Genomic DNA, 57,671 nt, shown 5'->3' on the forward strand with positions numbered 1-57,671 from the left:
GATCGAATGTCCGAAATCTACAGGGAGGTCTTCGCGGCCTTGGCTGAGCTCCGGTGTACCGCGGTCGTCTCGTTGCCGTCGCTGTACCGCGACATATTTCGGTCGCTACCGCCGCACATCCATGTTCTGCCGTACGTACCCCAGTCCCTCGTATTGGCAAACGTGGACCTGTTCATCACGCACGGTGGATTGAATTCGATGCGCGACACGATAACCTACGGAGTCCCGCACGTGGTACTCCCCTTTTTCGCCGATCATCCCGGAAATGCACGACGCTGCGAAACCCTCGGCACCGGTATCCACATCGATCCTATGACCGTCAACGCCTCGGATGTTTTCACCGCCTGCCGACGGACCCTCGACGACTGCGCCTACCGGCAGGCCGCACGATCGCTCAAACGACACATGTGGGCGCTGCCGCCGCAATCTGCATTCGCCGATGACCTCGCAGATCTCGTTCTAGGCTCGCACCGGGAGAAAATAGAATGAACGATAGAGACGATCTACTCGCGAGAATCCGACAATTACACAATTCGCAAACCGAGCATCGCTTCGTCGCGGGCGTCACCGAGATCCAATCATCCGGCGCCTGCCTCAATGACGACGACAGGGTTGCCGTGGTCGAGGCAGCGCTGGATATGCGTATCGCGGCGGGAATTCTGGCACATCGATTCGAAACCGAATTCGCCAGAAAAATCGGACTCCGCAAGGCGCGACTCACCAACTCCGGATCATCGGCGAACCTGCTCGCGGTAACCGCATTAACCGCCCCGGAGTTGGGTGATACCCGGCTGCGCCCTGGGGATGAGGTGATCACGGCTGCAGCCGGATTCCCGACGACAGTGAACCCGATACTGCAAAACGGATTGAAACCGGTGTTCGTAGATATCGATTCCACCACATACAACACGACACCGGAAGCCGTGGAGGCGGCAATCGGCCCGAGAACCCGTGCCGTCGTACTGGCACACACGCTCGGCAACCCGTTTCCGGTGGCAGAGATCTCCGCATTGTGCGCGGAGCACGGCATGTTCCTGATCGAAGACAATTGCGATGCAGTCGGATCGACATACCGGTCACGCGTTACCGGCACCTTCGGCGATCTGGCCACCGTCAGCTTCTACCCGGCACACCATTTGACCACAGGTGAGGGTGGATGCGTCCTGACCAACAACCTGACAACAGCTCGCGTCGTGAAGTCTCTGCGGGATTGGGGACGCGACTGCTGGTGCGAGCCGGGCGAAAGCAACAAATGCGGAAAGAGATTCAATCAACAGCTAGGCTGTCTTCCCTACGGATACGACCACAAGTACATCTATTCGCATATCGGCTACAACCTGAAGACAACAGATATCCAGGCTGCGCTCGGGCTCTCTCAGCTGGCCAGACTAGACGATTTCTGCGCCCGCCGGCGTCATAATTGGCGTCGGCTTCGCGAAGGCCTGGATGGGATCGACCATCTCCGCCTGCCGCAACCAACCCCCGACAGCGATCCGAGCTGGTTCGGATTTGCGCTGACAGTGCTGCCGGACGCGCCTTTCGGCCGTATCGACATCGTCAACTTCCTCGAAGGCCGCAAAATAGCGACCCGTGGCCTCTTCGCCGGAAATCTCCTCCGCCATCCGGCGTACTCGAACATCGAGTGCCGTATTTCCGGAAGTTTGGCGGCCAGCGACTACGTCGCCGACAACACCTTCTGGGTCGGCGTGTACCCGGGCATAACCGACGAGATGACCGACTACATGATCGCCTCGGTCCGGGAGTACGTTTCCGGCTACCAACGCTCCCCGGTCCGGCTCATGGCGACCTCGCCCGAGGACAAGTGGTGAACAGGCTGGTGGTCACCGGTGCGGACGGACTGCTCGGCAGCGGGATAACGAGGGCGACGAGCCCGTTTCATCGTACCGATCGACAGGTGCTCGGGTTCGGATCGAAAGAACTCGACATCACCGATGCAACGGCGCTGAACGACACCGTCGGCCCCGGCGATGTGGTCATCAACTGCGCGGCATACACCGGCGTAGACGCCGCCGAGACCGAAGCCGACAAGGCGTTCGCGGTCAACGGGGTCGGCCCGGGACTACTGGCCCGAGCCTGCGCGAACAAGGGAGCGCGACTGCTGCACATCTCGACCGCGTACGTCTTCGACGGGTCGGCGTCGAGTCCATGGGAGACCTGGTCACCGACCGCCCCGTTGAGCGTGTACGGAAGATCCAAGTTGGCAGGTGAGGAGGCCGCCCGAGCAGCGTTGCCCGATGCGCGGATCGTCCGCACCATGTGGCTGTACTCGGGGACCGACCGGGATTTCCCGGCCGCACTCGTGCGGAGATGCTCCCGGGGCGAGCACGTCGCGGTCGTCACCGACCAGATCGCGTCCCCAACCTACGTCGACGATCTCGTATCCGCTCTGTTCGACCTCGTCGCCCACCCGAATCCACCGCGACTGCTCCACGCGACCGGAGGCGGCGCCGCATCCAAATACCGATTCGCTCGTGCAATTATCGAAGCGGCGGGACTCGATGCGGACCTGTTACGGCCCTGCCGGACATCGGATTTCCGAGATGCCGCAACCCGGCCCCGGAATGCCGTTCTGTCGAATTCATCGTGGATCGACTGCGGCCTTACCCCACTACCACACTGGCGTGACGGACTGCGTCGCGCTGTCAGAGCTGCAGTTCGGGATATCCGGCCGTGAACGGAGCGAACCGATGACACAGCGCTCGGTGTCCGCGTACCTACGGCTGCGCCTGATTTCGGCCTACGCCGGTATCCGGCGTAGGCCCGGCGCATCGGAACCACGTGTTCAGCTCAGCGCGCGTAGCACCCCGGTAACTCCCGGGATGCACCATAGCCAGGCGCTGGCAGGACGCGTTCGTACTCCACAGGGCTGAGCATGTCGATCTTCGAATGCCTTCGCGTCGGGCTGTAGAACGCTTCGATGTAGTCGAAGATCGCGTTGGCCAACTCCTGTCGGGTGGCCCATCGTTGGTGTCGAGTAGCTCCAATTACATTGTGCTGAAGTAGCTTTCGACCATACTGTTGTCGAAGCAGTCCCCGACGGGGCCCATCGAACCCAGCAGTCCCGCCTGACGGATGCGTTGCCCGAACGCCCAGCTGGTGTACTGGCCGGATTCAACTGATCGTCGCAACACCTCGATTTCGGAGGTGTGTGTTGGCGTACGGGAAGCGGCAGTTGGAGGTTCGGGCGTATCGGGGTCAGATTCCGTCGCCGGGTCGGCCGACGGTGGCCTGGCGTGAGGATCGGGTCCGGTTAAAGAGCTCAAAGAGCTGCGCGAACAGAACGCGAGGTTGAAGCGGCTACACGCCGATGCGGAGTTGGAGAAAGACGCGCTGCGCGAGATTTCGCGACTACCTTGCACGCGAACCGTTCCGACATACTCATCACATCCTTGAGCATGTCCACGGCGCGGCGCTTGGCCGCTGGGCTCAGAATTTTCCAGTCATGATCATGAGGGCGGGGCGCCACCGGCCCAGCGGACCTGACTCTGAATTTTCCTGACCTGTCTCCGGACCGTGTCTTTCGAGGGACCCGTCGATCTGCTGGCGTCGATGGCGGCCCGCCGCCCGCGCAGAGTCCCCGGGGTCCTGCCGCGGAGGGAGTGACCTGATAGGAGCATGCCGCGTCGAGATCGCGTCCCCTGACTGGCCTGTCCGACCTCTGCTGCTGGCATCGGGAAACCGACGCCGAACAGCGTCAGGAAGGACTGATACGTTGACGAGCCCCGTGCAGACGGTCTTCGCCGGAGTCGACACTCACGCCGACACCCATCACATCGCCATTGTCAACGAACACGGCAGACAACTCGCCGACCGTGAATTCCCCACGACCGCAGCAGGTTACGAAGCGATCGAGCAATGGATCACGACTCACGGCCAAGTCGCGCGAGTCGGGATCGAAGGCACCGGTTCCTATGGGGTGGGACTGGCACGGCACCTGCGCCGGCACGGCTACGACATCGCCGAGGTGCCTCGCCCGAACCGGCGGCTGCGCCGCGCCCAGGGCAAATCCGACGCGATAGATGCCTATGCCGCCGCGCGGCGGTTGCTCGATGGATCGGAGGTCACCGCTCCGAAGAACCGTGACGGTGCCATCGAATCCGTCCGGGCGATGCGCGTGGCCCGCAACAACGCCGTCAAGGCCATGTCGGTCGCCCTCAACGCACTGCGCGCCCTGATCGGCACCAGCCCAGAAGAACTCCGCGGCCAGCTGCGCAAGATGCCACGTGCCCGGCTGATCGCCACCTGCACCGCATTCGACCCCGACCTGAACCGGCTGACCGATCCGATCGAGGCCACCAAACTCGCGCTGCGCTCACTCGCCGAGCGCATCAACGACTCGCGGGCCCACGCCGACCGGCTCAAACAGCAGCTGGGAAAGGTCCTTGAACAGGTCGCACCGAACACCATGGACGTGTTCGCGCTCGGCCCGGATACCGCTGCGGCCCTGGTCATTTCGATCGGCGACAACCCCGACCGGCTCACCTCCGAGGCCGCGTTCGCCCGCCTCTGCGGCGTCCCGCCGATCCCCGCCTCATCAGGCAAGACCACCCGGCACCGGCTGCACCGCGGCGGCGACCGACAAGCCAACCAGGCCCTGCATACCGCGGTTATCGTCCGAATGCGCTACCACGAGGACACCAAGACATACGCCTCCCGGCGCAAGCGCGACGGCAAGACGACACCAGAAATCTTGCGCTGCCTCAAGCGCTATCTCGCGCGAGAAGTGTTCCGCGCGTTACGCGCCGACTATCGGGCGTTGACGGCTTGACATCTATAGGAGCGTCCCTGGGCTGCACAGATCCACGTATCGGCGGCTGCCGGCCGCGCAAACACCCGCCGATCCTGACGCCGGTGCGCGGGCATGGCTGCGTTCGTATGCCGGCAAACATCCGTGCCACGGGTTCCGGCGGGCATGGGCGGCACTGCGGTTCGACGAGGGCTTCCCGGTGAACAAGAAGCGGGTCCATCGGCTCTGGCGTGAAGAAGGTCTGCAGGTCCGTGCGCATTCGCCGCGGAAACGGGCCGGGCAATCCTCGGTTCCGGTGATCGACGCCGATGCTCGGAAGACGGTGTGGGCGTTGGACTTCCAGTTCGATTCGACCGTCGACGGGCGGGCGGTGAAGATCGCGTCGATGGTCGACGAACACACCCGCGAGTCGCTACTGCACGTCGTGGAACGGTCGATCACCGCCGAGCGGCTGGTCGCCGAGCTGCAGCGAGTGTTCACTGCCACCGGCGGGCCACCGAAGGTACTACGCATGGACAACGGCCCGGAGATGATTTCGGCTGCGCTGCAACAGTTCTGCGTTGATCGCGTCGGGATCGTCTACATCCCACCCGGAACGCCTTGGAACAACGGCTACATCGAGTCGTTCAACCGGCGGCTGCGGCATGAATGCCTCAATCGCAACCATTGGACCAGCCTGCTCGAAGCCCGGGTCGTGATCGGCGACTTCAAAACCGACCACAACCACCGGCACCGACACTCGGCACTGAGCTACCTGACACCGGCCGAGTACGCTGCCACCTGCAGCCACACCCATCACCCCGTGGTCTGCGAGATCAACTGAAACCGATCGACCCCGGACTCAAAGACCGGATCAGATGGTCGCATCATCGGGGACCCCTAAGTTTGTAGTTGTCCGGGCCAAGATCGCTCGGATGCCCGGAAGCGGCGGGGCGTGACTGATCGGGGACTGGTAGTTGGGTTGCTCTGGCCGGATGGTCACCCCGCCGCTGCGGACGCTCCGGCTGCTGATTGAGACGTGTGGCGAACCGGTCGCTGTTTAGGGGTATGCCAGCGGGGTTGTCCATGGGCGCAACTGCATTCATGGGAGTGGACGTATGGCAGAAGCGGTCAACGCGGCATGGATCGGCATCGACGTCGGCAAACTGCATCATCACGCGGTCGCAGTCGATGCCCACGGAATGGTGTTGTGGTCCAAGCAGATCCGCAACGACCAAGCGGCCATCGAGCAGCTGATCACGACGGCCTCCGACATGGCCCGACAGGTTCGCTGGGCGGTGGACCTGACCTCGGCCTACGCGACGTTGTTGCTGGCCGTTCTGGTCGCTGCCGACCAACAGGTGTTGTTCGTGCCCGGCACGATGGTCAACCGGATGAGCGGCGCGTTCGCCGGAGAAGGCAAAACCGACGCCCGCGACGCCCAGGTGATCGCTGAAACCGCGAGACTGCGCCGGGACCTCACCTCCTTGTCCACACCGAGTGAACTGGTCGTGGAACTGGGACTGCTGACCGGTCACCGCACGGACCTGATGGCCGACTGGGTGCGTGGAGTCAACCGTCTGCGGGACCTGCTGTCACGGGTATTCCCGGCACTGGAACGGGCCTTCGACTACTCGACCCGATCGCCGTTGATCCTGGTCAGTGGTTACTGCACACCCGAGGCGATCCGCAGCGCCGGCGCCGGCGAACTCACCGAGCACCTGCGCACCGCTGGAGCACACCGGCCGTCGATCCGCGGCATCGTCACCAAAGCCGTGGCAGCGGTGAACACGCAGACGATCACCCTGCCCGGCGAAGCGACGGCCGCGGGCCTGATCGCCGACCAAGCCCGGCGACTGTTGGACCTCGATCGGCAGATCAACGACCTCGACAAGCAGATCACCACCCGGTTCCGCACCCACCCGCAGGCGAGAATCCTCGAGAGCATGCCTGGGATGGGGCCGATCCTCGGCCCGGAATTCCTGGCAATCACTGCCGGGGACCTGGCCGCGTTCGGCAGCGCCGCACGCCTGGCCACCTACGCCGGGCTCGCGCCGGTACCCAACGACTCCGGCCGCCGCACCGGGGTCCTTCACCGGCCACTGCGATACCACCGCAGGCTGCGGCACGTCTTCTACATGACCGCGTTCTCCAGCCTGAAGACCGACGGCCCGTCACGACAGTTCTACCGCCGCAAAAGAACCGAGCGGCAACGCCACACCAAGGCGATGATCGCGCTGGCGCGCCGCCTCGTCGACGTCGTATGGGCTTTGCTCCGCGACAACCGCCTCTGGCAGCCGGACGCACCCCCAATCCCGGCCACCGCAGCTTGACACAATCATTGAGATCCGGCCACTCCAACATGAGCCGAAAACACTGGCGGGATTGGATCTCACCAGACGTCGACTACATCGAACTGTGCGCAGGCCTCCCCATCACCCCTGACCGGTGACGAGGCAGGGACCACAGCGACGGGACCGGAGTATCCGACCGGGTAACGCCGAACGTAGTCAGACTTTGTCACAGGATCGGGTACACATAGTCTCGTTCAGCGCGATTCTGGATGGTTGGCGTTTGTGCCAACCCATTGACCATTCTCCAGTCCCAACAGGTTCTCGACACGTTCTGCTAGCACCGCTCGACGATCCACGTCCCGATACGGCCCCGCCTCGGCGAGGTAGAGAAACCTCTCATGCTTGAGTGCCTCGGCAGTGGACCGATAACTCAACCAATTCGTTTGCCACTGAAACAGCTGCTGCGCACCTTCAGCCACCACCACAACCGCGGCGAGCACCGCGGTCACGACAGCCGGTGCGGACAACGCAACAACAGGCACTACGGCACCGACAACGATCTGACCGAGCTTGACCTGCTTGTAGGCACGTTGCGCTGCAGCGCTTTTCGCGCTGTACCAGTTCAGCTGATCGATCAACCGTTCCCAAACCGGATCGGCTCGCTCCTCATCCATGAGCCGCAGTCTAGGAGGGGCGATCATGCCCCACTGGTCACTCCGAACAACCGAAGCCGGCGGGTGACGTCAATAGTGCGAGATTTGGGCCCAGATACTCGCGTGCAGAGTTCAGGAACGCGCGGCGAGTGTATTCGACGCTGAAAAATTGCGTGCTCAGACGTTCCTGGTTCAGGGGGTTGGCCCTCGGAACAGCAATGTGAACAGAGGAGCCTCAAGGGATAGTGCAGCCTTCGTTAGTTCGGCTGGCGCATGTATTGCCAGCTGACTGACAAGCTGCCCGAGAGGTTTTAGCTGTTGGGAGACCTCCCCAAGCCTCTCGGGCCGCCTTTCGGCAGCGTTCATCGCTGAGTCCATAGGATCGAACTTCGGCGAATCTTGCACCTCGAAGCTGGTTTCTATGACTGCCGTGGGCATCATCTTCAGCTGAACGGTGGCGATGCGGTGGAGCGCATCTACCTCCGCGAGGATTCCCGCACACAGCCGACTGATGTCCTCCCGTCGTAGCTGCGCTTGTTGCTGCTCGAGTCGCCTCTGGTCGGCAGCCGTTGCGTGGCGGTCCTTGCGGTTGTCGCTGGCGCGAGTGATGGATGCCGTGATGCCACCGCCGACCACGGACGCTGCAAGAACCCACCACGGTGCGGTGGCATGTGTCAGGAAGTCGGAGAGTCCGCTCATGGCATTAAGGCTATCCAGGACTACCGACGAAATCCGAAGGCCTGTCGAATGATTCGAAGCGCTCCTATGGTGTGCCCAACACGCCGAGGGGTGGCCGACGGGACTGCTCCTTCAAAGCCTCGTCACGGGTGACGGACCGGCTGAACGTCATCACTGAGCCGACGATGCTGCGGCAGCCGTAGGGGTGTGGTGCCGATCTACAGCTGGCGACAGAACCCCTTAACAACACCCCGTCGGTGTCGGCAAAGGTCCGGTCGCCACACCGGTCCCTTTCGCGAGCGCTGCCGCGCGGATTCGCCGAGTGGCTGAAGGTGATCGCTTCGAAACCGTTACGTCGATGATGCCTGACCAGGCCGGGTCGGCAGGTCAGTGTGGGAGTCCGCGTGCGCTGCAACAGATCTGCCCAGCGCCCCAGGTCGCGAAGTGTCGTACGCTGCGGTCGCTGGACGCTGTATCGCGAGTTGGGGAGTGCGGTAGCGTGGACGACCGCGCGGGGTCCATCCAGCGAGGGGGCATGATGACGCGGCTGTTCCTGAGTCATTCGAGTCAGAACAACCTGCAGGCAGTTGCGTTGCTGCGCTGGCTGGTCGACCAACAGCCCGGGTTGGCGGGTGACATCTTCCTGGATCTGGATGAGAAGTCCGGGATTGGACAGGGTGTGCGTTGGCGCGATGCGTTACGTCGGGCGATGACACGCTGTGAAGCCGTGATCTGCTTGACGTCGCGGGATTGGCATGCCTCGACCGAGTGCGTTGCCGAGTACCTGACCGCGGTGACCCTGGGCAAGCGGATCTTCTGCGCCCGACTGGAACAGACGACCGACATTGATCCGACACGCGAGTGGCAGCGATGCGACCTGTTCGGTGACGGTCCGGCCACCGAAATCCAGGTCGATGGTCAGCTCGAGCCGGTGCGGTTGCAGACTGAAGGTTTGCGCCGGTTACTGGATGGGCTGGGGAGCGCCGGGCTCGGTGCCGAGCACTTTCGGTGGCCTCCGGAGAATGAGCCGGACCGGTCGCCGTACCGGGGCTGGCGGCCCTTCGATGCCGTGGATGCCGCGGTGTATTTCGGTCGTGACGTGCAGATCCTGGCAGGTCTTGACCACTTGCGGCGGATGCGGTCGACTGGTTCCGAGTCGATGTTCGTGGTGCTGGGCCCGTCGGGGACGGGCAAGTCGTCGTTCCTGCGGGCGGGATTGTTGCCGCGGCTGGCTCGGGAGTATCGGCATTTTCTCGTGCTGGACATTCTGCGGCCGGAACGTCAGGCGCTCACCGGAGTTCGGGGCCTGGCCGCCGTCATCTACACCACTCGAACTCGGCTCGGGTTGACCACTCCCACACTCGGGGACATCAAATCCGCGCTGCCCGACGACATCGACCGGGTACGCGAGTGGCTGGTCCAAATGCAGCACGCCGTGCGGGATCGTTGGCTCGACAACCACATCGACACACCCGCACCGACCCTGTTGCTGCCGATCGATCAGGCCGAAGAGTTGTTCGTCACCGATGCTGGCGTGCAGGGGCAGCAGTTCCTGACGCTGCTGGGCCAGTTGCTCGTCGAACCGGAAGACGCAGGGGCACAACAAGTGTCAATGAAGGTAGTGGTCACCATCCGAACCGATCGCTACCAGTACCTGCAGAATGCCGTGCAGCTGAAAACGGTGCCACGATACTTGTTCGACGCGCTCGAACCGCTGCCGCGAACCCAGTTCAAAGAAGTCATCACCGGCCCGGCCTCCCGTTCCGACAACCGCGCGGCATTGACCATCGAACCGGAGTTGGTGGATCGTCTCCTGGCCGACGGAGATCACGGAGCAGACACCCTGCCGCTGCTGGCATTGACTCTGTCGCGGCTCTACGACGACTACGCCGGAAGTGGGACCCTCACCCTCGAGCAGTACACCGCGATGGGCGGCATCGACGGCGTGGTGCACACCGAGATCGAATCGCTGCTGACCACCGACCCGCAGAGGCGGCAGAACCAGCTGGAGGTGTTGCGGTCGGCATTCATACCCGCATTGGCGACCATAAACCCCGACAGCGACCAGCCGATGCGTCGCATCGCCCGCTGGAACGAACTCCCCGAGAACGCCCACGAGCTGATCGACGGGTTCGTGGACAAACGGATGCTGGTCAAAGACTGCCGCAATGGCGAAGTGGTCGTCGAGGTAGCGTTGGAAAGCTTACTGCGACAGTGGGATTCACTGGCCAGGTGGTTGCGCGATCAAGCCGACGACCTCAAAGCCGCCGACCGACTCGAGCATGCCGTCCAAGGATGGGATCGCAATGGCCGCGACGAGGCGTGGTTGTTGGAAGGAACCAGGCTCTCCGAAGCTGAAACCCTCTCAGCGAAACCGGAATATCAGCGACGTCTCGAACCCGCCCATGAATTCCTGCTCGCTTCCCGCTGCCGCCAACAGGACCGCCTCACGGCGTTGCGTCGGCGGGCTCAGGCGCTGGCCGCACTGCTGGTCGTCGCTATCGTGGTCGCGGTGTTGGCCGGGATCGGGTTCTGGCAGGCGAATACTGCCAGCGACCGGGCCGAGGCCCGCACCCGTGAGGCGGTCGCGCAACGCTTGATCACCGAAGCCAAGGCCATGCTCGATCCGAGCCGATCCGGCGGCGATATTCAAGCCTTCCAACAGATTCTCGCGGCACACGCTCTCGCCCCGAGCCCACAGACCGCCAGCGCGATCGTCGGTGCCCTGTATGCGCGACGGCAGACAACCACAATCATCGACACAGGCACGAGCGCTCCGATGGCGACGTTCAGTCCGGATGGGAGGCGGATCGTCTCCGGTAGCGGCGATGGGACGTTGCGGTTGTGGGATGCGGCGTCCGGACAACCGGTCGGGGAGCCGCTGACCGGTCACACCAGCGAGGTGGGGGGCGTGGCATTTAGTCCGGACGGAAGGCGGATCGTCTCCGGCAGTGACGATGGGACGTTGCGATTGTGGGATACCGGATCCGGACAACCGATCGGGCAGCCGCTGACCGGACACACCGGTGGAGTGTGGAGTGTGGCGGTCAGCCCGGACGGGAGGCGGATCGTCTCCGGCGGCGCCGATAAAACGTTGCGATTGTGGGATACCCAGTCCGGACAACCGATCGGAGAGCCGCTGACCGGCCACACCAGCGATGTGTGGAGTGTGGCGTTCAGCCCGGACGGCAAGCGAATCGTCTCCGGCGGCGGCGATAAAACGTTGCGGCTGTGGGATACCGAGTCCGGACAACCGGTCGGAGAGCCGCTGACCGGCCACACCGACGCTGTGTGGAGTGTGACGTTCAGCCCGGACGGCAAGCGGATCGTCTCCGGCAGCCTCGATGGGACGTTGCGGCTGTGGGATACCGAGTCCGGACAACCGGTCGGTCAGCCGCTGACCGGCCATACCGGTGGAGTGTGGAGTGTGGCGTTCAGCCCGGATGGGAGGCGGATCGTCTCCGGCGGCGGCGATGGGACGTTGCGGCTGTGGGATACCGAGTCCGGACAACCGGTCGGTCAGCCGCTGACCGGCCACACCCGCGCTGTGTGGAGTGTGGCGTTCAGCCCGGACGGCAAGCGGATCGTCTCCGGCAGCCTCGATGACACGTTGCGGCTGTGGGATGCTGCGTCTGGGCAGCCGCTGACCGGCCACAATGGCGCTGTGTGGAGTGTGGCGTTCAGCCCGGACGGCAAGCGGATCGTCTCCGGCGGCGGCGATAAAACGTTGCGGCTGTGGGATACCGAGGCTGGACAACCGATCGGGCAGCCGCTAACCGGCCATACCGGTGGAGTGTGGAGTGTGGCGTTCAGCCCGGACGGCAAGCAGATCGTCTCCGGCAGCCTCGATGGGACGTTGCGGCTGTGGGATACCGGATCCGGACAACCGATCGGGCAGCCGCTGACCGGCCACACCGGCGGCGTGTGGAGTGTGGCGTTCAGCGCGGACGGCAAGCGGATCGTCTCCGGCAGCCTCGATGGGACGTTGCGGCTGTGGGATACCGGATCCGGACAACCGATCGGGCAGCCGCTAACCGGCCACACCAGTGGCGTTCGGAGTGTGGCGTTCAGCCCGGACGGGAGGCGGATCGTCTCGGGCAGCTTCGATAACACGTTGCGGCTGTGGGATGCCGAGTCCGGACAACCGATCGGGCAGCCGCTAACCGGCCATACCGGTGGAGTGTGGAGTGTGGCGTTCAGCCCGGACGGTAAGCAGATCGTCTCCGGCAGTGACGATGACACGTTGCGGCTGTGGGATACCCAGTCCGGACAACCGATCGGAGAGCCGCTGACCAGCCACACCGATGCTCTGTGGAGTGTGGCGTTCAGCCCGGACGGTAAGCGGATCGTCTCCGGCAGCCTCGATGACACGTTGCGGCTGTGGGATGCCGAGTCCAGGCAACCGATCACAGATCCATTAACCGGCCACACCGGCGACGTATGGAGTGTGGTGTTCAGTCCGGACGGTAAGCGGATCGCCTCCAGCAGCATTGACAGTACGCTCCGAATCTGGCCCGTCTACGACGCTGCCCCTGAGAAACTCTGCGCCAAACTCATATCCAATATGAGCCACCAGAATTGGCGTGACTGGATCCGCATACCGAACCAGTCCTACATCCGACTCTGCCCCGGATTGCCGATCCGCCCCGACTGACCTTGACGATAGGGCGGCGTCAGGTCGCCGAAAGATCGTTGCGCTAAGGCGCGTTCAATCTCGTCTTGCCCAACGGCGAAAACCACGGCATCGGCCAGCACACGCTGTCCCGACCCGGTGATCAGTTCCCATCGCCCCTGGTCTTCGAGGTAGGTGGCTTCGCTGATCGCCGTGCCCAGCCGCAAGTGCGGCCCAAGCCCTCCTCGAGTACGACCCGACGCAGATAATTCAGGATCTCCCGCTGGCCTGGATACCTGGTGCGCCGGTTGCGGTAGGGCGCAAAGGAAACCTTGACTGCGGGGCGATCCCTGAACGCGAGCTGCTCACTGTCGGCGCTCAAGTATTCCGCAGGTTGCCGCGGTTTTGTGAAGGCTCAGGACTCAGTTGTCTTGGCGTGCTCGTGACCTTGTTGACAAGTTCGGGCCGGGTTGCGATGCTTTCGGCTCGTGCCGCTTGGTGAGGGGCCCGAGGATCGGGATTGGTTGGTAGAGCATCGTTTTCGTGCCGTGCTGGAGGTGCAGGAAGGCTCCGCGGTCGCCGAGGTCGCCGTCCGTTACGGGGTGTCTCGGCAGGCTGTTTACAAATGGAAGATCAAATACCAGGCGGGCGGGGTGGAGGCTCTGCGCACGGCGTCGAGCCGGCCGCGGACGAGCCCGACCCGAATCCCGGCCGAGGTGGAAGCACTGGCGTGCGAGATGCGGCGGACGCATCCGCGTTGGGGCGCACGGCGGATCGCGTTCGAGCTGACCCTGGCCGGGGTGGATTCGCCGCCGTCACGGGCGACGGTGCATCGGATCCTGGTCCGCAACGGCCTGATCCGGCACCAGCAGCAGCGGCACCGACGCAAGTATCGGCGCTGGCAGCGGGAAGCGCCGATGCATCTGTGGCAGTTGGATCTGGTGGGCGGCATCCACCTTGCCGATGGACGCGAGTGCAAGATGCTCACCGGATCGACGATCACTCCCGGTTTGTTGTCGTCGCCACTGTGCTGGCGGTGCCTTCCGGGCGGGCGGTAGCCGACGCGTTTCTGAAGGCGATGCGTGTCCATGGCGTGCCGTCGGAAGTGTTGACCGACAATGGCAAACAGTTCACCGGACGGTTCACCCGGCCGCGGCCGGCGGAGGTGTTGTTCGAACGGGTCTGCCATGAGAACGGCATTACGACCCGGTTGACCAAGCCGTCGTCTCCGACCACGACCGGGAAAATTGAGCGGTGGCATCAAACCTTGCGGCGCGAACTTCTCGATCCCGCAGGGGTTTTCACGGACTTGCCGACCGCGCAGGCGGCGATTACCGCCTGGGTTCACACCTATAACCACGTCCGGCCCCACCAGGCGCTGGACATGGCCACACCCGCCAGCCTGTTCCGGCCTAGCGCCCAACCCGAACAGCTGGACGTCGACACCGTGCTGCCACCGATCGCGGAGCTTGCCGCCTACCAATCTCACCCGATCTCGTTGCCCGCGAACCGAAGCCGACCCTGGTGCTGGCACCGCGGCACGGCGTACTTCTCCCAGCGCCTGGCCGAGCTCACCGACGCCGAGCTCGACGCCCCCACCGCGCTCACCGGCTGGACGCGTCGGCACCTGCTGGCCCACGTCGGCTACAACGCCGCCGCGCTGTGCCGACTGCTGGATTGGGCTGCCAGTAGGGTGGAGTCACCCATGTACGCCTCGCCGGAACAACGCGGGCAGGAGATCAGCGAAGGGGCCACCCTCGGTTCCGCAGCGCTGCGTAACCTGTTCGCCCACACTGTCGCCCGTCTCGACGAGAAGTGGCGGCACCTACCCGAGTCGGCTTGGCAGACGCCGGTACGCACGGCCCAAGGTCGCATTGTGCCCGCCGAGGAGACGGTGTGGATGCGCGCCCGCGAAGTCTGGATCCACGCGGTCGACCTGGGCAACGGCGGCCGCTTCGGCGACTTCCCCAGGGTGGTGCTCGACTCCCTGCTCACTGACATCGTGGCGATGTGGCGTAAGAAGGACCTCGGCACATACCTGGTCCTCGAAGTCGAGGGCAGCGCCCCGGTGCCCGTATCGCCCGGCGCCGAGTCAGCCGAAACGGTCACCGGCCCGCTGCCCGCCGTCGTTCGCTGGGCAGCCGGCCGCGGCGCAGTCGGACTCACAGCGGGCTCCGATCGTCAGCCCCCGGTCTGGCTCTGAACGCAACCGGCGCATGTGCCGGAATGCCCGCCTGTGCCGGACGCCGCGCGAGACGCGACGACAACCGATTCGCACTCAGGCACTCAGCAGCGATGCGGTGACGGTCTCGATGTCGACAACTGTCGCGATATTGGTGAGCGCGTAATTCAGTGCGGCATACTGCCACTCGGCGTTGATACCGGACGTCGCGTCGGAGACCACACAGACTCGGTCACCGTGCCGGCGGCGGTGCGGGCAGTGTACTCGACGGCCATATCGATCCATACGCACACCACGATGCCATCGGTGATACCGAAATTGCGCAGCATCACGTCGATATCACCGCCCTGCCTCCGTCGCGGGCGGCAGCGGCTCAGCCGTACGGACACCGCTCCAGCGGCGCAGTTCCGCTGCCAGATCGAGGCGTTCGACGGGGGCGGTGTCGGCGAACTCGCCCCACGCTTCGCGCGGCAGCATCCACATGATCTCGAACTCGTTGCCGTCGGGATCGGCGCCGTAGACGCTCTTGGTCGCGCCGTGACTGGATTCGCCGGTGTAGGTGCCGGATTCGATCAGCGTGGTCCGGAACTCGGCCAGCTCGTCGATCGTGTCCAGTTGCCAGGCCAGGTGATACAGGCCGACTGAGCCGGGGCGCTTCGGGATGGCGGTGGGCCCGAGGCCGAACAGGCCGAGGTCGTGATGGTTGCCCAAGGAGTTCATCCGGCTGGCGGAGTTCGTCGCGTTCCAGATCGTCCGTGGCCCTCGACGGCGCCGGGAACATGAGCTGTTGGTCGACTGGTATGCGAAAACAGTTGTGATGCGAATCAGTTACGCCGTCCCGGACCCCACGACCTACGATATTCAAGGAAGTTGCAGGTCAGCAGCATAAACAAGGTTGGGGATATGGGCCAGTTCCCCCTCCGGACACAACCAGTACACCAGGTCACCCGCTCCACCTGCGGTTATGCCGGAGTTCGGGTGATTTTTTCGAGCCGAATCATCGCAAAACCGCAGGTAGTGGGCTGCGGGGGTTCAATACGGGTTCAACTGAGAGAATCCTGAGAAACCAGCATGTTGACCCGGCAGATCGTCGACCGTCACATCACGAATGCCTTTCCAGCTCTGCGGATATCGTCGAAGCCTCCCCTTACGATGCAACCCCGCTCGCCACACCGATCAGAAGGTGGCCTCGCACAGACCGTTCACCCGCTCTACTCCTCGGTCGAGACCGCAGAGTCGACCCAGCCACACCTGTCGCATGACAGCGGGAACTCAACGGAACTCGAAGTGATCGTCCCGAAGGATCTCCTAGTTCGGCGGAGGCGAGGTTGTGATGCCTTTGCGTGCTTCGCCGAGATGGTGGGTGGCGGGCCTGCAGTGCATCTCGACAGTCAGCCTCGCCGCAGTTTCGTCGTTCGATCAGATGGGCTGCACGACATCGCGAGCATGGTGGGGATGGTGCTGAACCACTTCTGATATTCGGTCCACTCGGTGACCGGAATGTCGTTGTGCGGCAGGGATGGTGGTTCGTGGATTCCGGTGATCACCAGACCGTGGGCGGTCAGTTGCTCGGCGTACCACGACAGCGGGCGGTGGTAATGACGGTGCCCACCGAAGGATTCGATCCACCGTGTTTCGTGCTCCAGGTAACCGGCGACCTTGCGGTAGCGCTGTCCCCCGGGTCCTTCGTCGATGATGTCGCAGCTGAAGAAGGCCGGATGCAGGATCGAGAAGACGAACACGCCTCCGTCGCGCAACGCGGCCGCGACATCGGTGAGCAGGCGGTCCAGAACGGGCACGTCCATGAGAACCATGTGCGCGACGATCCTGTCGTATCGGTGGGCCGGGTCGGGCAGGCCGAGCGTGAGATCGTGTTGATGGAAGTCGATTTCGGGGTAGTGCGATCGCGCAGTGGTCAACAGAGCCTCGCTGCCGTCGATGCCCGTGGCGCGAGCTCCGGCCTGTCGCATCTGTTCGGCCAGCCAACCGTGCCCACACCCCAGGTCCAAGACATCGAGGTCGGCGACCGGACCCAGGTGCGACCACAAGAACTCATGAATTCGCCGATAGAAGCTGTCGACAATACCCGACACCGTCGTGGCATAAGTCTCGGCGGCCGCATCCCACAAACGTAGATCCTCAGAACTGTTCGTCACCGGCAAAGCCTGCCCAGCACCGGCAGACCGATCAAGTCGATATACCGCGACCCCAATCTCTCATCGCGAAATCGGTTGGCCCCAGGACGAATTGACCGCCTACGCGGGTTCCATATCATCCGGACCTCTGCGACCCGCGCAGTTCTGTCGGCGCTCCTCGAAAGGTGGATCTGTCCCATTGTCGTGATCGACCCATAGCTTGAACTGCGAACGGGGACTTGGTGGTTGATCATGGTGCCGGTGGTCTGATCTTGGACCGGTGGCGGTCCTGTTCCCGCATCAGGACGGCCTGCGGATCGATGATTTGCGTGCCGCCGGGCTCGTGGTGCGGATCGAGGCCAGCACCCGCGACAAGCCGGTAGCGTGTCCGAGATTGCGCTGTGCTGTCGGCTCGGGTGCGGCACAATGCGGAGAAGCATTGCTCGCAGGGGTGCCAGAGTTGCCTGGTTGTCCCACGCATGGCTGCGGCCACTGGACTCATAGTCGCCCTTTCCTCGTCGACGCGGCGAGGGTCGGGTGGGGGCCGCGCAATGCAGGATCGGAGGGGGATCTCATGTCGGTTGGGTCGGAGGGTGAAGGCAATCCGGTGCCGTCTGTCGGTTCCGGCGAGGAACCGTCACCGGCATCGGTGGACCGTGTTGTGGCTGCGTTTGGTCCGCTGCCCGAAGCCACAGTCAGCTCACCGCGATCAGGCAAGCCGCGAGAACACGAGCCACAGCACTTCTCGTGCTACCGAATCCGGGAACCGGCGGAAAGTACCTCCCATAGCCCCACCGCTCCCCGAGCGTGTGGCACTCCGGGTCTCGATGGCTCTGAATCGTGGTAGTGGACAAACCCGGTCGCCGTGTCCGGGCCGGTCAGCGACACGCGCCTTGGTCGAGTGTGGCGGTGGTAGCTTCGCATGGTGCACAGCAATCCGGATCAGATGCACGCCACTGCCGACCGCATGTCGTCGAGAGCCGACGAGTTCTGGGACGATATCGAGACTTTGCGCACTGAAGCCGACGCGCTGATGTCTGCCGGCAACGACTTTCAGCCGCAATCACGACGGCGGCGATCACCCCTCAGCACTTATGAAACACGCCCTAGCTTGAGTTTTATGCTCTGCGGCGTGGTCGCGGCCCTGCGGGTTTCGATGCTTGCTGGTTGCTGGGGGTCTTGATGTGCACGTCGTAGCGGGGTGCCGGGTGCTGGTTGCGGTGGCCGGGTGGTCGTCCGGGGCCGGGTCGTGAGGGTTTCGGTGCACTGGCGGGACAGGCGATGTTTGCGCGTAGGTGCCGAAACCCTCGTCGGATGCGGGCTGGTGTAAGCCGTTGCGGGGCAGCGGGTTTCTCCCACGGCCGTCTCAGGTCGGCGGCGAGGCTGCGGGCCAGGCGGAGCTGGGTGTAGGCGGCCAGCAGCAGCCAGGTCCACCGGTCGGCCGCGGCTGGGTCGCGTAGCTTGGGGCTGGTCCAGCCGAGGGTCTGTTTGAGCATGCGGAAGGTGTGCTCGATATCGAAGCGACGCAGGAACGCCTGCCACAACACATCGACCATGTCCGCGTCGAGATCGACGATCGAGTGCCACAGCCACACCGGTTTCGGGATCGCCCCGGAAGGCAATCGCGCGACGTCGAGCCGGATCACAGTGCCCTCGATGACGGGCAGCGTTCCGGTCTGGGCGACCCAGGACGAGCGGTGAGTAAGCCTGGGGTGCAACCTATTCCATGATCTGGCGGTGGCCGGGCCGTAGAGGCGGGTCTCAGTCGCGGTAGCGGTGTCGGGCTCACCCCAGGTGGCCGGATCGGCGAAGACGAACTCGCCGCCGTGCCGCGGCGGGCGGCCGTTGGTGCCCGGCTGCCGGGGTGGTGCGGCGCGGCGCAGCACCCGGTCCGAGCGCATCCGTCCCAGCACCGCTACCGGCAGGTCGGCCAGCAGGAACGCCAGCCGGGGTGCGTCGTAGCCGGAGTCGGTGACGATCCAGATGTCCGGGTCGCCGGGCCGGTGGTGCCCGGCGTCGATCAGATTGCCGATCACAGTGCGCAACTGGGCCGCTGTGATGGTGGCCGCGTCGTCGCCGGGGGCCAGCCGCACCGCATCCAGCGGCGCGGTCCACGAGCTGCGACCGGTCTCGAGCGCGCAGACCACCGAATACGGCCATCCCGGGATCATCAGATGGGAGTCCTTGGCGCGGCCGTAGGTGTGACACAGCATCCGCTGCGGACAGGTATGCGCCTCCGGACGCAGCCAGCAGGTGATGTCCACCGCCAGCACCAGCCGGCCGTCAGCGGCCCGCGGCAGCGGCACCGCTGTCAGCGCCCGCCGCAGCCGAGCGATCTCGATCCGTCCCCGATCCAGCGCGGCATACACGCTGCCATGGCCGCGGCGATGCTCGCCGACCAGCGACAACTCCGGCAACGACCGCACCGGACCATCCGCACACAACACCGCGTCCACCAGCTCGAACACCGCATCCGCCCGCCGGGTCGCGCACCGATACAACTCCTGCCGGAACACCGACAGGTCCCCCAACACACCGTCGCAACCGGTGTCGTGCACACTGTTCATCGAAGCCCTTGGTTATCAGATTTGTTCTGTCGCAAGACAAATCATCAGCCAAGGGCTTCGTTCAAGATCATCCGGGGCACGAGACGCGACCCGCATAGCATAAAACTCAAGCTAGGTGGCTGGTGTCGAACGCGCCTGTCGGCGCGGTGATGCCGCCGGGCTGGTATGTCGTGGTTGGTTGACGGCGGCTGGCGGTGACTGTGCCAGGATTGTCGTATCAGGCTGTGTCCGTGGTGATTTGGGCTTTGTCTGTGGTGCGCCCGGAATGTCAGGCGGCGGCTGTGGTCCATCCGCTGGTGCTGTAGCCGATCCCGAGGACGGCGAGGCGGGCGAGGTTGTGCGCGGCGGCGAGCAGCCCGAAGTCGGCACTGATCTTGGCTTGTCCACGCAGACGAGCGCGGCGTCCGCCGTGGCGGCGGCGCATCAGGTGCCCGATTTTGCGTTCCACCTTGGGGCGGGTCGCGCGGTAGGCGGCCTTCCAGGCCGGGTTCAGCTGCCGGGTGCGGGCGGTGGCCAGGTATTTTTCGTGGGCTCCGACGGTAATCGTGCGCCCGCCGGCCGCCGTTGTGCACTGCGCGCAGCGGGCACCCGGTGCAGGCGGCACCGAAGTAGGCGGCGCCGGTGTGGCGGCCGGTGCGGGCCGCGATCGTCGCGGTGACTCCAGCCGGGCAGGTCACCGTGCGGTGGTCCAGGTCGATGCTGAACCGGTCCTTGGAGAAATGCCCTTTCACCGACGGCGACGGCTGCACCTTGATCTGGTTGCCAATCCCGTTGTCGTCCAACCGTTTCAGCAACCCTCCCGCCCCGTATGCGGCATCACCGAAAACCACCACCCCACCCTCTTCGGCTTCGGCTTCGGCTTCGGCTTCGGCTTCGGCTTCGGCTTCGGCTTCGGCTTCGGAGGGCAGTATGTCGGCGAGCAGGCCGGTGGCGGCGTCGGCGTCGCTGCTGTTGCCGGGGGTGACAGTGGTGGCGGTGATGATCTCGCTATCGGGGTCGACGGCGATATGGCCTTTGTAGCCGTCGAATCCGCGGGCGCTGGTCTTGTGCCCGTGGCGGGTCTCGGGATCAACGGTCGAGATCACCCGGTCGGCTGCCGTGCCGCGCACGATCCGGAAGTTCCCGTCGTCATCGGTGGTGATGTCCTGGCCGAGCACGGTCGCCAGCAGTTGTGCGGCCTTGCCGACACGCTCGTCGAGATCCAGCCCGTCCAGCAGCGTCAGCATCGCCGACCCGTCACGGGCACGGGAATCGATCAACTGCTCACGAGCGGTCTCGTCGTCCCAGTCGATCATGGGTTTCGCAGTGCCTGTGTAGTCGTCGTCGCTGGTGATCGCCGCCCGCAATGCCGCAGCCAGTTCGGCGCCGACGGCCGCGAGCAGGCCACGGATCGCCGACCGGATCAAGGTGATGGTGTCCATCGTGGCGACCGCGTCATAGAGCGGGGTCGAGTCCAGCACCCGTTTACGACCCACCAAACCAGCCTGGCGCGCCACCTCCAGCACGGCGTCGAAGATGCGGTTGGGCCGCTGCGAGCGGGCCAGCCGGGCCCGCATGTCAACCAGCACCGTGTGCACGAATCCCGGATAGTCGAAATCCAAGCCACCGGCGGCGTATTTCCAGCGGGCATCGAACGCGAACCGTTCCACCGCTTCCCGATCCGAGAGCCCCTCGATGCGTTGCAGCACCATCACCACCGCCACGATCATCGGCGGCACCGAACGCCGCCCGACATCGGTGAACAGGTCGGCGAACATCTCATCCGGGAACAACTGGAAGCAATCACGGTGCAGTACACCGTAAATCGAGCCCTCCGCCACACGACCCTCGCAGAAGTTCGCGGTCGACCGCAACAAATCCGCCTGCCTCGGCGACTGCCCCAACGTCACCCGATCATTCTGCTCGAGCCGGGCCGTCACCGCACGAAAAACACCAGCCACCTAGCTTGAGTTTTATGCTATGCGGGTCGCGTCTCGTGCCCCGGATGATCTTGAACGAAGCCCTTGGCTGATGATTTGTCTTGCGACAGAACAAATCTGATAACCAAGGGCTTCGATGAACAGTGTGCACGACACCGGTTGCGACGGTGTGTTGGGGGACCTGTCGGTGTTCCGGCAGGAGTTGTATCGGTGCGCGACCCGGCGGGCGGATGCGGTGTTCGAGCTGGTGGACGCGGTGTTGTGTGCGGATGGTCCGGTGCGGTCGTTGCCGGAGTTGTCGCTGGTCGGCGAGCATCGCCGCGGCCATGGCAGCGTGTATGCCGCGCTGGATCGGGGACGGATCGAGATCGCTCGGCTGCGGCGGGCGCTGACAGCGGTGCCGCTGCCGCGGGCCGCTGACGGCCGGCTGGTGCTGGCGGTGGACATCACCTGCTGGCTGCGTCCGGAGGCGCATACCTGTCCGCAGCGGATGCTGTGTCACACCTACGGCCGCGCCAAGGACTCCCATCTGATGATCCCGGGATGGCCGTATTCGGTGGTCTGCGCGCTCGAGACCGGTCGCAGCTCGTGGACCGCGCCGCTGGATGCGGTGCGGCTGGCCCCCGGCGACGACGCGGCCACCATCACAGCGGCCCAGTTGCGCACTGTGATCGGCAATCTGATCGACGCCGGGCACCACCGGCCCGGCGACCCGGACATCTGGATCGTCACCGACTCCGGCTACGACGCACCCCGGCTGGCGTTCCTGCTGGCCGACCTGCCGGTAGCGGTGCTGGGACGGATGCGCTCGGACCGGGTGCTGCGCCGCGCCGCACCACCCCGGCAGCCGGGCACCAACGGCCGCCCGCCGCGGCACGGCGGCGAGTTCGTCTTCGCCGATCCGGCCACCTGGGGTGAGCCCGACACCGCTACCGCGACTGAGACCCGCCTCTACGGCCCGGCCACCGCCAGATCATGGAATAGGTTGCACCCCAGGCTTACTCACCGCTCGTCCTGGGTCGCCCAGACCGGAACGCTGCCCGTCATCGAGGGCACTGTGATCCGGCTCGACGTCGCGCGATTGCCTTCCGGGGCGATCCCGAAACCGGTGTGGCTGTGGCACTCGATCGTCGATCTCGACGCGGACATGGTCGATGTGTTGTGGCAGGCGTTCCTGCGTCGCTTCGATATCGAGCACACCTTCCGCATGCTCAAACAGACCCTCGGCTGGACCAGCCCCAAGCTACGCGACCCAGCCGCGGCCGACCGGTGGACCTGGCTGCTGCTGGCCGCCTACACCCAGCTCCGCCTGGCCCGCAGCCTCGCCGCCGACCTGAGACGGCCGTGGGAGAAACCCGCTGCCCCGCAACGGCTTACACCAGCCCGCATCCGACGAGGGTTTCGGCACCTACGCGCAAACATCGCCTGTCCCGCCAGTGCACCGAAACCCTCACGACCCGGCCCCGGACGACCACCCGGCCACCGCAACCAGCACCCGGCACCCCGCTACGACGTGCACATCAAGACCCCCAGCAACCAGCAAGCATCGAAACCCGCAGGGCCGCGACCACGCCGCAGAGCATAAAACTCAAGCTAGGTCGACAAGTACAGTCCTTGCTTTGGCTGCAATCAGGCCTTCCGGAGCGGCAGTCGAACCAGCAGACGTACTCGTAGAAATGCCGATTCAGGTGGCAGAAATCGGCAGCGATCGTGCTCTTGCCGAACCCAGTGACACCGGTCAACACAGCGGCACGTGGCGACCGTGTCGCGACGCTGTCGGTAAATACAGAGGTGAGCTCGACCAGCTCCGATGTCCGAGGCACCGGCGACACGAGGCGCGGAACTTCAAGCAGCGGGACACCCCAGTCGAAGCGGCGCAGCGCGTGCGCGACCTGTGTGTCCGAAATGCACAGCAGTTCAAGGATGTCGGTGGCGCTGATCCTGCGTGCAGCAAGATCAGCGGCCGACGCGAATACGGCGTCGACCAGCAACGCTGCGAGCAGTCCCGCGGAATTCGTACCTTGCCCAAGGGCACGGTCGCCGCGGATGTTACGGATCAACGCCAGAATCGACGCGTTGATCGCCGCCGGGCCGCGATCATCCCGAACGACCATCCTGCGCGGAGTCGCTTCGTTCTGTGTGAGTTCCGATGCCGTGACGGGGTAGACCCGCCTGCCCTCGGACGTCGACGCGGGTGTCCCACACGCGCCGACAAGTTTGGGTGCCAGCGGCCTGTTCGTCAGAACGACCGCTTCCTGCCCATCACTGCCCATTCTGGCGAAAATCGTTTTGACATCGGCATACCCGAGACTGTTCGACTCGGACGGCTCGACCGACGACTTCACCTGAACATGGCGTTCGATCTGCCCGTTGTACTCAATTGCGAAATCGACCACGTCGTCGTCATTGCCTACACCGATATCCCGTCGTGTCGGCTCCACAACCAAGGCCAGAGCGCTCAGATCATCGGCGCGCGCCATAACAGCGCGAAGGGACTCCTCGACGGTGACGAAGTATTGGAACCTGAATCCAAACGCCGCAACTGCGGAATTTTTCAAGCCGAATGAGGCCAGTGGGTGTGTTATGCCGCTTGCGTATCGGTTTCCTGGGTGGCGGGTCGGTTGATCCAGACGCTGTCGGGTAGGTCGAGGATCTTCGGTGCAGTGGTGGTGGCGAAGCGGTGTGGGTGCTTGGCGCGGGCGGCATCGAGTACGCCGCGGCGGTCGGCGGCTTTGCCCGCTGCGAGGCCGTAGTGGACGTCGGCGGGAGTGTGTAAGCCGAGGCCGGTGTGGCGGTGGTCGTGGTTGTACCACCCGGCGAAGCAATCCATGAATTGTCTTGCCTCGGTGAGGGATCCGAAGCAGTCAGGGAACTCCGGCCCGTATTTCAAGGTCTTGAACAGCGCTTCGGAGTACGGGTTGGTGTGTCCTGAAGGTGACAGGGAGGTCGTGATGTAGAGCCGCGAATCTTGTTGTAACCGTGCTGTTGTGGAGATGAAGGTAGGTCCTTCGGCATCGACATGCAGGTGTAGGTGTCAAACCGCCCCGAGCTGCTGCGGTGAATGAGCCGTGGTGGTGAGCGTCGTGGGAAAAGCCGCACGAGATGCGGCAGGTATGGGCCGAGAAGGCGAACGCAAGTGAACCACTGATGACGTGTCGTTATTCCAAAATGACATCAAAACCGGGACCTCAATCCTGTTCCGGGATAAGCCAAACGGGTGCCTGCTGATTGGTTTGGTGGTGTCCGGCATAAAGGTGGCGCGAGCTCGGCTCCAGGCTTCACAACGGAACAGGAGAACTCCTCGACACGAAAACGCTTCTGCTGGTTGAAGTGGGTGCGAGACGGGCCAAGAACCCGGTGGCGTGTCAGGAGGGCGGAACGCCCCGTAGTAGCGGTGAAACCCCTGTAATGGGGGCGGAGCGAAGGGGGCGTGTTGTTGGGTGTCGATCGACGATCAACCAGAAATTGGGAGGAATCCGATGACCGAGACAAGACCAGTAGGCAAGCCGTTCGATATCCCGAAAACTCTGGTGTGGAACGCATATCAGAAGGTCAAGGCCAACAAGGGAGCGGCCGGTGTGGATGGGCAGTCGTTGGCGGATTTCGAGCAGGACGAGAAGAACAACCTGTTCAAACTCTGGAATCGGCTGTCGTCGGGAAGCTACTTCCCGCCGCCCGTTCGGGTGGTGGAGATCCCGAAACATGGCGGGGTTCGGACCCTCGGGGTCCCGACCGTCGCCGATCGGATAGCGCAGACGGCGGTGGCCATGGTGCTGAATCCTGAGGCGGAGAAGGTGTTTCATCAGGATTCGTATGGTTATCGGCCGGGCCGGTCGGCGCTGGATGCGGTGGAAACGTGTAAACAGCGGTGTTGGCGACAGCCTTGGGTCATCGACCTCGACATCCAGGGTTTCTTCGACAACGTTCCGCACGGTCCCATCGTCGCTGCCGTGGAGAAACACACTGATCTGTCGTGGGTTCTGCTGTATGTGAAACGGTGGCTCATCGCGCCGATGCAACAGACCGACGGGACGCTCCTGAGGCGAGAGAAGGGAACTCCGCAAGGGTCTGCGATTTCGCCGTTGTTGTCGAATCTGTTCATGCACTACGCTTTTGATGCCTGGTTGGATCGAGAGTACCCGTCGATCAGGTTCGAGCGGTACTGCGACGACGCCGTAATCCATTGCGCCAGTGAGAAGCAAGCGGAGTTCGTCCGCGACGCGATCGGGCGGAGGATGGGGCAGTTCGGTTTGAGTTTGCACCCGGAGAAAACCCGGATCGTGTATTGCAAGCAGGAGGGCCGGGAGCTGGAGTTCCCGGTGACCGAGTTTACCTTCTTGGGGTTCACTTTTCGGCGGCGTCCGGCTCGCCTGCGGGATGGGAGACTGAAGTCTGGTTTCCTGCCTGCGGTGAGTAAGCAGGCGAAGAAATCGATGGCCGCAACTATTCGGGGTTGGCGGTTGGGTCGTTGGACTGCGCTGAGTTTCAAGGAAATCGGTGCGATGATCAACCCGGTCGTAGCGGGGTGGATCAACTACTATGGGCGCTTCTACAAGTCTGAGTTGATGAGTTTCCTTGGGCGACAGATTAACCCGTTTCTGGTGAAATGGGCGAAGCGGAAATACAAGCGGTTTCGTCGTGCGACTGGGCGTGCTCGGAGGAAGTTGGCCGAGATTGCTTCGGTGTATCCGGGGATGTTTGCGCATTGGAAGCATGGCGGGTTGCCTACTAGTTCAACGGCGGGAGCCGTGTAACGGGAGACTGTTAAGCACGGTTCTGCGAGCGGCGGTGGGTGAGATTCCCGCCGCCGACTCACCTCATTGGACACCCGCGGCCGCGAATGTGATCGGGTGACCTCGAGATCGGCGAGTAGCGCGGCGACGGATTTCGAAGTCATCGAGGTGCCCCGGTCAGCGTGCACCACTTGCGGTATGCCGTGGATACCGGAGATCTCGAGCATCAATTCCGTTGCCAGCACACCGGATTCGTGGGTGTGGACATGAACCCCGACGAGATAGCGGGAGTAGATGTCGATGAGGCAATAGGCGATCGCCGAAACGCGTCCCACCGAGCGGGATTGGAGCCGCACGCCATGAAGCGGGGCACGCGCCGTACGGCTCACCCAGCCGGGCGCAAAGCCCTCGCCACATCGGCACGCGCGACCCTCCTGGCAGCCAGGGCGGACGGTTTGGTGGCGAACTGCGCCGTGGCGCGGGATGGGCAGAACAATCGCAACCGAAGCGACAACGTTTGTTAAATCGTCAAAGGTGTTGGCGTGCAGTACTGTTAGCCGATCGAGATCGTTGCCTGTCGAATCAGGAGTCGCTCTCCGAGGAGGGAGAATTCTTCGCGCTGATGCAATCGCGCTCTGGCGCAGGGAAGCGCACTGCGGCAGGCTTTTCGGCAATAAGGATGATTGCCGCGCTGTTTCCAAAGTATATGTGGTACAGGATGATTAGGAGGTGTGGTGGTGGCGGAGACCAGAGGTCTGTTGTTGCCTGCCTATGTACTTGCCGACGAGTCTGGGTCGATGGGTCCGTACAAGGACGAGCTGTACGCCGGTCTGGTGTCGTTGTGCGAAGGGCTACGGGCCGAGCCTATGGTGGCTGCCAAATTGCGGTTGGCTGTGCTGGGGTTCTCCGACGATGTCCAGGTTCGTCTGGCGATCACCGACATGCGTACCGAGACTTCGCTTCCTGGTGTCGTGATCCGAGGCGTCACGAACTACAAGGCGGTGTTCGATGACCTGCTGGCCCGGATTCCCACCGATGTGCAATTTCTGCGTGAGGAGGGGTACAAGGTCCATCGCCCTGTTGTGTTCTTCCTCAGCGACGGGCAGCCGACCGACAGCGGGTCGTGGCGTGCTCCGCGCAGCCTGTTGATCGACAAGGCTCGGACCCCGACGGCACCGAACATTATCGCGTGCGGAATCGGTGATGCCCGGGCGGCGACGATGCTCGAGGTCGCCACGCGGCAAGAGTTCGCGTTCGTCGCCAAGTCCGGAGCCGATGTCGGTACTGCGATCTCGGAGTTCTTCCATTCGCTTACGGCCAGTCTCGTCGCGTCGGGGCAGGCGTTGGGTTCGGGAAATCCGCAACTGGTCGTGAATCGTCCCGACCAGTTCACGATGGCGATCGACGAGGTCGGCTAGTGAATCCTTGGAGCGCCCCTGGCAAGTCCGCTGGTCAGGGGCAGGCTCCACAGACTGTCGCCGACGAATCAGATATGCCGCGGCCGTGGCGGCCGATCGTGGTGGACGTGCCCGGCCCGGAGTTCGAGGCCCGTCCGCCTGGGTTGGCCGCTTCTCATCCGCCCGACACCGAATGTGATGGCTGGTCGACCGCGGATCTGACGCTGCGGTTCGCCTCAGTGCGTGGCGCCAACCACCGCTACTACCGGCGTCCACGTCAGGATTCGGCGCGTGCCGCCGTGCACGAACCGACCGGCACGATCGTCTTCGCGGTCGCCGATGGCCTCTCAAGCGCAGGTCATTCCGAGCGCGGCGCGGTGGAAGTGTGCGAAGTCGCCGTCCACGCCATGCTGGACCTCTTGGCCGACGCCGCCGGGCCAGTCGATTTCCAGAAGGTCGCCTACAGCTGCGCCGATCGGCTCTACGAGCTGGCGCAGTGGCAGTTGGACGTGAGCGACCCGACTGCGGCCGAGGTCGCGAACTTGTATGGCACCACACTTGTCGCCGGTACCGTGCGGCCCGATCCGGAGGGGCCTGTCGTGGACGTGTTCCGGATCGGCGACTCCGGTGCATGGATCCTCGACCACGCAGATATCAGCTACCATCCCCTTTACCGATCCAAGACGGGTGCGGACATCGACGTGGTCTCCAACGAGGTGACCCCTCTGCCACATGTGCACGATCCGCTGGACCAACTCGCCACCGCCCGCCTGTCGCCGACGCAGATGCTGCTGGTCGGCACCGACGGCTTCGGTGATCCACTCGGCGACGGTGACGGTCTGGTGGGCGCGCTGTTCGGCCGCCATCTGCTGACGCCGCCGTCTGCGACGTGGCTCGCTCACGTACTGGACTTCTCCCGCGAAACCTTCGACGACGACCGGACCCTGCTCGCGGTCTGGCCCCGCGCCCGGAGCCAACGGTGAACGTGCCCAACGGATCCCACGTCGTCGGCTACGACTCCCTCGACGTGGGAGACCAACTCGGCCGAGGCGGTCAAGGCACGGTCTACCGGGTCGCCAACAAGAAGATCAACAACACCGACGGCCCCGGCTGGGACGTGGTCTTCAAGGAATACAACACGGCATCGCTGGCCCAGCTCGATATCGTCGCGTTGACCAAGATGGTGGCACTGCTCAGCGAACTGAGTCGATCCGACGGCGAGTGGTTGTGCGACAAGACCGCATGGCCCGCGGCGATGGTCGCCCGTCAGGAACATGTGTGCGGGATCATCATGCGCGTCGTGCCCGACAGATTTCGGTTCACCCTGCGAGGACTGTCGGCCACCACCGGGACCAGCCAGCGGCTGGCGAACCTTGAATACCTGCTCAACGACGACTCCTACGTCGCGCGCATCGGCCTGCACATCAGCGAACGCGACCGACTGGAAATACTCGCCGACCTGGCCGCTACTCTGGCCCGTCTGCACCGTTTCGGCATCGTGGTCGGCGACCTGTCGCCGAAGAACCTGTTGTTCACCACCGACCCGGCCCCCGAATGTTTCCTCATCGACTGCGACGCCATGCGCGTGCGCGGCGAATCAGTACTGCCGCAAGCCGAAACACCCGACTGGACCCTCCCCTCCGGCGAGGAGAAGGCAACCCAGGCCGGTGACGTCTACAAATTCGGGCTACTCGCCGTGCGGTTGTTCGCCCGCGACCAGACCACCACCGACACCACACCCCTGACCGCGATCCACCCCGCCTTGGGCACCCTCGCGCAATTGAGCCTCGACCCCGGCCCGGCCCGGCGGCCTCTACCCGCCCACTGGGCCGAGCACCTCCGATCGGCCGCGGCCATCGCCTCGACCGCCCCGGCCACCGCGCCCCCCGCCACAGTGCCCTCTCCGGCACAGGCTCCACAACCCGCAACAAGCAACGCCCACCCAACTGGCGCTAAACATGCCCCGAACCGTCTCAATCCGGCCCTCGCCGCGATCGCTGCTGGTGTCATCGTCGGCATCATCGTCGTTCTAGGTGTCGCAACACAACTGCCCGATAACGGATCCTCCCGAACCCTCCCGCCAGTGCCATCGGTCAAGATCTCGCCCCCACGGGCCTCGACCCCATACATACCGTCGCCGCCTCCGGTACCACCCGCTCATTATGTCGCGGGCGCATACGGCACCGACGACAATCGGGTGTACTGGGCCACCGACTCCAGCCAGCACGGTGCCGTCGACTCCGTGATGGGGCGCTGCGGATCGGACTGCAAGCCAATATGGGCTAAGAACAGGTGTATTGCCATCGCCTTCTTCGGCAACGGCGGTTGGTTTTGGGGAGATGGATTCAACGTCGAGCAGGCGCAGAATGATGCGGCGTCGAACGCACGTAACAAGTACGGGTGGACCGGATCGTTCGAGTTCCGGTCACAATGCGCAGACTAGGAACGAGGTGGGTTGCGTGGTTGATCGAGAAGAGTGGACGGACAGTGTCTCCGGCCGGATCGCGTTCGTTCTTCGACGACGAGGACGTGCCCGACGCCACGCCGCTCGGCGGAGTCGACTTCTCGACGCTGGAGTTGCGGTACATGTCCGACACCCACCAGAGCGGTGGACCGGGCATACAGTACGCGTTCAGCGCCAATCCGGTTGCCGGAGACCACCCGTCGTACGGCGGTCGCAAGGCGGCGCTGCTGGCGTCGGACGCGTTCTTCGTCTGGTTTGAGCCGCCGACCGCCGTCTTCACCGCCAATCTCAAACCGGACGAGCCCGACCGCATCGTCGACGACAAGTTCGGCCGGACCGACGTCGGCCGACTACTGCTCTAAACCGATCTTCAGATGCACCGGCGCGCAGTACTGGGCAGCCCTCGAAGGTGACACGAAATGTGTGTCGATGCGGCAGTGGATCGTCCCCGCACCGGCCACGGTACGGGAGGACGACGGCTATATCTAACCCAATGTGGAAAGGGAACGATCACCAGCCGCGGCGTCAGTCCAGCATCCGGCTGTGGACGGTACCGTCGATTGACCTTCAAGAATCCGCCGATCACCTACTGTGTGGAATGGAATTGACATTTCACCCACGAAAGCGGCCATGTGCCAACCACCGTGAGGTGCTGGGCAAGAATGCCAGTTGAACGCCATGCCTATCAATCCGAGAGTTGTGGGTGCAGGGTTGACCGTCACCCATCCGCCGTCAGCCATATACCGGTAGATGGCGATACCGACAATTATCGAGGAAGCGAGAGTTCCGGCACCGCCGACCCCAAGTAGTACGCGCGCAAATTTCTTGCGGACAAGCACAAGTATTCCCCCGACCAGCAGCAGTACCGCAAATATCACAGCCACGATCAGCAGAACCTGGATTTTCCGCCAGAAGCCGGTGGGATCGAAAAAGGGATCCGAATCGACGAGCGGGATCACCACCGCCCCGAAGACCCCCGAGGATCGCGAGGATACTGGCCATGATCGCGGTGGCCGCCGAGGGTTGCCGCGAGGGCAGTGGGAGCGGAGGAGGAAGCGGCGGAGGCGAACTTTGCGAGGGTGTGCCTGCATCAGTTGCCGCGGGCTGCCTTTCAGGCGATTCCGAGTTTCGTGGCGTCGAGGGTGGCGGCTACGACCAAGTGCTTCTTGTGCGCGGACCAGAACCTGATTTATTGCCTTGATCCGATTGCGCCGAACTTGAGGGTGTTTCCCATGTCGGCCTCGGACGAGACGGACCTAGCTCAGAGTGTGGGGTAGCCATCTGCCAGGTCGACACCGCTGGTCGCCATCCGGCGTTCCGACGTCTGACACGAACGACCGATCTGAGGAACACGATCAACAAGCCCCCCACGAGCAGCGTGAGTGCCGCTTGCCAGAGCGTCGCCCCGATCGACCAAGGGCTGCCGGAATCGGTCCCTTGAATGACCGGTCGGCTGATCGAGCCGAACCACACCTTGCCCCGCTGATCTGTCGCGGTCTGCTCGAACGACCGGTCGACCACACCCGGCACATCGGCTTGGGCATGCTGCGACGACTTATTCAGCGGGACCTGGCTGAAGTCGACACCACCATACGTGTACGTCATCGTGTAGACGCGGTCGCCCTGCGTGACCTCTTTGGTGACGTTGAACTCGAAGTTGTTGTACGAGTGCACATATCGATCGAAAACCTCGCGCGACGACCACGGCTGCAGCGCGGGCCAAGCCGACACGTCACCCGAGTCGATCATTGTCGACAGCGCACCGTCGCGCCGATGGCGCTCCCGGTACCATTCCGCGGCGACCCGGCTGAGGTAAACGCGGCGCAGCTCGGTGAACTCCGGCGCATGGTTGACCGCGTCTTGGACCTTGGGCAGAACCTGGTCGCGGAACATTTTCTCCATCTGCGCATCAGGATTGGTGCAGTGAGACGGCATGCCCTGTTTGCGCATGAAGTCGGATTCCATCTGTACCTGCAGCGGCGCGTCGACGATGTGCAGACCCCCATCGCGTTCGTAGACCGTGGCCGGTGCGGGCACGATCCACTGCCGCATGTCGATACAACTTGCCTGTTCGCCCGGACCGCGCCAGAACTGTCTGCCGAGAGCGGTATCGGGGTGAATCAGGCGGCCGACCACCTTCTTCATCTCCAGATCCGCGACAAGGAGGATGCGCCCGACGTCTGTGGTGCCGAGCTTGTCGTCAACGATGCGGTCGGGCTCGTTGGGATTGAGGTTCACCCAGAACGCGGATTCCGGCAGGCTCAGCCAAACGAAGAAGGCGTCTGACGCCTGCACCGCAGCGATTTGTCCCACGACGAGATCGGAGGGTGCGGTCGCCGACGTCGCGTTGAACGAGTACTCCAACTGGCCGTCACCACGGTCCGCCAAGTAGCGCAGTTCGACCGTGGAGAAATCGATGCCGCCCGGTTTGGATCCTGGGGTGAGTACGGACGTGGCCGCGCCGTTGGGCACCGGACTGCCGGGAGTGACGAACACCGGGTGGCCTATCCTGGCCCGCGCGTCCGGACCGATCGGCCTTTCCGCCTTGTCCCAGGCATTCTGAATCCCCTCCAACCAAGTACTAGCGAAGTCTGCCGGAGCCTCGAGGGCAGCGGCCTCCTGGTCTTTGGATGGGTTGCGTTTGGTAGTCAGGTAGCGCATGTCGCGCAGAGCCGCGAACCAATTGCGTTCGGCAAGGTTCGTCCGGCAGTTGTTTCCCGTTGAGGTGCACGGTATTCGCTCCGACAGCCCCTTCCGTGTGGTCGCGCTCGCCCCGTTCATCATTCTGTCGAGGAACAGTGCCGCAATCCTTTCCGAGTGCAACCCGGTTTCCATCTCCTCCTGCAGGTCGGCTTCGGCTACCAGATCCCACACGAAACTCGGTCGCGTCGCGGTACGCCAGTCGGAGGCGGGTTGTCCGTCGACGGTCAACGGATTCCCGTTCAGGTCCACGACGATCCAAACGCCCGTCGCCGGATCGATCCGTAGGATGTCGATGGCGACTGTCTTCGGCTTATTCTTTCCCCTCTCCATGCTCGGAGCCACGACGATCATCTGCATATTGTTGTGCACGAAGTCGAAGGCGGCGACGTTGCCATTGAAGCTCATCTTGTGTCGATGGCGATATATCAGAACCGGGATGTGCATCGGATCGCCAGGAGAGACATCGTGAAGGTTGTAGGCGTCCGACTCCTGCGCCAAGGCCGGAAGTGGTGTACCGCCGATCAGCACAGCGAGCAAGACCAGTACGATCCGGGCAACTCCAGATGTCGTGTGAATCCTCGTGGTCATCGATCCGATCCCCTCCCGATCAGTTCCGATCCCTTCCCGATCAGTACTGCGTGGCCAAGTCGTCGAGCAGTGCGTCCCATTGTGTGTCGATGTCCAGCGCTGCGGGGTCGCGCTCGCGCAACGCCGTACGGACGGTGGTGATGGCGTCGCCGATGATCTCCCCCTCCAACCCGAGAACGTCCCGATTCAGCAGACCGAAAAAGAACGTGAACGCAACGATGTCGGAGTTGCAGAACTGGGTGTACTTCGACGATGGCCGATAGACCTTGAACACGCTGTCGGATCGCACGTCGACGGCGAACACGAAATTGGGATCGCATTCCTCGGCGACGACGAGATACTCGCGATCGTCGTGCCGCAGTCTCCTCGATAGCCGTTCGTCGCGTACGAAGCGGATGCCATACACCTTGACCGTCGGCAGGCCGACCTCGGTGAGAAACCTGCGCGTGTCGGGCGACACTCCCGGCCCGACGAGGCTCCCGTCGACGGGCTCTATCTGGCCGTCCCAGACCTCGCGAATCTCGTCGGGATCGAACTTGCCGACCCAGCCCGGCACGCGGTTCATGAACTCGGATGCTACCGGACCAACGCGTCGGCGGCATGCAGTCATTCGCCTGGCATTTCCCACTGGCTTACATCGTGTCGACCTCAAAGTTTCACGCTCATCCAAGTTTTCCCGCAATATCCTCAAAAAATCAGTCGTCTACCTCGGTGTCCGGCTTGTCGGTACGCGCCGCCGCGTATCGTGCCGTCGGGTCCACGGTTCCGAGAACGGTCGCTCCTTCCTTGGATCGAATCGGACCCGCCGGTCCGCGGGTCGGGGATGGTGCGGATGCGGTTCACTTCAGCGACGAACTTCGTTGCTCAAAACCAGGTTTAGTGCTGCGTGCTGATCGGCCCACAGATATCAGCGCGGACTTCGGTTCACGGGCAGCAGGTTCGGTGTTCGCGGGGTAGGCGGCGATGCACCCCGGCCGTGATCGCCGCTTGAGCGGTCGGCAGGTCCATGAAAACCCCTGACGGGTCGAGCAATTCGCGGCGCAGCGTCTGGTGCCAGCGTTCAATTTTCCTGGTCGTGGTCGGCGAGAACGGCTTGGTCAACCGGGTAGTGATCCCGTTCTCCCGGCAGACCCGCTCGAACAAAACCTCCGCCGGGCGCGGCCGGGTGAACCATCCGGTGAATTGTTTTTCGTTGTCTGTCAACACTTCCGACGGCACTCCGTGGATCCGCATCGCTTTGAGGAACGCGTCGGCGACCGCCCGCCCGGACGGAACCGCCAACACCGTGGCGATCACCACAAAACTCGAATGATCGTCGATCCCGGTGAGCATCTTGCACTGTCGCCCATCGGCGAGATGGATGCCACCGACTAGGTTCTGTATCGAAGTTGGGGTGGGTCCGACCTGGGGTGGAGGTACGCGAACAGCCAGATGTTCTTCCCTTCGGTGTCGTCGCCCGGCGACAACGGGTTTCGCGCGGTTGAGTCACTCGTCGGGTGGTCCACGATCGCGGCGCCACATCGCCGGACTCGCGCGGAGGTGGGCTGGCTATTCAGTTGCGGCGCAACAGATCATCGACCGTGCCGTCCCTGAGGAAATCGAATTCGTTTGCGGCACGCTCGCCCGACGTGACGGCTTCGTCCTCAACGAGCCAGATACCGCTGATCAGCTCGTGCGTGCCCTTCAAAACCTCTCGAAGGATGTTGCAGCGCGCATGACCGTCGAACTCGCCCGCTCGGCAACGGTCGCGTTGTCCGAGCAAACCTCGGACGAGGTGGACCCCGACTCTAGCCGATACTCAGTTCACCGGGACGAAAGTCGTTGTCATCGACAGCAACAGGTTGGTGATCACCGTGCCCGGTGACGAAGGCTCGAAAGCACGGGCGCTCGGAAACACCAGCAAGCTGTACCTTCGGCCGGTCCTGGCAAGCCTGCCCGCAACCGGATCCGGCCCGGCCGATCTCAACGTCGCGACGGCCAGAATCAACAGGCAAAGCACTGATCCTCAGGCTCAGGAACGGGCAGTGGTTGCCCTGGATTGCAGCAAACCGGACCCCCTTCAGGGCGATGATGATCCCAATCTGCCGCTCCTCACCTGCAGCACCGACCGCAAGGAAGCCTTCCTGCTCGACAAATCCCGCATCGACGGACACGAGATCGCCAGCGCCAAACCGCTCTTCGATTCGCCCGATATGTGGTCGAGGTGACTTTCAAGTCCAGCGGGAGCGACACCTTCTCCAAGTTCACCAGCGACAACCTCGGCAAACGGATCGCCTTCGCACTCGACTCTCGGGTGCTGAGCGCTCCGGCCATCCAGTCGCCGACCCCGCCTGGCAGCCCAACCCGGATCTCCGGCAACTTCACCGCAGATTCCGCATGCCAGCTTGCCAATTCGCTACAGTTCGGTGCACTCCCCTTGTCCTTCACCGTGTCCTAGACACAGACACGCCAAAATCAGGAAAGCTGCAGTTCAGTTGCGTGCAACAGGTTGGGGATATGGGTCCGATCCCCCTCCGGACACAGAATTGTGGCATTTATGCCCCAAAAACCGGGTCCGGGCATCGCCTGGACACCCTGTCCTGGCCGTACACCCCCCACCTGCGGGTTTGCTCCGTTTGGCGGTGGTCGATGTGACCGATGACACATTGTCTCCGCTGATCCCTTCCTTCTCTACCATCGGGCTCACCGGTGGCGATGCCTGCGGAATCGGCGCCGGTCTGCCGATGGCCGCCATCGAGCAACCACCAGCACACACCGCGGTGTACAGCGTGCGCCCGGTCGACACCAACGGGCGCGTGGTCGACAAAGCCGTTCTGCGAGCTCGCCGCTTCTGCGAGGGGGTGCGCCGATGAACGCGCGCAGCGACGCCGACATCGCCGCTGTCCGGATGATGATGGACCGGCTCAATCTCACCGTCGCCGACATCAGCGACGACACCCCGCCGGCCCCAAGGGTGCCGACCTTCGGTGACTACATCCCTATCGTGCGGGACAGCATGCCCGCGAGCCGGACTCGCGACCACTATCAGACATATTGGACGAAGATTCTTGCCCAGCCGGGGTGGGCCGAGCGGGCATTGAACGAGCCGACTCCCGTCCAGTTGCAGGGGCTGTGCGAGGTGATCAAAACCCAGCGACTGACCCGCCGCAACGGGCGAGACGGACGTGAAGTCGTCCGCCACGTCATCGACGCGTTACGCCGTATCTACAAGCACGCCGAAGACAACCGGATCATCGACCCACGCGACAACCCCGCCACGCGGCTGACCAAACCCCGGCGCACTCGATCCAACCGGCGCGCACTCCCCGAAGACATCCTCACCGAGATCAACCGCGTCGCCGCCACCACCGGCAACGACCCGCAACTCGACACCCTGCTGCTGCTGCGCCTGCACACCGAAACCGCCTGCCGCCGTGGCGGTGCACTGGCCTTGCGTCCCCAAGACCTCGATCCCGTGCAGTCGGTGATCCTCTTACGGGAGAAAGGCGGCACCGAACAATGGCAGCCGGTCTCCCCCACACTGATGCGCGCACTGTGCCGCCACGCCGAACAACGCGGAGCCGCACCGAACGAACAACTACTCCGTGCACGCAACGGCAAGCCCATCACTCGCCGCCGCTACAACTACCTGTTCGAACGTCTCGGCCGATACCTGCCCTGGGTCATCACCCACGGCATCTCCATCCACTGGCTGCGCCACACCACAACCACCTGGGTCGAGCGCCGCTACGGCGGCGCGACCGCACGCGAGTTCGCCCGCCATGCTCTCGGCAGCGCCGGACCCACCGGCGTCTACACCACGGCAACAATCAACGAAGTCGCATCCGCGCTCGCCCACCTCACCGGAGAACCCCACCCCCTAGCCACAACGGACACGCAGGCAAAGAAGAACCATATGACGACATAAACGACGCAGCCAGGCAGATTGTCTGCCCCGAGGCCGGCGATAGCCACTTGGGACGAACTCTTCGCATTGGTCCACAGCCAATGCCCGGTCCTCGGGGCCATGAGGCTGCGTTGAGTCCACTGGTTCACGGCAATCGGCCCGGTCCTGCACCCCCTGACGGTGGCGGTTTCAGCAGCAATACATCGACCGTGCAGAATCCGCTTCCGCGACAGGCGAATTCCAGCAGCCACGCCAGATTCAGGTGCTGGTCACCACCAACGCGGGTATTCAAATCCCCTCTCGCGCACGGATTCGCAACATTTTTGTTGGATATCGGTGCCGTGTGTGCGAGTGCAGATCGCCGCGACCACGGCCGCCACCGCGATCAGGGGCCCAGTCCGCCCTGGCTTGTGTGGTTTGGAAATGGCAACCGGCACTGGAGGTTCGGGCTGGTAGCTGTCTGTGGTGTCGCTGGGATTCCGCCCGAGATCACGTGGAGGGGCCGGCCGGGGAAACGCTGTCCGAGGCTCCAACGTCGGCGGTGGGGTCGGCAGTGCCGCGGGCACAGCCTGAGGCTTCGGCGTGGGTGGCGTCGTGGGGATCAGGCGCAGCTGTGGTCGCGGATTCTCCCGCCGTGCCGGTGGGGCCTGCGGCGGGGATATGGGCAGGGCGCGTTCGAGAGCGGCGGGTGAGATGTCCGGCGGTAGAGGGATCTGCCCACGCTGGATCTGCAGATACCGCACTTCGATGTCGCCTTGGCGCTCGATGCGGAATCGGCCTATGGGGTACCAGTCGTCGTAGGTGCCTTTGCCGCTGTGGTCACGGCCGCCGCACTCGCACACGCACTCCCATACCGTGTCCGGGCGAGCGGTCTGGCAGCTGTGGGTGCACGTCATCGTCGGTGAGACCTGCAGTCGCATCTCGATCTCGCTGTACCGGTCGGCCATCGCCGCCGCGAGTGGCAGCAGGTGGTTGGCGCTGAGTTCCCAGACTTTGAGGTGGCCGTGAACGATCGGTTTGATCGGTACACCCTTGCCCACGACCGCCCTGATCCAGGGTTTGTTCGAGAAGCCTTCGTAGGGCAGGTACACCCGCAGAGGACCGTTCGTGGCCCGTTTGCGGGACTCACCCAGCAGTACTGTCCGCTCCAACCACGGCCCTTCTGACACCCGCGATCCCCCCTTCTGATCTCGGCAGCCGCAGAGTGATTCGCTGGCTGAGACTGATCGCGGGATCCAGTGTGAACTCCGGCACCGACAACATTCGCGAGTTTTGCCCCGCCTCGAACGCTTTCTGTTACGTCGAATCGCCTTGTGGCCGGGCCGAATCGGGCCGTTCCCTGATATCCGAAAGCGGGTGGAATCGGGCGGTAGCCGTGACAATCGAGGGATGGGCCACGTGCTCGAGCTAGGCCGAGGAAGAGCCGGGCGGGCTGTTGAGGGGGATCGGGATGGGAAGACGACGACGTGGTCGCCGCGGATCGAACGCGGCGGCGTTCATGTTCATGGCCGCCGTTGCCGCGCTGGTAGTTGCACCCAAGGTCGCGGACATCGCCCAACAGCAAGCCGTGATACTCGCCTCTGTTGGGGTGTGTGCGTTGGTCGTCGCCGCCCTCGCCGTCATGCTGGCGGTGCGGCACCGCCGCCAGGAGCGTGCTCGCGATGACGCGCGGGTACTGGCAGCACTACGGCAGAACTCGCTGAGCCCCTCCGACTTCGAGGAAGTGCTGGCCGCGTTATGCCGCCGCGACGGCTGCACCGATGTCCAGGTAGTCGGCGGATCCGGTGATCTGGGCGCCGACGTGATCGCACGGACACCAGATGGCCGCCGAATCGTGCTGCAGGCCAAGCGATACCGCAACGGCCGCAGCGAGGGCAGCCAAGACGTGCAACGGTTCGGCGGAACCGCGCACACCATCCACGGCGCCGACGTGGCGGCCGTGGTGACCACCGCGCACACGTTCACCCCGCAAGCACGCGCGTACGCGGCCAAGGCCGGGATCCTGCTCATGCCAGCAAAAGCGCTCGCAGCGTGGGAATCACAGACTGGCCGACTCCCTGGAATTGATCGGCCGGCGCCGGACGACCTCATCAGCGCCTGCATCGCCTGCGCCATCGCTGTGGCGTGCGTCCCACCTTCGCCATCCTCTCCCTGCTGTGGGTCCGGCCCGAAGCCCCGGGTCGGAGCGCGGTATCCACCAGGTGGTGCAGTCTCGCCGTTGGCGACACATCGACCGGCGTCGCGACGGCGGAGTGTGTCTCTATTTGGAAGAGAGCCGGTGGGAGACCCGGTGTCGGTGTGGCGGGTGGCGGCGACCGATGAGGGCTGTAGCGCTCCGTCGCCCACGATCAACGAGTATCGTCACTCAGAGGCCCGAAATCCTTCGGTTGCAGCGTATCCCATGCGCACACGCAGGTCAGATGCGCTGCGATGGGTTCCGTGTCGATGACACGTCCGAGTATCCGCTGCCGGAAGCACCTATGGCTCAACAAAAACCGCCCGCCACCGTGCGTGGGTCAGCCCTGATCGTGTTCGCCGTGGCAGTTGCCTGCGCGGTGGCCGCGCTCTTTCTCTTCTTTGGTGATGCCGAGGATATGGACGTAGCCAAGGGGATGGCCAAGGCCCTCGGCGTTGTCGCCGTCTGCCTGGCGGTTGTCCTCGGCGCAGTCGCGATTGCTCTCTGGTTCGGAAATCCGCGCGGACGCGAAGCAACTGTCGGCCTTGCCGCCCTTCTGGGTGCCAATGGCGTTGTGATGCTATTCGATTCGGATTCGGATTCCCTCGTTTTTGGGATCGCGTTACTGGGGATCGTCGCCCTCATGGCCGGTTTGCTCTGGACGCCTTCTGCGCGGGCATATTACGACCCGTGGGGGTAACAGGTGACGTAGGGGAACCATCTGTATTGGTGAAGTGCATGTATTCGAGTCCTGCGGTATTCGGTGATCCTGCGCTGAGCGGCGCTCGTCCCAGGTGCTACGGGTACACGGTCGTTTGAGCCCGCTTGGATTCGAGGCTTTGAATCTCCATGACTACTCAGTGGACGACCACGCGCATCCTCCCCAGGTTGTCGATCTTGGTGTAAGCGTCGTCGGGGTTGCCGTCGCGTTGGGCGGTGGCGCGGAGTTCGGGGAAGTAGGTGCCGGGCGTGTTGTAGGTGAATGTCTGTGTGACCTCGACGGTTTCGCGGGGCCCGCCGTCGAACGGTTTCGGAGTGAAGTCGCCGGTGCCGGTGAAGTTCCAGGCGGTGGCGACGACCTTGCCGGTGCCGGGCGGGACCTGGATCCGGCCATGGAAGGTGACCGTTTGGCCGGCGGAGACCTCGACGCGGTTCGTGCCGTTGACATCGAGGTCGACGACGGGCTGGATGCCGTGGCGGTGGGCGGCGTCGGCGGGCACCGAGACCTGACTGTTCTTGACGTCGTAGCTGGTGGATTGTGCCGGGGCGCGGCTCTTTTCGGCCCACGCGGCGACATCGCGCAGGGCTTGGTGCAGGATGCCCGTGTAGTCGATGAGGCGGTCGGTGCGAGCGCCGATGTGATCGGTGTTGTCGTTGTACCAGAGCCGGAAGCTGTCACCGTACTTGCTGCCGAGGGCTTGTTGAACCTGTTTGCGGTACCAGTCGCCGTCCCAGGTGAACGCATCGGTGTCGAGGAGATTGCACACCTCGATGACCTTGCCGTTGATCTTGCCGGTGTACGTGCCTCCGCCGGTGACACTATGGGAGATCATCATGTCGACCTGGACCGGGCGTTGCGGGTAGCGCGGTGTGCCGGCCGCGTCGCGATATTGGTTGAACCCGTAGTAGCTCGTGCTGTCGGGCACCTGGTAGCGAGCGTATGCGGGCAGCGCCAGATACCAGCGGTTGTCGATCCGGAGTTTCGCGCCTGCCGCGATCGCGGCAGGCACCTCCGCGGAGTTGCCCTGGCCGAGAGTGGCGGTTTTGCTTGCGGCGTCCAGGGTGCCGGTCACGCTGCCCTTGCTCGTGGTGCCGTCCGCGGCGTAGAGGGTGAGGTCGAGTCCGGTCGAATCGGGGTTGGCCGGAACGTCGTCCACTGTGAACGCGGTCGGCGTGCCCTGGGAATCCTTGGTGACGTTCGTGATGGTTGTCATCTGGTCGACCTTCCCTGAGCGGATCAGATCGCCCAGGCCGGACTTCTCGGTGCCGAGATAGCCAGGCTTGCTCCAGAAGTCGTCGGCGTAGGTGGGGTCGATCTGTTTGACCTGAGCGGCGAATCCGAGCAGTCCTGTGGGACCGGCGGGGGTCGTGTTGTCCCCCAGGCCCAGCACATACTGGTAGTCCTCCCACGCCCGCATCGGAACGCCGAGCGTGTTGATCTCGGTCAGCACCGCCTTCTGGGTGTCGTCCAGCCCGGCATAGGGGTTGTCGCTGCCACCGGGCGCCACCGCGTCGGCGATCGCAGGGGCCTTGTCCTTCAACACGATCGAGCCGAGTGCGCGGATGAAGAAGTAGTTCGGGATCGACACCGGTATACCGGTGATGAAAGGTACGGCGCCGTCCCATACGCCGGCGCTGTTCTCGACCGCGCCGACGGTTTCATACGAACCACCGCTTCCGCCCCAGAAGTAGCCGTAGATGCGGTCGGAGGTCCCGTAATACTCGGCGGCGACGGTCTTGGAGAACTTGGCCGCGGCCGCGTCGACTCGGTATCCGCTACCGCCGTTGGTCTGCACCCCATATCCACCGCTGGCGACGTCGAATTCGAGATCGGCATCGGTGATGTTCTCGTCGATCAGCGGATACGCATACTGGAAGAACCGTCCCTGCCACTTGTCCTTCGGCGGGAAGTAGAAGGTGAACTTCTTGTCGGTGCCATCGAAGTGTCCCGAGACCTTGTGCACGGCAACGGGACTGGTCACATCTTGTTCATTGTCGATCACGGGCTTGCCGTATTGCGGGTCGACGCAGTCGGCGGTCACCCACATCGGCCCGCCGGCCTGCTTCGGTGCGCACGCCGCACCGGACGGACTCGCCGTGCCGGTGCCGTACAACATGGGCACAACGGCGAGTCCGGCCACGAACCCGGCCGCGTACCGAATCGCAGGCCTCCGGTCGGGTAGGTGACGACGGTGCTGTTTCGCCCGACCGGCCCTGACGCGGATCATCGGTCACCGCCACAGCAACGGTGGGTGATGAGGTGCGGCGGCGCGCAAGGGGACAACCATGTGAATTTCCTTGTTGTTGTAGCGGGGTCAGCACACGAACGGGTTCAGCGGCCTTCGGGCCGGGGAAACTGGGCGGCCGGACTCCAGCGCGCCGGGGCCGGTGTCTGCAGGAGCAGCGGGCGCCGATACGACAGGTCGTCGGTGTTCCTGGTGCCCTGCTGATAGCCCTGGTCGGTGAAGAATGTCGAGTTCAGAACCGAGGCGTCGGCGGTGAACATGACCTCGACCGTGGAGCGGCGCAGGGCGATTCGCCAGTGGCCGTCGCGGCGTTCGAGGCGGTCGAGGTAGCGACCGCTGATGAATTGCGCTGTGCGACCGTCGGTTCCGAGTAGCACCACGATCGAATAGCTCTCGCAGTGCGCGGTGTCGCCGTCGATGTCGCACGTGTGGGTGGTGATGTTGTGGGTGTGCACGCGGGAGGTCGCGGCGTGGGCGGTGTTGGCCCACTGCGCGTAGTCGGCTCCGGTGTTGGTGGCGTTGCCGTGCTCGTCGACCGCGTCGGGGTGGTAGGCGCTGGTGATCAACTCGCTGTCATGGCGGTCGCAGCCGCGGGCGTGGCGCGCGATGCAGTCCAGGATTTCCGCGCGGTCCTCGAGGTAGCGCACGCGCCGCCCCAGCGCGGCCAGGTCGGGTTCGCTCGACATCTCAGGCGACCGCCTCGACACCGACCACAGTTGTGCGGTGCATGAGCCGCCGCGAGGTCGGCTCGAAGGCGACGGCACGGTGCAACATTCCGGTGTTGTCCCAGACGACCAGGTCACCGCGACGCCACCGATGCCGGTAGGTGAACTCCGGCCGAGTCGCCCACTCCAGCAGCCGGTTCAGCATCGCACGCCCGTCTTCGATCGGGCGGCCGACGATATGGTCGGCGGTCGCGCCAATCAACAGCGACTTGCGACCGCTACGCCGGGTCCACACCAACGGGTGAATCCGGGTGGGGACCCGCACCCACGCGGCCCGCTCGGCATCGGTGGGATCGGGATTCGCGAGCAGTTGCGCGGCGGTGAAGCTGTGCTGCACCCGTAGACCGTCCAGCTCCGCCTTCTCCTCGGCGGGCAGCGCCTGGTAGGCGAGGAAGGTATCGGCGAAGTCGGTGTCGCCGCCGGTGTCGTCGACCTCCCGCGCGGCGAGCAGAGTAGCCCGCTGCGGGACCTCGAGGGTGGCGCCGTCGATGTGCCAGTGAAAATTGCCCTTGCGATAGGAGGCCAGCATGGCACCGGTTTTCGCCGGGTCGAGAGTGATCGTCTCGATCTCGGCGAGTCGATGCTCGCCGGTGCGCGCGGCTACCGGCTCGCCCAGGAGACGGGTGAACGCGACCAGATCGTCGTCGGCGATGTGTAGTTCGCGGTAGATCACCACCCCGTATTCGTCCAGGGCCGCCCGGCAGTCGTCGGCGGCCGCGCGGCCGACCAGATCACGACCCGCGACGCCGTGGAATTCCACGCCGAACGGGTCCAGGGTATTGACGGTGACCGTCATCGTGATCCCTCCTTACTGGTGGTCTGTACAAAATGACTGTAAGCCAAATTAGAGAATGCTATTCTCGCTTTTGCGCAAACATACTGGTGTACGTGGGTGGCCGGCACTCAGAGTGTCGGTGGTATCGGAGGACAGGCGATGGGGTTGCAGCGGGGCGTCGGCTCGCGGGGGTCGCAGGCCCGCACGCAGATCGTGCGGGCGGCAGGCGCACTCATGCGTGAGCAGGGGTACGCGGCGGTCACCTTCCGCAGTACGGCGACCGAGTCCGGCGTGACGCCGGGGTTGGTCCAGTACTACTTTCCATCACTCGACGAGTTGTTCATCGCGGTGCTGACAAGGTGGACCGACCGGGCCGTGGCGCGTCTGGCCCGGGCCGCCGAAACCGACCGGCCGTTGCGCGCGGTGTGGGCATACGCCAATGACCCGACCGGAACGAAGCTGCTGCTGGAGTTCATGGCGCTGGCCAACCACCGCAAGGCCATCGGACCGGTGATCGGTGAGGGCGGCGAGCGGGTGCGGCAAACTCTGCGCGCGACGCTCGATCACGCTGTGCGCCGATATCACGTTGCGGGCCACGATATTCCGCCCGCCGCGGCCGCCTTCCTGATGTCGGCCATACCCCGGATGCTGCATCTCGAGGAAATGTTCGGCACCCATACCGGCCACGCCGAAACGGTCGAGCTGATCGAGAACCTGCTCGACGAGCTCGAACCGCGCGCCACGACCATGAAGGCCATCCGCCAGAACAGTTTCGGTGGTCCCGAGGTGCTGGAGACCGTCGATCTGCCGCGGCCGGTGCCACGCACCGGCGAGGTGCTGCTGCGCATGGCGGCGACCGCGATCAACCCCGTGGACTGGAAACTGCGGACCGGCGCCGTGACACACCTCGGGCCGCCGCCGTTCACCCTCGGGTTCGATATCAGCGGCACCGTGATCGAAGCAGGTCCGGGAGTCATCGAATTCGAGCCGGGTGATGAGGTTTTCGGCATGATCTTCGGCCGCACAGGGACCTATTGCGAGTATGTGGTGGCCCGGGCCGATTCCCTCGCGACCAAGCCACCCCGTCTGGATCACCCGCACGCGGCAGCTTTGCCGACCGCCGGACTGACCGCGTGGCAGGCGCTGGAACTGGCGCAACTGCGCGGTGGGGAACGGATTCTGGTCCACGCCGCGGCCGGTGGGGTCGGTCACCTCGCCGTGCAGCTCGCGGCGCTGCGCGGCGCGCAGGTGCTCGGCACCGCCCGTGCCGTCAACCATGATTTCCTGTACTCACTCGGCGCACACACGCTGATCGACTACACGACAACCGATTTCACCACCGCCATCGATCCGGTCGACGTCGTGCTCGACCTCGTCGGTGGCGGCTACGGCACCCGCTCGCTGAACGTGCTGCGCCCCGGCGGCCGCTACCTCACCGCCCAGGACTCCGACGCGGCCGACGACCCGCGCTGCCGCCGCGTGACCGGACGGCCGTCCGCCACCGACCTGGCGATGATCGCCGAGCTGGCCGATGACGGCCGACTGCGCGTGCACATCGACCGGATCATGTCGCTCACCGATGTCCGCGCCGCCCACCACCTCGCCGAATCCGGCCGCACCCGAGGCAAACTGGTCCTTACGCCCTGGTCCTGACGCCGCAGATGGACTGGTGAAGTAGCGGTATTGCATCCGTGCAGTGTTCGCCTGTCTGGGGGGCGCTATTGTCCGCTTTGGCGTATTCCGAAGGGCGATGACTACTGGTCGAATTTCATGGGTTCGTGTGGGGTGCGGTCGCGGCCGAAGTAGGTTTCGTGTTCGTCATCGGTGAGCTCCGTCGCGCAACGCGGCCGCGACATCGGTGAGCAGGCGGTCCAGAACGGGCACGTCCATGAGAACCATGTGCGCGACGATCCTGTCGTATCGGTGGGCCGGGTCGGGCAGGCCGAGCGTGAGATCGTGTTGATGGAAGTCGATTTCGGGGTAGTGCGATCGCGCAGTGGTCAACAGAGCCTCGCTGCCGTCGATGCCCGTGGCGCGAGCTCCGGCCTGTCGCATCTGTTCGGCGTTCCCGATCGGCGCATTGAACGATCTCGCCATCGGTTTGCACGTCGCCCCCGCCACGGCCGGTCTCCTGCTCACCGCGTACGCGATCGCGGCCGGGGCGGCGACGCTACCCGCGGTGTGGGCCTCCCGGCAGCTGGACCGGCGCCGCGCCCTCACGGTATCCCTTGTGCTACTGGCCCTCTCGCAGGTCGCATTTGGTCTGGCTCCGAACTTCACGGCGGCGGCACTGGCACACGGCGTGGCGGCGGTCACACACGGCCTGGTGTGGTCGCAGGTCCCATGGTAGCGGCACGGTACGCACCGGACGGAGAGCGCGGCCGGGCGACGGCGGCGGTCTTCGCGGGCTCTAGGCGGGGCGGTCACCGCCCAGGTGGCGGTCTCCGGCCAATACGCCGGACCGGAACAGAAGTTCTCGTGGCAGACTTCCGGCCGTTCGCTGGTTCAGCCAGCGATGAGCAGGACGATTGCGCCGCCGAGGACGGCCAAGCGAAACCGGGACACGGCAGAACCTCTCTGTCCTTTGGCGTGTTCGGTCTTCGGAATCAGCACGGATGGCGATGGCGAACCTGATTTGACGAGGTCCACAACTGCGTCGACCAGGTCCTCATTGATCGTCACATTGAGATCCTAATCGGTAAGGTCGCGCCGGCTCCCTCGCGACGGCTGGTAGGCACACTTAGCCGTCTCTGCCGAGAATCTGACTGGAGCTGCCAACGGTACCGACATGATCCCTAGACCAGCGTTCAATTCGAGCAGTCCCGGATCGAACAACAGGGAAGGTGGGATCGATGACCGAGTTGATAGCACTAGAAAATGGGCACATCGCGTGCGACGTAATCGGCGAAGGACCGCTGGTGGTGTTGTCGCACGGTATGGGCACGCTGCGCCAGGACTATCGCGATGTCGCGCCGCGACTGGCGGGCGCTGGATATCGCGTGGTGAACACCGATATGCGCGGGCACGGCGAGTCCAGCATGAACTGGCCCTCGGTGGTCGGGGGACCGGCCATCAGCCGCACCGACGTCGCCAATGACCTGCTCGATGTCATCCGGCATTTCGGTGGCCCCGCAGTGATCGTCGGACACTCGCTGTCCGGTGGGGCTGCCACGATCGCCGCGGCCACGGCACCGGAGTTGGTGTCGGGGATCGTTGAAATCAACCCATTTACGTTGCGGCAGAGCCTGAACGCGAGCGCGTTGGTCACGGTTGGCCGCTACCGCCGTGGCATGGTGCGGATAGCCACAACGATGTCACTGCACAGCTACCGCGCGTGGCGCAGCTACCTGAACGTGGCATACCCGATCAAGCCCGACGACTTCGAGCAGTACCTGGAGCAGGTGTTCACCTCGTTGCATCAGCCCGGCCGGATGGCCGAATTCATGAAGACAGGGGCGACCACACCGGCCGACGCACACGATCAACTGGCCAACGTCCAGTGCCCGGCGCTGATCATTATGGGCGCAGCAGAACCTGACTTCGTCGATCCTCGCGCCGAAGGGGAGGCCATCGTGGCGACGATGCCTGCTGGGCTCGGGCGCGTCGTGATGGTGGAGCACGGCGGCCACTACCCGCACTCCCAGTTCGGCGCCCAGGTCGCCGACTTGATCGTGCCGTTCCTCGCGGAACACGCTCGGCATGTTCAGCCACGGCAGGTTGGCTGACCGATGATCCCGCAGTCGTGCCATGCACTCCTGCGACCGCGTGACCGCCGCAGTCAGAATCTGGCTGTAGCGGTCACGCGCGATTGCGGCAATGATGGACCGGTGAGTACACCGCCCACCTCACCAGCACGGACCGTCGTCTTCGTGCTCTACGACGACTTCCAGTTGATCGAGTTGGCCGGGCCGATCGATGTGTTGGCCATGGTCAACAATGTTCTCAACAAACCCTTCTATCGGCTGGTGACAGTGTCGCCACAGGGGCGTCCAGTCCGCGCCGCAGGCGGCATCCAGGTAACGGCCGACGACTCGCTGCATGCGCTCGCCGACCGGGACGATCCGATCGACACGATGATCGTGGTCGGAGGATTCGGCGCGTTTGCCCCGGCTACCTCGGCGGAAGTCCCTCGCGCGCTGCCTAAAATTGCTCGGCGCGCGCGTAGGGTGACCTCGGTCTGCGCCGGCGCCCTGCTCCTGGCTGCGGCAGGCCTACTCGACGGATATCGCGCCACGACCCACTGGGGCTCGTGCGACCTACTGGCCCAACGGTATCCGCGCGTGACTGTCGAGCCCGACCGGATCTACGTCCACGACCGCAACCGATGGACCTCGGCAGGCGGCACGGCAGGCATCGACCTCGCCCTGGCGCTGGTCGAAGAAGACTGCGGGGCCGAGGTCGCCCAGCTCATAGCGCGCTTCTTCGTCGTATTCACCAGACGCCCTGGCGGGCAAGCACAATTCAGCGCCCAGTTGCGCGCCCAGCCCGCACGCACCCCAGCTATTCGCGCCATCCAACAATGGCTGCCCGATAACCTTCACCACGACCTCGGCGTCTCGATGCTCGCGCGACGCGCAGGCATGAGCGACCGCACCTTTGCCCGCACTTTCCGAACCGAAACCGGCTGCACACCAGCGGCTTTCGTGGAGCACCTGCGAGTCGAGGCGGCACGCAGGCTGCTGGAGACCTCCGACCTGACCATCGACGCCATCGCTCGCGCCGTCGGCTACAGGCACGGCGAGACACTCCACCGAGTCATCTCCCGGCACCTCGCCACCACCCCCAACACCTACCGACAACACTTCGCCGTCACCGCCCAACATTGAGCGATGTGCTCGAAGTGGGGAGTTGGTGCTCGTCCCCGGACTCACCGGGGGGATTCAAGCCCGGAGTTCATCATCGAAGTCCGGGCGCACATCGGCAGCGTGATCGACGAACAGAACGTCGCCGAGCGACTACTCCACAAACAACTCACCACCGAGCTGCAAGCACTGGACACCCGCGAAGACAACCTGATCGAGCTGGCCGCCGACGCCACCACTCCCCAGCCGAAGATCAAAGCCAAACTTCGGGAGATAGCACGCGACCGCCAACGCCTGACCGAGCGGATGACCACCACAACCGAGAACCTCTCCGACAGCGCCCGACTCATCGAAGTGGCACTCGAACTACTCGAAGACCCCCAAGAGTTATGTCGCCGATGCAACGACCAACAGCGTCGGATGCTCAACCAGACGATCTTCCACGCGCTGTACATCGACGACGAGCAGATCACCGACCACAGCCTTCGAGAGCCATTCGGCCGCCTCCACGCCATCCAGCACACGCAGCAAACCGAACACCCCACCCCCGCCACAGATGCAAACCCCCGGCCCGCGGAAATCAACAACGCCACCGCTTCACAAAGAAGCGGCGGCGTTGACGTCCTGCTACACGGCATCGACTTAGCGCCGTGTTCTAGTAAGCCAAGGTGGAGCTAAGGGGACTCGAACCCCTGCCCCCACAGGAGTTCGTGATGTCTCGTGATTCCCACTAGGTCCCGCTCCTGGGAAGAACGATCCCTCATCCCAAGTGCGCGAACGTTTCTTGGATTATCAGCGTTCCCCTGAAAAATCGACAGTCAGAACCGGTCCCATCCTTATAGTGCCCCGCCCGGCCACGAACCCACGGCACACCGGACCAGAACCGTCACGCGCTATTTGCCGATGACCAGCAGTTTTCGGTGTTGCAGCAGGTTGGCGTAGTGGTCGATACCCCTCCGGACACAGACAGTACGCGAACACGTGGCCGTGGGTTCGTTTCGGCCGTAACTGCGTGGTCGTCGTGGTTGTAGGTTAGTTTCAGTCCCAGTTCTCGGTATACCTCCAGCTTGTCGCCGGGGTCGGCAGCCCGCAGTATCGCCAGGATTCCACCTAGTGCATCCACCAGTTGACGGATTTCGTCGCGGCTCATTCGTTGGGCATGGACGGCGTGATTCGTCGCGGCGGTAAGTTGAGCGGCCAGGACGGTCCGTTCGCGGTGTATGTCGCTGCTCCACGCGGCGACCATAGCGGGGTCCGCACTGGCTTCCAGAGCGGCGCGATGTCTGGCAAGTTTGCGGTCGCATTCGGCGATCGATCGGCGTAGTGGGTCCGATGTCGCCGTCGCATCGGGTTGAGCAGCCTCCAACTGAGTCAGCGTGTATTCGACCCTTTCGGGTTCGAAAACCTCTGCAAGCCAGTTGTCGATGGGGTCGATAAGCATGTCTTCTTTCAGAAAGACATTGGTGGGGTGTTCGAGACTGTTGGCGGGCGTATTCCTGTGGATAGCGGCACCGTAGAGGGCCGCGCCGTGGAACCAGTTTCCCTGCATCTTCGTCCGCAGGTGTCGTGTCTCATGAGGCCCTTGAACGCATAGGGGTGAGTGCGACGGACTACCGCCCGGGGTGATCGTGGGCTTCGCGATGCGAATCGAGCCTGCACCTGCTCGAAGGTGTCTTTCGTGATGATCGGGTCGTGCACGGGCTGATCGGAATGGACCCAGTCGGTTTTCGCGTTCCATGCCAGCCGAGTGTCGTGGCCGAGGGCGACGTCGTCCACGTCGATGAGCGACTCCTGCTTGCGCTGCTTGTTCCACACCTCGTGACCGGTGTAGCGGGGATTGCCGAGGATCGCCCGGACAGCACTCTTGGACCAGGCAGCACCCGCCCGATGCGAATTGCGCTTGCGGTCGTGAGCCGAGGGGCACAAGATCTCGTCGACTGTCAGGCGCTGCGCAATGGCGAAGATGCCTATACCCGAGAGGTGTCATGTAGTCGTCGAGAGGGCCACCGATGGGCTGGCAGATGATCGCAGGCACGAACGGCACCCCTGGCCTGCTCTGCTCTTCGGTCAGCAGCAGCTGGGCTTGGAGCTGGCATTCGTCGGCACTGTCGGTATCGGCAGCGTAGTGCGCCAGCAGCGAGATCATGGCGATCAGCCGGAGTTCGAGTTGGTCCTGAGCGATCGGGGTCGGGTGTTCGCCTCGGAAGCGTTCCGGGGCCGTTCCCATTGGTCCGGCATACGTGGTGCAGACGGAGCTGCAACTCATCTCTGCGCCGAAGTACTCGCGGAGCGAGCGCATTCAGCGGGCGTGCCGCCGAGGCCCACGCAGTTCACGCAGGCTCGGCGCACCGGGCAGCAGATCGGGTAGATCGGGCATTGCTGCCGCGGCAGCCGTGATCGGGGCGATGATCTCCTCATTGCGAACGCGCGCCAGTCGCGCGGCTTCCTGTCCCGCCTCGGTGACCGAACGTGCGAGTTCCCGGCGACCGGTACCGAAGGCTTTCGGCGCGAACTTTACATCCACCAACACACCCGAACCGTCGACTGTGACCTCGACCAGACCATCGGCTGAATTCGTGGTGGATCGCACAGCGGCCAGCTTCTCGCGCACCGCGGTGACGTGCGCGCGTTGTTCGGCGAGGGTGTCGAGGATGTGGTTGATCTGATTGCGCATCCCCTCACCGGCCGAACACGGTCCGTCGCTCTCCCATTGCTCCATCGGTTGCTGTTCTCCTTCGGTTCTCAGAGTGCCGATTGCCGGCGCTCGGAAAAGCGTTCCTCGAACCCCACCACAAATTTTGCCGGCGGGACCGAGGACGACGACTGCTCGACCACGCCATCGTCGGCGATATAGAAGATCGCCCGGCCGATCGAGATCTCGCCCTCCGGCACCGGCACATGAACCATCCATCCGGCACTGATCCGGTGAGCGACCAACTCCGATAATGGATATCCGGTGGTGTCGTACCGGTTCCCGATGATGTAGTCGCCGACCCGTGCGATCGCCAGCCGCTCCGGCATCCGGCGAGGTGGTGCCGGGGCCAGCCCCATGATCGAATACTGGTAGAGCGCGCCATCGATATCGTGCCGCTCGTTGTCACCGAAAACCGCGGCCAGGTCCTCGCGAGTCACCCTGCCCGCTTCCGCCGAGGAAACCAGAGCCGTTGCCGCGGCAGAGATATCACTGCCCGGTGCGGCGGCGAGACCGGCGATGATCGCGCTCACGGAGTCGGCGCTCCACACCCCGGGCACAGCCTCGGCGCACTCTCGCGCCGACGGCGATTGACCCCGGTACCAATGCCCGGCCTCCCACCAATAGCAGAACGACAGCAGACCCGCGGCAGCCCGCGGATTCAACACCGGGTTCGCCACCCAATCCGGCGCGCCCGCGAAGAGTTTCGGCATGGGCTCGCCACCGTTGTACACCGCATCCAAGCTCGGTGCGTTCCACACCCCACCCGACAGCACGGCCCGGTCGCCCGGCAGCACGTGCACCGTCGAACCACTACGCGCGTCACCCTCGAAAACACCTGCCGACGGGAGCATCCGTGGTCCCCAATCCGATCGGGCGGCAACGAATGCCGCGGCGATGGTCGTCCAGCGCGCCAACAGCATTGGGAGCGGGGGAAATTCATGCTCGGCGAGAGTTGCCCACACCTGCCCGTCCCAATCGGCGCGGGCACCCGCCGCGGCTTGCTGCACGGTCCGCTGCTGACGGTCCTCGTGTCCGAGATAGGCGCCCAGCCATACCGGCAGCTTGTCGCGCGGAAACGCCGCCAGATCGGCCCGGTAGGCCTCCGGCGCGAACAGCTGCTCTGGTGGGAACGGCTCCGCGCCGTAGTCGTAGGTGACATCCATCTCACCGGAGTTGTTCATTATCAATAACATTCGCCACCACGGGCCCTGCGGCATCGCCGCCGCCCCGGTCCGCAACCGCCGCACGAGAGTGAGCACTGCCTCCGGGGCGCGCACCGACATTCTTTGCGAGGCAACAGAATACACGAGGTCGGCAGCTTCGGTCACGACCGTCATCGCGAATACCGCGTCCAGCCGACGCCAACCCGTGGGGCCGTGCGCCGTCAACTCGTCGACAAGTCGCTGATCAATGGTGGTATCGATCGACATCTCGGTCATGGTGCAGCCTTTCTTGTTCGTGTCGGCGCAAACGTCTCGCCTGCATTGCCGCCAGTCGGCAGCTTCGGCCGGGTCGGGCGCGCGTCGGGGACGAGCCAGCCTTCCTGGACACCCTGAAACCGGGGCACCAAGGCCGAGGCCAGCGCGAAGAACCGCGGATCCGTGTTGCCGTCCTGCAGGACCCACGATCGTGACTGCCGGAGGAACGGACGCACATCCCCCTGGCCGCCATCCCGCGCATAGTGCGCCGTAGCCAGCAAGACTGCGGTTTTCATCGCTTGGACAACCCGCGGCTCGCGAGCCATCTCATCGAGGTCGGGTGGGAATCTGTCACGCGAAAACCGCGTCTTGGGCGCCCGGCGCTGGTCCGGTCCGTTCTCGGTGATGGTTTCGACCGTGTGCGCCGGTCCTTGGCCGAGTTCCTCGAATATCCAGACCGCCGGGTTGGCGAGGAATGTCAGCCTCTCTTCCGCGGGCACGTAGCGAGTCAACCCGGAACCTCCCTGCCAATGACTTGCCGGTAGATGGAAGAGATGACCCCTCTTGCTGTTCGGATGCGGGTCGTCGGGGTGAATGGTGAGAATTGTGTATTCTCCCGTTATTTCGGGTTCGGTGAATACGTGTTTCACCACTTCTTCCATCCTGCCGCGGAGCGCGTCGTCCACGATGGTGTATGCACTGCCGGGAAGTTCGAGATCAATCCCCTCCGACCTCATATGTTTTACGAAATTTCGATACGTGCCGGAGACCAGCGCCTCCGCCTCTTCGCTCAAACCGGATCGGAAAGTCTTGGGTAACGGCAGCTTCTTTCCGGTGAGACGTTCGAAATCGCGTGCCACCATCTCGATCACCTTGGACGAATAGCCGACCTCACGGCAGAACTTTGCGAAGAAAACGGGATCTATATTTCGTATGGCAGCCGCTATTATATGCCCGTCTCGGGCGGCGAACATGCACCGCCACAGCGGATTCTCAGCCGCGCGTGGACGCAGTCGGTGCAGCATGCTCTCGCCGACCCACTTATGAAACGGAGCAATGAATTCGGACGCGACATCATAGGCCTGGGCCGTCAATCGCAATCCGTAGGGATCCAACGAAAAAGACCGGCCGATATCCGCTATGCTGGAGAAAGCCTGTTCCACCGGGATTCTCGGGAAGTTGCGGAGGAATTCGTCGCGCATCGGCACCGGCGCGACGAATTCCTGTCGAGTGGAAGAATCGAACCGAGCTACTGTGCGTGACATTCCCGTGCCCGCCTCGGCCATCGCCGATAAACGATTGAATTCATCCGCGTGCTGCACGAGGGTGGCCGCTTCGAAGCACTCGACCGCATCGGCCAGGTGTAAGATCTCAGGAATACCGGCGACATGACCGTAGCGCCTCAGATTTCCCATCGGGTTGTTCTCGAACGGTCTCCACGATTGCCCGAGCAACAGCTCGCGTTTGTCATTCACCTTACCGATATCAAATTTCCAGTCGATGGCAAATATGGAGGCCCGTCCCAGCTCCCATCTTGTTCCCAATATTTCGTGCAGATTCGAATGCAACTCGTCGCGGATCAGTTTCAGGTGGTTTTTCTGTTGCTGGGTAGTTGCTTCCTGCTCTGCGGCTATCTGCCGCACGAAGCGCCCGATCCATGCCATGACCTCGGTGGCGGGACGTTCCCGGCTCACTCGAAGCCAGCCCTCGTCGTGCAAGTAGTTCAGCCCAGCCTGTAGCTCATCGAGGGCATGACGCACCAGACGCGGATACAGTTCCCCCCTGTCCACCCCGAGCGATTCGGCCAGTTCGTCACGTGCCGCCTCTGCACGAATGCGCAGCCATTCCAGCGCCAGCGAGTTCGGGGTCAGCATGGCCGGGTCGAGGCCGCGTTCGGTGGCGGCGTCGTCGCGCAGCGCCCGCTGCCACCTGATCTGCATCTCGAGATCGTCGGGAGTCTGGGACAGAACCTGCACCGTTTGCGGCCGCGCGGGAACGGCGGCGGTGTCGGCGGATCGGCGGCTCCACGGTGTCGGTGCGGCCTCGGCGGCCGCGCCCTTGTCCGGCCTCTTCCTCCCGTCGTGCTGCCCTGCGTTCTCACCTGCGAAGCGATTGAATACCGCCCACGCTCCGGCGTTGCGTCCATTGCGCCGGCGGGCGACTGCGTGATCGATCTCCACGTCCCTGCCGTTGTCACCGGCCATCTGCACCGGGTCGAATGGCATCGCTCCCCGGCCGCGTGGGGCAGCGGGCGAAGCAACCGGAGTGTCGCCCGCCCGCCCTGGCTTCGATTGGCCATCGGTCGGTGCCGACGCCGTGCCACCGGCATCGCGCCCGGCCTGTTGCGTGGCGCGTACGTCACCGTCCGTCGCAGAATGACGATCGGCCGGTCGATTCTCGGCGTTCACCGAGCCAGCACCGCTCCATGGCGTCACGGACCGCTCAGATGGCTTGTGGGGGGCAGCCGTCAATCCATCCTCGCCCCCTTCCGATCGAACACCACCAGCGTCATGTTCCGACTGCTTCTGCCGCTCGTAAGCAGCCATCAGATGCGAGTGCACCAGCTTTTGGGCGTCCGTTGCCCGTGAACCGTGCATATTCACTGCCATGTTCGCTTCCGCGTACAACTCGCGTAGCGCGACCGCGTCGGCGCCTTCTTGCTCTTTCGGAGTTTCGGAGGCCTTATGCTTGGTCTCGCGCCTTTGAAAGCTATATCCGCTGAGTTCTCGCCGGAGCCAAGCCGGGAATGTATCCATCGTGGTAGACAGCGACGTCCGAACAAAAAGAGCGACAAGTGCGCTCATGATGTTTTGATAGTCCGCTTCCGGGATATATTTCAACCCGCTCAGGTTATGAAACCAGTGGCCTTCTTCGTGGAATGCGATACTTTTGAACGCCTGTTCACTGTCCGCCGAAAGCCATTGAGAATCCACCGACCTCTGCACATCCTGCTGAAACAAGGACAGGCTCATCGCATAGCGCTCACTGAGCCAAAAACCGGTTACCTGGCGTCGACCATCGATTTCCTGCGACCTGGTCCAAATCATGGTCGTGTACCTCGAAGGCATATCGACTCCGATTACAGGGCGATGGTGCTCAGGGTCCGGAGCAAGTAGGCCGGGGTTTTTGGTGAGAAGCTCCCGCATTGCCTGGGCGAACTGCCGGAGGGCGTCGAGGTCGAGATCCGGGCCTGCGAGCCCGACAGCCTTCACGCCTAAGTCGTGTTCCAGACCGCGCGCGATCTCTGCTCCCTCCTCCATCGACGCCAGTTCCGCGGCCGTCAGCACTCGCTCGGGTGGCAGCGTCATGCCATGCAGTTGTCGCGCCAGCGTAGTCAGCAGCGAATATAACGCATATTCGCCGGGGCTCGGGTTGAACCAATATTCTTTGGCTGCGAATGATTGCCGAAACGCTTGTCGAATATCCAGGTCACGCAGAGATTTCTTGTTGAAGAAGCATGCCTTGGTGAACTGGGTCTGGAGCCATTTGTCGAAGTCGACCGGGCTCTCGGTAGCAGCACGCCTCTCGTGGGTCTTTCGCAATGCGGTTTCCGCCTGCGCTTCCGCTCGCCAGCACGTGGCGAACATCAGCGCGTCTGCGAACATTTCGGTAGCACATTGCCACACTTCTTCAATGGTGAGACTGCGGTCTTCTTTTTCTTTTTCGCGGATAACATAATCGACGTCCAACTGTAGCCGGCCGGTAACAACCTGCCCGTCGGAAACATGCGGAAATCCGTCGTAAATCCGGCCGTCCTCAAAGCTGGTGAGTGCCAACTCGCGAATGACAACCATCGGATGTTTCGTGAGATGATCGTGAATCGTCTGCAGGGCCTCCTGGGCCCTCCTCAGGTCGACCCCCGGCTGGAACGACACCTTTGTAGCGGGATTCAACTGCTCGAACGCGTGGACAACACCCAACACGCTGACGTGCTCTGTCGCTACCCAGTCTCGGCCCGGGTCCCACTTGTATGGATCGGGCTGCGGTGCGGCGCCAGGCCCCTGCTGCGACTGCTCCGGCGACAACGCTCCGTGGCCAGGGGCGCCGGGAACGCCCGGTTCCGGCGAACCGGGCGCTGCTGCAGCCGGGGACTCTTTTGCCTGCTGAACGGTCTTTGACTGTTTGGGATTTCCGGACTGCGGAGCACGAGCCGCACCGATGGGCGAGCCCGGCGCAAGTGCTGGGCCCGCTTGGGTCCGGCTATCGGACTTGTGCGCGGTATGTGGCGAATTCCCTTGTGCAGAACTCTCGGTCGTGGGCTTCGGTGAATGTGCGTGGGTATTCGATCCAATGGCGTCAGGTTCGGGTATCGACTCAGCGGCTGGTCTCGGCGAACCTTGCTGTGTATTACTGTTGTTCGTATCGGGCGTCGTGTGGTTCTCGGGCTCGAGCGCGCTGTCCGGCGCCGCGACTTTGTCGGTGCCCGGCGTTCTCTGGAAATCCGACTTCATCGGAGTCTTGTTCTTCTCGGCGGATCGGCGGTGGTTCCACGGTGTCGGCGCGGCCTCGGCGGCCACACCCTTGTCCCGCCTCTTCCTCCCATCGTGCTGCCCTGC

At 63.9% G+C, this 57,671-nt stretch carries 50 protein-coding genes and 4 pseudogenes (2 of these 54 running past the window's edge); 26 read left to right on the top strand and 28 right to left on the bottom strand.

Annotated features, from left to right (window positions below; genetic code table 11):
* The 3 genes in view from OIE68_RS09020 to rfbD are tightly spaced (each overlapping or abutting the next) and all read left to right on the top strand, a layout consistent with a single transcriptional unit that may run on beyond the window.
* A protein-coding gene (locus tag OIE68_RS09020; RefSeq protein WP_327098917.1) for a glycosyltransferase crosses the window boundary here: on the top strand, positions 1-489 show its 3' end. It extends 744 nt beyond the left edge of the window; 489 of the gene's 1,233 nt are visible here — the last part of the coding sequence; its start codon lies beyond the left edge, outside the window; the stop codon is at positions 487-489.
* Positions 486-1,829: a lipopolysaccharide biosynthesis protein RfbH gene (gene rfbH / locus OIE68_RS09025; RefSeq protein WP_327098918.1), complete on the top strand. Its 1,344-nt coding sequence runs from the start codon at positions 486-488 to the stop codon at positions 1,827-1,829. The genes OIE68_RS09020 and rfbH overlap by 4 nt, the downstream gene beginning before the upstream one ends.
* Positions 1,826-2,695 carry a dTDP-4-dehydrorhamnose reductase gene (gene rfbD, locus OIE68_RS09030; protein ID WP_327098919.1) on the top strand — a complete coding sequence of 290 codons (870 nt, stop codon included), beginning with the start codon at positions 1,826-1,828 and terminating at the stop codon, positions 2,693-2,695. The genes rfbH and rfbD overlap by 4 nt, the downstream gene beginning before the upstream one ends.
* A gap of 113 nt (positions 2,696-2,808) precedes the next feature.
* Here rfbD and OIE68_RS09035 read toward each other — a convergent pair whose 3' ends face one another.
* Positions 2,809-3,132 carry an IS3 family transposase gene (locus OIE68_RS09035; RefSeq protein WP_327101621.1) on the bottom strand — a complete coding sequence of 108 codons (324 nt, stop codon included), beginning with the start codon at positions 3,130-3,132 and terminating at the stop codon, positions 2,809-2,811.
* A gap of 601 nt (positions 3,133-3,733) precedes the next feature.
* Here OIE68_RS09035 and OIE68_RS09040 point away from each other — a divergent pair.
* The 3 genes from OIE68_RS09040 to OIE68_RS09050 all read left to right on the top strand — a co-directional run bounded on the left by OIE68_RS09040 (position 3,734) and on the right by OIE68_RS09050 (position 7,080).
* On the top strand, positions 3,734-4,789 hold the full coding sequence (locus tag OIE68_RS09040) for an IS110 family transposase (RefSeq protein WP_327098920.1): 1,056 nt from the start codon (positions 3,734-3,736) through the stop codon (positions 4,787-4,789).
* A gap of 22 nt (positions 4,790-4,811) precedes the next feature.
* Positions 4,812-5,591 carry an IS3 family transposase gene (locus tag OIE68_RS09045; RefSeq protein WP_419150756.1) on the top strand — a complete coding sequence of 260 codons (780 nt, stop codon included), beginning with the start codon at positions 4,812-4,814 and terminating at the stop codon, positions 5,589-5,591.
* 274 nt (positions 5,592-5,865) lie between these two features.
* Positions 5,866-7,080 carry an IS110 family transposase gene (locus tag OIE68_RS09050; RefSeq protein WP_327098921.1) on the top strand — a complete coding sequence of 405 codons (1,215 nt, stop codon included), beginning with the start codon at positions 5,866-5,868 and terminating at the stop codon, positions 7,078-7,080.
* 215 nt (positions 7,081-7,295) lie between these two features.
* Here OIE68_RS09050 and OIE68_RS09055 read toward each other — a convergent pair whose 3' ends face one another.
* Together OIE68_RS09055 and OIE68_RS09060 are read right to left on the bottom strand one after the other, a co-directional pair.
* Entirely contained in the window at positions 7,296-7,715 is a 420-nt protein-coding gene (locus tag OIE68_RS09055; protein WP_327098922.1) for a DUF4231 domain-containing protein, read from the bottom strand.
* A gap of 171 nt (positions 7,716-7,886) precedes the next feature.
* Positions 7,887-8,393 (bottom strand): hypothetical protein, encoded by a 507-nt coding sequence (locus tag OIE68_RS09060; RefSeq protein WP_327098923.1) that lies wholly within the window; start codon positions 8,391-8,393, stop codon positions 7,887-7,889.
* Between the two features lie 517 nt (positions 8,394-8,910).
* Between OIE68_RS09060 and OIE68_RS09065 the strand changes: the two genes are divergently transcribed.
* From OIE68_RS09065 to OIE68_RS09075, 3 genes and pseudogenes are all read left to right on the top strand, one after another.
* Complete coding sequence (locus OIE68_RS09065; protein ID WP_327098924.1) at positions 8,911-13,026, top strand: TIR domain-containing protein; 4,116 nt, start codon at positions 8,911-8,913, stop codon at positions 13,024-13,026.
* 446 nt (positions 13,027-13,472) lie between these two features.
* Positions 13,473-14,443: pseudogene (locus tag OIE68_RS09070) on the top strand (IS481 family transposase); the annotation flags it as partial.
* A gap of 33 nt (positions 14,444-14,476) precedes the next feature.
* Positions 14,477-15,187, top strand: a complete 711-nt coding sequence (locus OIE68_RS09075; RefSeq protein WP_327101623.1) for a maleylpyruvate isomerase family mycothiol-dependent enzyme — start codon at positions 14,477-14,479, stop codon at positions 15,185-15,187.
* Positions 15,188-15,262: 75 nt separating this feature from the next.
* Here the strand turns inward: OIE68_RS09075 and OIE68_RS09080 are convergent, their stop codons facing one another.
* From OIE68_RS09080 to OIE68_RS47015, 6 genes and pseudogenes are all read right to left on the bottom strand, one after another.
* Complete coding sequence (locus OIE68_RS09080) at positions 15,263-15,388, bottom strand: hypothetical protein (protein WP_327098925.1); 126 nt, start codon at positions 15,386-15,388, stop codon at positions 15,263-15,265.
* 117 nt (positions 15,389-15,505) lie between these two features.
* On the bottom strand, positions 15,506-15,886 hold the full coding sequence (locus tag OIE68_RS09085) for a hypothetical protein (protein ID WP_327098926.1): 381 nt from the start codon (positions 15,884-15,886) through the stop codon (positions 15,506-15,508).
* A 671-nt stretch (positions 15,887-16,557) separates the two neighbouring features.
* Complete coding sequence (locus OIE68_RS09090) at positions 16,558-17,322, bottom strand: class I SAM-dependent DNA methyltransferase (protein ID WP_327098927.1); 765 nt, start codon at positions 17,320-17,322, stop codon at positions 16,558-16,560.
* A 1,097-nt stretch (positions 17,323-18,419) separates the two neighbouring features.
* Positions 18,420-19,868 (bottom strand): NF041680 family putative transposase, encoded by a 1,449-nt coding sequence (locus OIE68_RS09095; protein WP_327098928.1) that lies wholly within the window; start codon positions 19,866-19,868, stop codon positions 18,420-18,422.
* Positions 19,869-20,136: 268 nt separating this feature from the next.
* Entirely contained in the window at positions 20,137-20,472 is a 336-nt protein-coding gene (locus OIE68_RS47010) for a transposase (RefSeq protein ID WP_419150757.1), read from the bottom strand.
* Between the two features lie 169 nt (positions 20,473-20,641).
* A pseudogene (locus OIE68_RS47015) lies at positions 20,642-21,625 on the bottom strand (transposase); the annotation flags it as partial.
* 298 nt (positions 21,626-21,923) lie between these two features.
* On the opposite strand from OIE68_RS47015, the gene OIE68_RS09105 reads away from it, so the two are divergent.
* Positions 21,924-23,372, top strand: a complete 1,449-nt coding sequence (locus tag OIE68_RS09105) for an NF041680 family putative transposase (RefSeq protein WP_327098928.1) — start codon at positions 21,924-21,926, stop codon at positions 23,370-23,372.
* On the opposite strand, the gene OIE68_RS09110 is transcribed toward OIE68_RS09105, so the two are convergent.
* Both OIE68_RS09110 and OIE68_RS47020 read right to left on the bottom strand, forming a co-directional pair.
* A complete protein-coding gene (locus OIE68_RS09110; RefSeq protein ID WP_327098930.1) occupies positions 23,308-24,345 on the bottom strand; it encodes a hypothetical protein in 1,038 nt (345 codons plus the stop codon). The genes OIE68_RS09105 and OIE68_RS09110 overlap by 65 nt on opposite strands.
* 23 nt (positions 24,346-24,368) lie before the next feature.
* Positions 24,369-24,812 carry an integrase core domain-containing protein gene (locus OIE68_RS47020; RefSeq protein ID WP_419150758.1) on the bottom strand — a complete coding sequence of 148 codons (444 nt, stop codon included), beginning with the start codon at positions 24,810-24,812 and terminating at the stop codon, positions 24,369-24,371.
* Between the two features lie 454 nt (positions 24,813-25,266).
* On the opposite strand from OIE68_RS47020, the gene ltrA reads away from it, so the two are divergent.
* On the top strand, positions 25,267-26,541 hold the full coding sequence (ltrA, locus tag OIE68_RS09120; protein WP_327098931.1) for a group II intron reverse transcriptase/maturase: 1,275 nt from the start codon (positions 25,267-25,269) through the stop codon (positions 26,539-26,541).
* 62 nt (positions 26,542-26,603) lie between these two features.
* Here ltrA and OIE68_RS09125 read toward each other — a convergent pair.
* Positions 26,604-26,831, bottom strand: a pseudogene (locus OIE68_RS09125) (DDE-type integrase/transposase/recombinase); the annotation flags it as partial.
* A 426-nt stretch (positions 26,832-27,257) separates the two neighbouring features.
* On the opposite strand from OIE68_RS09125, the gene OIE68_RS09130 reads away from it, so the two are divergent.
* From OIE68_RS09130 to OIE68_RS09145, 4 genes are read left to right on the top strand one after another with little or no spacing between them, the layout of a single operon-like run.
* Positions 27,258-27,938: a hypothetical protein gene (locus OIE68_RS09130; RefSeq protein ID WP_327098932.1), complete on the top strand. Its 681-nt coding sequence runs from the start codon at positions 27,258-27,260 to the stop codon at positions 27,936-27,938.
* A complete protein-coding gene (locus OIE68_RS09135; RefSeq protein WP_327098933.1) occupies positions 27,938-28,900 on the top strand; it encodes a protein phosphatase 2C domain-containing protein in 963 nt (320 codons plus the stop codon). The genes OIE68_RS09130 and OIE68_RS09135 overlap by 1 nt, the downstream gene beginning before the upstream one ends.
* Positions 28,897-30,360: a DUF4189 domain-containing protein gene (locus tag OIE68_RS09140; RefSeq protein ID WP_327098934.1), complete on the top strand. Its 1,464-nt coding sequence runs from the start codon at positions 28,897-28,899 to the stop codon at positions 30,358-30,360. The genes OIE68_RS09135 and OIE68_RS09140 overlap by 4 nt, the downstream gene beginning before the upstream one ends.
* A 20-nt stretch (positions 30,361-30,380) precedes the next feature.
* Positions 30,381-30,743, top strand: coding sequence for a hypothetical protein (locus OIE68_RS09145; RefSeq protein ID WP_327098935.1), 363 nt, complete (start codon positions 30,381-30,383; stop codon positions 30,741-30,743).
* A 123-nt stretch (positions 30,744-30,866) separates the two neighbouring features.
* Here the strand turns inward: OIE68_RS09145 and OIE68_RS09150 are convergent, their stop codons facing one another.
* The 5 genes and pseudogenes from OIE68_RS09150 to OIE68_RS09170 form a co-directional block, all read right to left on the bottom strand.
* Entirely contained in the window at positions 30,867-31,343 is a 477-nt protein-coding gene (locus OIE68_RS09150; RefSeq protein WP_327098936.1) for a hypothetical protein, read from the bottom strand.
* Between the two features lie 187 nt (positions 31,344-31,530).
* Positions 31,531-33,672 carry a hypothetical protein gene (locus OIE68_RS09155; protein WP_327098937.1) on the bottom strand — a complete coding sequence of 714 codons (2,142 nt, stop codon included), beginning with the start codon at positions 33,670-33,672 and terminating at the stop codon, positions 31,531-31,533.
* A gap of 40 nt (positions 33,673-33,712) precedes the next feature.
* A complete protein-coding gene (locus tag OIE68_RS09160; protein WP_327098938.1) occupies positions 33,713-34,237 on the bottom strand; it encodes an SUKH-4 family immunity protein in 525 nt (174 codons plus the stop codon).
* Between the two features lie 398 nt (positions 34,238-34,635).
* Positions 34,636-35,040 (bottom strand): annotated as a pseudogene (locus OIE68_RS09165) (DDE-type integrase/transposase/recombinase); the annotation flags it as partial.
* A gap of 184 nt (positions 35,041-35,224) precedes the next feature.
* The gene (locus tag OIE68_RS09170) at positions 35,225-35,434 is read right to left on the bottom strand and encodes a hypothetical protein (RefSeq protein ID WP_327098939.1); all 210 of its coding nucleotides are present in this window, start codon (positions 35,432-35,434) and stop codon (positions 35,225-35,227) included.
* An 82-nt stretch (positions 35,435-35,516) separates the two neighbouring features.
* Here OIE68_RS09170 and OIE68_RS09175 point away from each other — a divergent pair, with 82 nt between their 5' ends.
* From OIE68_RS09175 to OIE68_RS09190, 4 genes are all read left to right on the top strand, one after another.
* Positions 35,517-35,879: a hypothetical protein gene (locus tag OIE68_RS09175; protein ID WP_327098940.1), complete on the top strand. Its 363-nt coding sequence runs from the start codon at positions 35,517-35,519 to the stop codon at positions 35,877-35,879.
* Positions 35,876-36,109 (top strand): SecDF P1 head subdomain-containing protein, encoded by a 234-nt coding sequence (locus OIE68_RS09180; RefSeq protein WP_327098941.1) that lies wholly within the window; start codon positions 35,876-35,878, stop codon positions 36,107-36,109. The genes OIE68_RS09175 and OIE68_RS09180 overlap by 4 nt, the downstream gene beginning before the upstream one ends.
* 193 nt (positions 36,110-36,302) lie before the next feature.
* Positions 36,303-36,524, top strand: a complete 222-nt coding sequence (locus tag OIE68_RS09185; protein ID WP_327098942.1) for a hypothetical protein — start codon at positions 36,303-36,305, stop codon at positions 36,522-36,524.
* The gene (locus OIE68_RS09190) at positions 36,521-37,579 is read left to right on the top strand and encodes a site-specific integrase (RefSeq protein WP_327098943.1); all 1,059 of its coding nucleotides are present in this window, start codon (positions 36,521-36,523) and stop codon (positions 37,577-37,579) included. Before OIE68_RS09185 ends, OIE68_RS09190 begins: the two co-directional genes overlap by 4 nt.
* A gap of 248 nt (positions 37,580-37,827) precedes the next feature.
* Here the strand turns inward: OIE68_RS09190 and OIE68_RS09195 are convergent, their stop codons facing one another.
* Positions 37,828-38,727, bottom strand: a complete 900-nt coding sequence (locus OIE68_RS09195; RefSeq protein ID WP_327098944.1) for a hypothetical protein — start codon at positions 38,725-38,727, stop codon at positions 37,828-37,830.
* Between the two features lie 452 nt (positions 38,728-39,179).
* On the opposite strand from OIE68_RS09195, the gene OIE68_RS47025 reads away from it, so the two are divergent.
* Positions 39,180-40,007 carry a restriction endonuclease gene (locus OIE68_RS47025; RefSeq protein ID WP_419150759.1) on the top strand — a complete coding sequence of 276 codons (828 nt, stop codon included), beginning with the start codon at positions 39,180-39,182 and terminating at the stop codon, positions 40,005-40,007.
* Between the two features lie 31 nt (positions 40,008-40,038).
* The gene (locus OIE68_RS09205; RefSeq protein ID WP_327098946.1) at positions 40,039-40,434 is read left to right on the top strand and encodes a hypothetical protein; all 396 of its coding nucleotides are present in this window, start codon (positions 40,039-40,041) and stop codon (positions 40,432-40,434) included.
* A gap of 157 nt (positions 40,435-40,591) precedes the next feature.
* On the opposite strand, the gene OIE68_RS09210 is transcribed toward OIE68_RS09205, so the two are convergent.
* From OIE68_RS09210 to OIE68_RS09220, 3 genes are all read right to left on the bottom strand, one after another.
* Entirely contained in the window at positions 40,592-42,682 is a 2,091-nt protein-coding gene (locus OIE68_RS09210) for a hypothetical protein (protein WP_327098947.1), read from the bottom strand.
* 104 nt (positions 42,683-42,786) lie between these two features.
* Entirely contained in the window at positions 42,787-43,386 is a 600-nt protein-coding gene (locus tag OIE68_RS09215; RefSeq protein WP_327098948.1) for a nuclear transport factor 2 family protein, read from the bottom strand.
* Between the two features lies 1 nt (position 43,387).
* Positions 43,388-44,221 carry a TauD/TfdA family dioxygenase gene (locus OIE68_RS09220; protein ID WP_327098949.1) on the bottom strand — a complete coding sequence of 278 codons (834 nt, stop codon included), beginning with the start codon at positions 44,219-44,221 and terminating at the stop codon, positions 43,388-43,390.
* Positions 44,222-44,359: 138 nt separating this feature from the next.
* On the opposite strand from OIE68_RS09220, the gene OIE68_RS09225 reads away from it, so the two are divergent.
* A complete protein-coding gene (locus OIE68_RS09225; protein ID WP_327098950.1) occupies positions 44,360-45,853 on the top strand; it encodes a zinc-binding dehydrogenase in 1,494 nt (497 codons plus the stop codon).
* A gap of 165 nt (positions 45,854-46,018) precedes the next feature.
* On the opposite strand, the gene OIE68_RS09230 is transcribed toward OIE68_RS09225, so the two are convergent.
* Complete coding sequence (locus OIE68_RS09230) at positions 46,019-46,297, bottom strand: class I SAM-dependent methyltransferase (RefSeq protein ID WP_327098951.1); 279 nt, start codon at positions 46,295-46,297, stop codon at positions 46,019-46,021.
* Here OIE68_RS09230 and OIE68_RS09235 point away from each other — a divergent pair.
* Positions 46,281-46,550, top strand: a complete 270-nt coding sequence (locus OIE68_RS09235) for an MFS transporter (RefSeq protein ID WP_327098952.1) — start codon at positions 46,281-46,283, stop codon at positions 46,548-46,550. The two genes, OIE68_RS09230 and OIE68_RS09235, sit on opposite strands and share 17 nt — an antisense overlap.
* Before the next feature lie 155 nt (positions 46,551-46,705).
* Here the strand turns inward: OIE68_RS09235 and OIE68_RS09240 are convergent, their stop codons facing one another.
* Positions 46,706-46,882, bottom strand: a complete 177-nt coding sequence (locus tag OIE68_RS09240; RefSeq protein ID WP_327098953.1) for a hypothetical protein — start codon at positions 46,880-46,882, stop codon at positions 46,706-46,708.
* Between the two features lie 170 nt (positions 46,883-47,052).
* On the opposite strand from OIE68_RS09240, the gene OIE68_RS09245 reads away from it, so the two are divergent.
* From OIE68_RS09245 to OIE68_RS09255, 3 genes are all read left to right on the top strand, one after another.
* Positions 47,053-47,925, top strand: coding sequence for an alpha/beta hydrolase (locus OIE68_RS09245; protein ID WP_327098954.1), 873 nt, complete (start codon positions 47,053-47,055; stop codon positions 47,923-47,925).
* A gap of 102 nt (positions 47,926-48,027) precedes the next feature.
* Complete coding sequence (locus OIE68_RS09250) at positions 48,028-49,026, top strand: GlxA family transcriptional regulator (protein ID WP_327098955.1); 999 nt, start codon at positions 48,028-48,030, stop codon at positions 49,024-49,026.
* A 99-nt stretch (positions 49,027-49,125) separates the two neighbouring features.
* Positions 49,126-49,680, top strand: a complete 555-nt coding sequence (locus OIE68_RS09255; RefSeq protein ID WP_327098956.1) for a hypothetical protein — start codon at positions 49,126-49,128, stop codon at positions 49,678-49,680.
* A gap of 208 nt (positions 49,681-49,888) precedes the next feature.
* Here the strand turns inward: OIE68_RS09255 and OIE68_RS09260 are convergent, their stop codons facing one another.
* From OIE68_RS09260 to OIE68_RS09280, 5 genes are all read right to left on the bottom strand, one after another.
* Positions 49,889-50,551 carry a hypothetical protein gene (locus OIE68_RS09260; protein WP_327098957.1) on the bottom strand — a complete coding sequence of 221 codons (663 nt, stop codon included), beginning with the start codon at positions 50,549-50,551 and terminating at the stop codon, positions 49,889-49,891.
* Positions 50,452-50,928, bottom strand: coding sequence for a recombinase family protein (locus OIE68_RS09265; RefSeq protein WP_327098958.1), 477 nt, complete (start codon positions 50,926-50,928; stop codon positions 50,452-50,454). The genes OIE68_RS09260 and OIE68_RS09265 overlap by 100 nt, the downstream gene beginning before the upstream one ends.
* 373 nt (positions 50,929-51,301) lie before the next feature.
* Complete coding sequence (locus tag OIE68_RS09270; protein ID WP_327098959.1) at positions 51,302-51,721, bottom strand: YbaB/EbfC family nucleoid-associated protein; 420 nt, start codon at positions 51,719-51,721, stop codon at positions 51,302-51,304.
* 23 nt (positions 51,722-51,744) lie between these two features.
* Positions 51,745-53,136, bottom strand: coding sequence for a hypothetical protein (locus OIE68_RS09275; protein WP_327098960.1), 1,392 nt, complete (start codon positions 53,134-53,136; stop codon positions 51,745-51,747).
* Positions 53,133-57,671: the 3' portion of a sigma factor-like helix-turn-helix DNA-binding protein gene (locus OIE68_RS09280; protein WP_327098961.1), read on the bottom strand. It continues 3,051 nt past the right edge of the window; the window shows 4,539 of its 7,590 coding nt (coding positions 3,052-7,590); the start codon falls outside the window, past its right edge; its stop codon occupies positions 53,133-53,135. The genes OIE68_RS09275 and OIE68_RS09280 overlap by 4 nt, the downstream gene beginning before the upstream one ends.

The organism is Nocardia vinacea (assembly GCF_035920345.1).
Taxonomy (GTDB): Bacteria; Actinomycetota; Actinomycetes; order Mycobacteriales; family Mycobacteriaceae; genus Nocardia; species Nocardia vinacea_A.

Excerpts from the sequence above, each read along its gene's own strand:
- OIE68_RS09220 (WP_327098949.1), bottom strand. The coding sequence starts at position 44,221 with ATGACGGTCACCGTCAATACCCTGGACCCGTTCGGCGTGGAATTCCAC.
- ltrA (WP_327098931.1), top strand. The coding sequence starts at position 25,267 with ATGACCGAGACAAGACCAGTAGGCAAGCCGTTCGATATCCCGAAAACT.
- rfbH (WP_327098918.1), top strand. The coding sequence starts at position 486 with ATGAACGATAGAGACGATCTACTCGCGAGAATCCGACAATTACACAAT.
- OIE68_RS09055 (WP_327098922.1), bottom strand. The coding sequence starts at position 7,715 with ATGGATGAGGAGCGAGCCGATCCGGTTTGGGAACGGTTGATCGATCAG.
- OIE68_RS09245 (WP_327098954.1), top strand. The coding sequence starts at position 47,053 with ATGACCGAGTTGATAGCACTAGAAAATGGGCACATCGCGTGCGACGTA.
- OIE68_RS09050 (WP_327098921.1), top strand. The coding sequence starts at position 5,866 with ATGGCAGAAGCGGTCAACGCGGCATGGATCGGCATCGACGTCGGCAAA.
- OIE68_RS09095 (WP_327098928.1), bottom strand. The coding sequence starts at position 19,868 with ATGAACAGTGTGCACGACACCGGTTGCGACGGTGTGTTGGGGGACCTG.
- OIE68_RS09155 (WP_327098937.1), bottom strand. The coding sequence starts at position 33,672 with ATGACCACGAGGATTCACACGACATCTGGAGTTGCCCGGATCGTACTG.
- OIE68_RS09205 (WP_327098946.1), top strand. The coding sequence starts at position 40,039 with ATGGCTCAACAAAAACCGCCCGCCACCGTGCGTGGGTCAGCCCTGATC.
- OIE68_RS09215 (WP_327098948.1), bottom strand. The coding sequence starts at position 43,386 with ATGTCGAGCGAACCCGACCTGGCCGCGCTGGGGCGGCGCGTGCGCTAC.
- OIE68_RS09275 (WP_327098960.1), bottom strand. The coding sequence starts at position 53,136 with ATGACCGAGATGTCGATCGATACCACCATTGATCAGCGACTTGTCGAC.
- OIE68_RS09085 (WP_327098926.1), bottom strand. The coding sequence starts at position 15,886 with ATGAACTCCTTGGGCAACCATCACGACCTCGGCCTGTTCGGCCTCGGG.
- OIE68_RS09160 (WP_327098938.1), bottom strand. The coding sequence starts at position 34,237 with ATGAACCGCGTGCCGGGCTGGGTCGGCAAGTTCGATCCCGACGAGATT.
- OIE68_RS09260 (WP_327098957.1), bottom strand. The coding sequence starts at position 50,551 with ATGCAGGGAAACTGGTTCCACGGCGCGGCCCTCTACGGTGCCGCTATC.
- OIE68_RS09065 (WP_327098924.1), top strand. The coding sequence starts at position 8,911 with ATGACGCGGCTGTTCCTGAGTCATTCGAGTCAGAACAACCTGCAGGCA.
- OIE68_RS09230 (WP_327098951.1), bottom strand. The coding sequence starts at position 46,297 with ATGGCGAGATCGTTCAATGCGCCGATCGGGAACGCCGAACAGATGCGA.
- OIE68_RS09190 (WP_327098943.1), top strand. The coding sequence starts at position 36,521 with ATGAACGCGCGCAGCGACGCCGACATCGCCGCTGTCCGGATGATGATG.
- OIE68_RS09270 (WP_327098959.1), bottom strand. The coding sequence starts at position 51,721 with ATGGAGCAATGGGAGAGCGACGGACCGTGTTCGGCCGGTGAGGGGATG.
- OIE68_RS09225 (WP_327098950.1), top strand. The coding sequence starts at position 44,360 with ATGGGGTTGCAGCGGGGCGTCGGCTCGCGGGGGTCGCAGGCCCGCACG.
- OIE68_RS09060 (WP_327098923.1), bottom strand. The coding sequence starts at position 8,393 with ATGAGCGGACTCTCCGACTTCCTGACACATGCCACCGCACCGTGGTGG.
- OIE68_RS47025 (WP_419150759.1), top strand. The coding sequence starts at position 39,180 with ATGCTGGCGGTGCGGCACCGCCGCCAGGAGCGTGCTCGCGATGACGCG.
- OIE68_RS09105 (WP_327098928.1), top strand. The coding sequence starts at position 21,924 with ATGAACAGTGTGCACGACACCGGTTGCGACGGTGTGTTGGGGGACCTG.
- OIE68_RS09210 (WP_327098947.1), bottom strand. The coding sequence starts at position 42,682 with ATGATCCGCGTCAGGGCCGGTCGGGCGAAACAGCACCGTCGTCACCTA.